This window comes from Mesorhizobium sp. M0119 (genome assembly GCF_040322615.1).
Taxonomy (GTDB): Bacteria; Pseudomonadota; Alphaproteobacteria; order Rhizobiales; family Rhizobiaceae; genus Mesorhizobium.
Map to the genome: position 1 here is coordinate 1 of NZ_JAMYTU010000031.1, position 57,671 is coordinate 57,671.

47 protein-coding genes are annotated in these 57,671 nt (G+C 63.8%); 23 read left to right on the forward strand and 24 right to left on the reverse strand.

Features of this window, described 5'->3' with window-relative positions; translation table 11 throughout:
* Nucleotides 1-325: 325 nt before the first annotated feature.
* From NKJ40_RS23580 to NKJ40_RS23590, 3 genes are all read left to right on the forward strand, one after another.
* Complete coding sequence (locus tag NKJ40_RS23580) at nt 326-2,353, forward strand: hydantoinase/oxoprolinase N-terminal domain-containing protein (RefSeq protein WP_352468107.1); 2,028 nt, start codon at nt 326-328, stop codon at nt 2,351-2,353.
* Between the two features lie 303 nt (nt 2,354-2,656).
* Nucleotides 2,657-4,843 carry a malate synthase G gene (locus NKJ40_RS23585; RefSeq protein ID WP_352468108.1) on the forward strand — a complete coding sequence of 729 codons (2,187 nt, stop codon included), beginning with the start codon at nt 2,657-2,659 and terminating at the stop codon, nt 4,841-4,843.
* A 121-nt stretch (nt 4,844-4,964) separates the two neighbouring features.
* Complete coding sequence (locus NKJ40_RS23590) at nt 4,965-6,059, forward strand: hypothetical protein (protein ID WP_352468109.1); 1,095 nt, start codon at nt 4,965-4,967, stop codon at nt 6,057-6,059.
* A gap of 41 nt (nt 6,060-6,100) precedes the next feature.
* On the opposite strand, the gene NKJ40_RS23595 is transcribed toward NKJ40_RS23590, so the two are convergent.
* Nucleotides 6,101-7,633 carry a YifB family Mg chelatase-like AAA ATPase gene (locus NKJ40_RS23595; protein ID WP_352468148.1) on the reverse strand — a complete coding sequence of 511 codons (1,533 nt, stop codon included), beginning with the start codon at nt 7,631-7,633 and terminating at the stop codon, nt 6,101-6,103.
* A gap of 332 nt (nt 7,634-7,965) precedes the next feature.
* On the opposite strand from NKJ40_RS23595, the gene NKJ40_RS23600 reads away from it, so the two are divergent.
* Complete coding sequence (locus tag NKJ40_RS23600; RefSeq protein WP_292662001.1) at nt 7,966-8,346, forward strand: cupin domain-containing protein; 381 nt, start codon at nt 7,966-7,968, stop codon at nt 8,344-8,346.
* A 10-nt stretch (nt 8,347-8,356) separates the two neighbouring features.
* Here NKJ40_RS23600 and gshB read toward each other — a convergent pair whose 3' ends face one another.
* The 3 genes from gshB to NKJ40_RS23615 form a co-directional block, all read right to left on the reverse strand.
* A complete protein-coding gene (gene gshB / locus NKJ40_RS23605) occupies nt 8,357-9,301 on the reverse strand; it encodes a glutathione synthase (RefSeq protein WP_352468110.1) in 945 nt (314 codons plus the stop codon).
* A gap of 221 nt (nt 9,302-9,522) precedes the next feature.
* Nucleotides 9,523-9,897 carry a GtrA family protein gene (locus tag NKJ40_RS23610; RefSeq protein ID WP_352468111.1) on the reverse strand — a complete coding sequence of 125 codons (375 nt, stop codon included), beginning with the start codon at nt 9,895-9,897 and terminating at the stop codon, nt 9,523-9,525.
* Between the two features lie 7 nt (nt 9,898-9,904).
* Entirely contained in the window at nt 9,905-10,912 is a 1,008-nt protein-coding gene (locus tag NKJ40_RS23615; protein WP_352468112.1) for a glycosyltransferase, read from the reverse strand.
* Between the two features lie 129 nt (nt 10,913-11,041).
* Between NKJ40_RS23615 and NKJ40_RS23620 the strand changes: the two genes are divergently transcribed.
* From NKJ40_RS23620 to NKJ40_RS23645, 6 genes are all read left to right on the forward strand, one after another.
* Nucleotides 11,042-12,838, forward strand: coding sequence for a GtrA family protein (locus tag NKJ40_RS23620; RefSeq protein WP_352468113.1), 1,797 nt, complete (start codon nt 11,042-11,044; stop codon nt 12,836-12,838).
* 132 nt (nt 12,839-12,970) lie between these two features.
* Entirely contained in the window at nt 12,971-13,738 is a 768-nt protein-coding gene (locus NKJ40_RS23625) for an SDR family NAD(P)-dependent oxidoreductase (protein ID WP_352468114.1), read from the forward strand.
* Nucleotides 13,738-14,688, forward strand: coding sequence for a 2-dehydro-3-deoxygalactonokinase (locus NKJ40_RS23630; protein ID WP_352468149.1), 951 nt, complete (start codon nt 13,738-13,740; stop codon nt 14,686-14,688). The genes NKJ40_RS23625 and NKJ40_RS23630 overlap by 1 nt, the downstream gene beginning before the upstream one ends.
* Nucleotides 14,685-15,323, forward strand: coding sequence for a 2-dehydro-3-deoxy-6-phosphogalactonate aldolase (locus tag NKJ40_RS23635; protein ID WP_352468115.1), 639 nt, complete (start codon nt 14,685-14,687; stop codon nt 15,321-15,323). Before NKJ40_RS23630 ends, NKJ40_RS23635 begins: the two co-directional genes overlap by 4 nt.
* Entirely contained in the window at nt 15,323-16,204 is an 882-nt protein-coding gene (locus NKJ40_RS23640) for an SMP-30/gluconolactonase/LRE family protein (protein ID WP_352468116.1), read from the forward strand. The genes NKJ40_RS23635 and NKJ40_RS23640 overlap by 1 nt, the downstream gene beginning before the upstream one ends.
* A 158-nt stretch (nt 16,205-16,362) precedes the next feature.
* On the forward strand, nt 16,363-17,421 hold the full coding sequence (locus NKJ40_RS23645; RefSeq protein ID WP_352468117.1) for a D-alanine--D-alanine ligase family protein: 1,059 nt from the start codon (nt 16,363-16,365) through the stop codon (nt 17,419-17,421).
* Here NKJ40_RS23645 and NKJ40_RS23650 read toward each other — a convergent pair.
* The 6 genes from NKJ40_RS23650 to dnaK all read right to left on the reverse strand — a co-directional run bounded on the left by NKJ40_RS23650 (nt 17,418) and on the right by dnaK (nt 23,082).
* Nucleotides 17,418-17,705, reverse strand: a complete 288-nt coding sequence (locus NKJ40_RS23650; protein WP_352468118.1) for a DUF1330 domain-containing protein — start codon at nt 17,703-17,705, stop codon at nt 17,418-17,420. The two genes, NKJ40_RS23645 and NKJ40_RS23650, sit on opposite strands and share 4 nt — an antisense overlap.
* 27 nt (nt 17,706-17,732) lie before the next feature.
* A complete protein-coding gene (pyrF, locus tag NKJ40_RS23655; protein ID WP_352468119.1) occupies nt 17,733-18,446 on the reverse strand; it encodes an orotidine-5'-phosphate decarboxylase in 714 nt (237 codons plus the stop codon).
* Nucleotides 18,443-19,039, reverse strand: coding sequence for an NADPH-dependent FMN reductase (locus tag NKJ40_RS23660; protein WP_352468120.1), 597 nt, complete (start codon nt 19,037-19,039; stop codon nt 18,443-18,445). The genes pyrF and NKJ40_RS23660 overlap by 4 nt, the downstream gene beginning before the upstream one ends.
* Before the next feature lie 61 nt (nt 19,040-19,100).
* Nucleotides 19,101-19,706 (reverse strand): phospholipid N-methyltransferase PmtA, encoded by a 606-nt coding sequence (gene pmtA, locus NKJ40_RS23665; protein WP_023679853.1) that lies wholly within the window; start codon nt 19,704-19,706, stop codon nt 19,101-19,103.
* A gap of 116 nt (nt 19,707-19,822) precedes the next feature.
* Complete coding sequence (gene dnaJ / locus NKJ40_RS23670; RefSeq protein ID WP_352468121.1) at nt 19,823-20,953, reverse strand: molecular chaperone DnaJ; 1,131 nt, start codon at nt 20,951-20,953, stop codon at nt 19,823-19,825.
* A 212-nt stretch (nt 20,954-21,165) separates the two neighbouring features.
* Nucleotides 21,166-23,082, reverse strand: coding sequence for a molecular chaperone DnaK (dnaK, locus tag NKJ40_RS23675; RefSeq protein WP_023679851.1), 1,917 nt, complete (start codon nt 23,080-23,082; stop codon nt 21,166-21,168).
* A 567-nt stretch (nt 23,083-23,649) separates the two neighbouring features.
* On the opposite strand from dnaK, the gene NKJ40_RS23680 reads away from it, so the two are divergent.
* The 4 genes from NKJ40_RS23680 to NKJ40_RS23695 all read left to right on the forward strand — a co-directional run bounded on the left by NKJ40_RS23680 (nt 23,650) and on the right by NKJ40_RS23695 (nt 31,866).
* Nucleotides 23,650-25,626, forward strand: coding sequence for a hypothetical protein (locus NKJ40_RS23680; RefSeq protein WP_352468122.1), 1,977 nt, complete (start codon nt 23,650-23,652; stop codon nt 25,624-25,626).
* A gap of 10 nt (nt 25,627-25,636) precedes the next feature.
* Nucleotides 25,637-29,410, forward strand: coding sequence for a DUF7929 domain-containing protein (locus NKJ40_RS23685; protein ID WP_352468124.1), 3,774 nt, complete (start codon nt 25,637-25,639; stop codon nt 29,408-29,410).
* A gap of 217 nt (nt 29,411-29,627) precedes the next feature.
* Nucleotides 29,628-30,305, forward strand: a complete 678-nt coding sequence (gene rpe, locus NKJ40_RS23690; RefSeq protein ID WP_352468126.1) for a ribulose-phosphate 3-epimerase — start codon at nt 29,628-29,630, stop codon at nt 30,303-30,305.
* A 40-nt stretch (nt 30,306-30,345) separates the two neighbouring features.
* Nucleotides 30,346-31,866, forward strand: a complete 1,521-nt coding sequence (locus tag NKJ40_RS23695) for a malonate--CoA ligase (protein ID WP_352468127.1) — start codon at nt 30,346-30,348, stop codon at nt 31,864-31,866.
* Here the strand turns inward: NKJ40_RS23695 and nagA are convergent.
* The 4 genes from nagA to NKJ40_RS23715 are packed head-to-tail and all read right to left on the reverse strand — an operon-like array spanning nt 31,863 to nt 35,723.
* The gene (nagA, locus tag NKJ40_RS23700) at nt 31,863-33,038 is read right to left on the reverse strand and encodes an N-acetylglucosamine-6-phosphate deacetylase (protein ID WP_352468128.1); all 1,176 of its coding nucleotides are present in this window, start codon (nt 33,036-33,038) and stop codon (nt 31,863-31,865) included. The genes NKJ40_RS23695 and nagA overlap by 4 nt on opposite strands.
* Nucleotides 33,035-34,066 carry an SIS domain-containing protein gene (locus NKJ40_RS23705; RefSeq protein ID WP_352468129.1) on the reverse strand — a complete coding sequence of 344 codons (1,032 nt, stop codon included), beginning with the start codon at nt 34,064-34,066 and terminating at the stop codon, nt 33,035-33,037. Before NKJ40_RS23705 ends, nagA begins: the two co-directional genes overlap by 4 nt.
* Nucleotides 34,063-34,845, reverse strand: a complete 783-nt coding sequence (locus NKJ40_RS23710; RefSeq protein ID WP_352468130.1) for a GntR family transcriptional regulator — start codon at nt 34,843-34,845, stop codon at nt 34,063-34,065. The genes NKJ40_RS23705 and NKJ40_RS23710 overlap by 4 nt, the downstream gene beginning before the upstream one ends.
* Nucleotides 34,842-35,723 (reverse strand): glucosamine kinase nucleotide-binding domain-containing protein, encoded by an 882-nt coding sequence (locus NKJ40_RS23715; RefSeq protein WP_352468131.1) that lies wholly within the window; start codon nt 35,721-35,723, stop codon nt 34,842-34,844. Before NKJ40_RS23715 ends, NKJ40_RS23710 begins: the two co-directional genes overlap by 4 nt.
* 199 nt (nt 35,724-35,922) lie before the next feature.
* Here NKJ40_RS23715 and NKJ40_RS23720 point away from each other — a divergent pair, with 199 nt between their 5' ends.
* The 6 genes from NKJ40_RS23720 to NKJ40_RS23745 all read left to right on the forward strand — a co-directional run bounded on the left by NKJ40_RS23720 (nt 35,923) and on the right by NKJ40_RS23745 (nt 42,232).
* Nucleotides 35,923-36,882 carry an N-acetylmuramic acid 6-phosphate etherase gene (locus tag NKJ40_RS23720; protein ID WP_352468132.1) on the forward strand — a complete coding sequence of 320 codons (960 nt, stop codon included), beginning with the start codon at nt 35,923-35,925 and terminating at the stop codon, nt 36,880-36,882.
* A gap of 2 nt (nt 36,883-36,884) precedes the next feature.
* On the forward strand, nt 36,885-38,144 hold the full coding sequence (locus NKJ40_RS23725; protein WP_352468133.1) for an ABC transporter substrate-binding protein: 1,260 nt from the start codon (nt 36,885-36,887) through the stop codon (nt 38,142-38,144).
* Between the two features lie 240 nt (nt 38,145-38,384).
* On the forward strand, nt 38,385-39,308 hold the full coding sequence (locus NKJ40_RS23730; RefSeq protein WP_023718922.1) for a carbohydrate ABC transporter permease: 924 nt from the start codon (nt 38,385-38,387) through the stop codon (nt 39,306-39,308).
* A gap of 12 nt (nt 39,309-39,320) precedes the next feature.
* Nucleotides 39,321-40,160 (forward strand): carbohydrate ABC transporter permease, encoded by an 840-nt coding sequence (locus tag NKJ40_RS23735; RefSeq protein WP_352468134.1) that lies wholly within the window; start codon nt 39,321-39,323, stop codon nt 40,158-40,160.
* A complete protein-coding gene (locus tag NKJ40_RS23740) occupies nt 40,157-41,218 on the forward strand; it encodes a Gfo/Idh/MocA family protein (RefSeq protein WP_352468135.1) in 1,062 nt (353 codons plus the stop codon). The genes NKJ40_RS23735 and NKJ40_RS23740 overlap by 4 nt, the downstream gene beginning before the upstream one ends.
* Nucleotides 41,219-41,233: 15 nt before the next feature.
* Complete coding sequence (locus NKJ40_RS23745; RefSeq protein ID WP_352468136.1) at nt 41,234-42,232, forward strand: ABC transporter ATP-binding protein; 999 nt, start codon at nt 41,234-41,236, stop codon at nt 42,230-42,232.
* Nucleotides 42,233-42,399: 167 nt separating this feature from the next.
* Here NKJ40_RS23745 and NKJ40_RS23750 read toward each other — a convergent pair whose 3' ends face one another.
* The 5 genes from NKJ40_RS23750 to NKJ40_RS23770 form a co-directional block, all read right to left on the reverse strand.
* Nucleotides 42,400-43,245: a fumarylacetoacetate hydrolase family protein gene (locus tag NKJ40_RS23750; RefSeq protein ID WP_352468137.1), complete on the reverse strand. Its 846-nt coding sequence runs from the start codon at nt 43,243-43,245 to the stop codon at nt 42,400-42,402.
* A gap of 166 nt (nt 43,246-43,411) precedes the next feature.
* Nucleotides 43,412-44,143: an SDR family oxidoreductase gene (locus NKJ40_RS23755; protein WP_352468138.1), complete on the reverse strand. Its 732-nt coding sequence runs from the start codon at nt 44,141-44,143 to the stop codon at nt 43,412-43,414.
* A gap of 169 nt (nt 44,144-44,312) precedes the next feature.
* Nucleotides 44,313-46,685: an aldehyde dehydrogenase family protein gene (locus NKJ40_RS23760; protein WP_352468139.1), complete on the reverse strand. Its 2,373-nt coding sequence runs from the start codon at nt 46,683-46,685 to the stop codon at nt 44,313-44,315.
* Nucleotides 46,686-46,698: 13 nt separating this feature from the next.
* Complete coding sequence (deoC, locus tag NKJ40_RS23765) at nt 46,699-47,748, reverse strand: deoxyribose-phosphate aldolase (RefSeq protein WP_352468140.1); 1,050 nt, start codon at nt 47,746-47,748, stop codon at nt 46,699-46,701.
* Nucleotides 47,749-47,911: 163 nt separating this feature from the next.
* On the reverse strand, nt 47,912-48,739 hold the full coding sequence (locus tag NKJ40_RS23770; protein ID WP_352468141.1) for a ferredoxin--NADP reductase: 828 nt from the start codon (nt 48,737-48,739) through the stop codon (nt 47,912-47,914).
* A gap of 218 nt (nt 48,740-48,957) precedes the next feature.
* Here NKJ40_RS23770 and NKJ40_RS23775 point away from each other — a divergent pair, with 218 nt between their 5' ends.
* Together NKJ40_RS23775 and NKJ40_RS23780 are read left to right on the forward strand one after the other, a co-directional pair.
* Nucleotides 48,958-51,042: a hydantoinase/oxoprolinase family protein gene (locus tag NKJ40_RS23775; protein WP_352468143.1), complete on the forward strand. Its 2,085-nt coding sequence runs from the start codon at nt 48,958-48,960 to the stop codon at nt 51,040-51,042.
* 1 nt (nt 51,043) lies between these two features.
* Nucleotides 51,044-52,786 (forward strand): hydantoinase B/oxoprolinase family protein, encoded by a 1,743-nt coding sequence (locus NKJ40_RS23780; protein WP_352468144.1) that lies wholly within the window; start codon nt 51,044-51,046, stop codon nt 52,784-52,786.
* Between the two features lie 34 nt (nt 52,787-52,820).
* Here NKJ40_RS23780 and NKJ40_RS23785 read toward each other — a convergent pair whose 3' ends face one another.
* The 4 genes from NKJ40_RS23785 to NKJ40_RS23800 all read right to left on the reverse strand — a co-directional run bounded on the left by NKJ40_RS23785 (nt 52,821) and on the right by NKJ40_RS23800 (nt 56,147).
* Nucleotides 52,821-53,477 carry a methionine ABC transporter permease gene (locus NKJ40_RS23785; RefSeq protein WP_352468145.1) on the reverse strand — a complete coding sequence of 219 codons (657 nt, stop codon included), beginning with the start codon at nt 53,475-53,477 and terminating at the stop codon, nt 52,821-52,823.
* Nucleotides 53,458-54,555, reverse strand: coding sequence for a methionine ABC transporter ATP-binding protein (locus NKJ40_RS23790; protein ID WP_502903747.1), 1,098 nt, complete (start codon nt 54,553-54,555; stop codon nt 53,458-53,460). Before NKJ40_RS23790 ends, NKJ40_RS23785 begins: the two co-directional genes overlap by 20 nt.
* A gap of 98 nt (nt 54,556-54,653) precedes the next feature.
* Entirely contained in the window at nt 54,654-55,502 is an 849-nt protein-coding gene (locus NKJ40_RS23795) for a MetQ/NlpA family lipoprotein (protein ID WP_352468146.1), read from the reverse strand.
* A gap of 345 nt (nt 55,503-55,847) precedes the next feature.
* Entirely contained in the window at nt 55,848-56,147 is a 300-nt protein-coding gene (locus NKJ40_RS23800; RefSeq protein WP_023677114.1) for a DUF1236 domain-containing protein, read from the reverse strand.
* Nucleotides 56,148-56,351: 204 nt separating this feature from the next.
* Here NKJ40_RS23800 and NKJ40_RS23805 point away from each other — a divergent pair, with 204 nt between their 5' ends.
* Complete coding sequence (locus tag NKJ40_RS23805) at nt 56,352-57,140, forward strand: DUF1236 domain-containing protein (RefSeq protein ID WP_352468151.1); 789 nt, start codon at nt 56,352-56,354, stop codon at nt 57,138-57,140.
* 99 nt (nt 57,141-57,239) lie between these two features.
* On the opposite strand, the gene NKJ40_RS23810 is transcribed toward NKJ40_RS23805, so the two are convergent.
* Complete coding sequence (locus NKJ40_RS23810; RefSeq protein ID WP_023677112.1) at nt 57,240-57,482, reverse strand: hypothetical protein; 243 nt, start codon at nt 57,480-57,482, stop codon at nt 57,240-57,242.
* Nucleotides 57,483-57,671 lie beyond the last annotated feature (189 nt).

A 57,671-nucleotide genomic window follows, 5' to 3' on the forward strand; every position in this document is an offset into this window, starting at 1 on the left:
GCTGCCAAAGTTCCCATCAGCCATCGCATCAAGAAATGCGCCTGGAACGACGACTATCTCATCAATGCCATCACTCATATGCGATAGCCCTGCCCTCGAGGGGGAGATGGCCGGCAGGCCAGAGGGGGTCGTTGCGCGTGGAGCGCCATCGTCCTCCGTCGGCGACAGGAGGGTCGCGTCAGGACGTACCGACCCCCTCTGTCGCCTTCGGCGACATCTCCCCCTCAAGAGGGGAGATTACGCTGCCTTGGCCCAGCCATCGCGGCTTTATCGGCCTGCTCATATCCGCTAAGGGGCGGGGCAAGAGAATTCTCCGGGCCCGCCAATGACCGCCAAGACCAAACCCTCACCCCTGTTCCTCGGCATCGACACCGGCGGCACCTATACCGACGCCGTGCTTTGGTCGGAAGCCGGCGGCCCCGGCGGAAAAGTGCTGGCCAAGGCCAAGGCGCTGACAACGCGTCACGACCTGGCGGTCGGCATATCGGGCGCGGTTGATGCGGTGCTGCAGAAAGCCGGCACCGACCCGACTGCGATAAAACTGGTGTCGATGTCGACGACGCTCGCCACCAATGCGCTGGTCGAGGGCCAGGGCGGCCGCGTAGCACTTGTGATGATCGGCTTTGCCGAGGGCGACCTGGCCCGCGACGGGCTGAAGACGGCGCTTGGCACTGACCCGGTGGTGTTCTGCGCCGGCGGCCACGATGTCCATGGCAATGCGGCAAAGCTCGACCTCTCCGGGCTCGAGGCAGCCTTGCCGGAACTGGAAAAGTCGGTGTCCGGCTTTGCCGTCTGCGCCTATTTCGCCACCCGCAACCCGGCGCATGAGCTTGCCGCCCGCGATCTGATCCGCGACATAACAGGCCTGCCGGTCACCGCCAGCCACGAACTGTCGGCCAAGCTCGGCGGCCCGCGCCGGGCGCTGACGACATTGCTCAACGCCAGGCTGATCTCGATGATCGACCGGCTGGTGGCGGCGACCGAAGGCTTTTTGGCCGCACGCAACATTGCCGCCCCGCTGATGGTGGTGCGCGGCGACGGCGCACTGGTTTCCGCCGCCTTCGCCCGCCAGCGGCCGATCGAGACCATCCTATCCGGCCCCGCCGCCAGCCTGGTCGGCGCCCGCCACATGACCGGCCTCGACGATGCCGTGGTCTCCGATATCGGCGGCACCACCACCGATGTTGCCGTGCTCGACAAGGGCCGGCCGCGGCTCGATCCGGAAGGCGCCACCGTCGGCGGCTTCCGCACCATGGCCGAGGCGGTCGCCATGCGCACCTTTGGCCTTGGCGGCGATTCCGAAGTGGCGCTGGAGGACGGTGCGCTCAGCCCGAGGATCCTGCTCGGGCCACGCCGCCTGGTGCCGCTGGCGCTGGCCGGCATGACACATGGCGAGGTCGTCACGGCGGAGCTCGAACGCCAGCTGCGCGCGCCCAATCCCGGCCGCATGGATGGCCGCCTCGCGGTGCGCACCGGGGTGCCGGAGCGGCTGGCGGCTGGCCTGACCGGCGCAGAGGCCAAGCTTTACGAGCTGATCGGTGCCGTGCCGCAGGCTCTCGACAGGTTGCTGACCTCGAATGCCCAGAACGCCACCTTGAATCGGCTGGTGTCGCGCGGGCTGGTGCATGTCGCCGGCTTCACGCCGTCGGATGCCGCGCATGTGCTGGGCAGGCAGGCCAATTGGGATCCGGCCGCCGCGCGTCTGGGTGCCGAGCTGTTCGCGCGCAGGCGTGACGGCCGCGGCCAGTTTATCGCCGCCTCGCCGGAGGCGATCTCGGAACGGGTGCTGACCGCGCTGACCCGCCTGTCGGCGGAAGTCATCCTCGAGACCGCCTTCGCCGAGGATGGGCTGGATGGCGCGGCGACCGTCGCCCATGCCCTGGTCCAGCGCGCCGTCGACGCGCATCCCGGCATCGCCCGGCTCAGCGTCGCGCTCGACCGTCCGGTCATCGGCCTGGGCGCCTCGGCGCCGCTGCATTATGCAGGGCTGGCCGAGCTGGTCGGCAATCGATGCGTGGTGCCGGAGGATACCGACGTTGCCAACGCGCTCGGCGCCGTCGTCGGCCAGGTCCGGGTATCGGCCGAGGCGCGGGTCAGCCAGCCCAAGGAAGGGCTGTTCCGCGTCGCCTCAGGCGAAAGCGTGCGCGATTTCAACGACGAGGCGGCGGCGATCGCCGCGGCGGAGAAAGACGTGCGCGCCATCGCCGCCGGGCGGGCGAAGGACGCCGGCACCGACAGCGCCGAGATCGAAATCGCCAGCGAATTCCGCGTCTCCACCGTAGAGGGCCAGCGCATGTTCATCGAGGCGCATGTCGTGGCGGTGGCGTCGGGACGGCCAAGGATTGCGGTGTAGGTTCAGTCGATCTCCCCCCTCGTGGGGGAGATGGCCGGCAGGCCAGAGGGGGGCGCTGTCCCGCCGACCTCTCAGTCGTTTGCTGTTGTGCCCTCAGACTTGCGGCTGGTCGTAAATGACAAGGTCCGCGATCCTTCACGCCCCCCTCTGCCCTACCGGGCATCTCCCCCACAAGGGGGGAGATTGGCAGCTTTGGCCAGCGGCGAAAATGCCCTACCTTCGGCCTAAGCGAATTGACCCTGTAGCCATGGCATGTCAAACGCCCCGGTGCCGGCAACCCGGCCAAGCCTTGGAGAAGCCCTGATGACCGATCGCGTCGAGATCGCCGGATTGCGGATTGCCCGCGAGCTTCATGATTTCGTCGTCATCGAGGCGCTGCCGGGCACCGGCATCGAGGTGGACGCATTCTGGAACGGTTTTTCGACGATCGTCCATGATCTCTCGCCAAAAAACCGGGCGCTGCTCGAAAAGCGCGATGCCATGCAGGACAAGCTCGACCGCTGGTACCGCGACAATGGCGCGCCCGTCGACATGGAGGCCTACAAGAACTTTCTCCGCGAGATCGGCTATCTCCTGCCCGAGGGGCCGGCGTTCAGCGTGACCACCGAAAATGTCGACCCGGAAATCGCGCTGGTTGCTGGGCCGCAGCTGGTGGTGCCGGTGATGAATGCGCGTTATGCGCTGAATGCCGCCAATGCGCGCTGGGGCTCGCTGTACGATGCGCTCTACGGCACCGATGCCATCCCGGAGACGGACGGCGCCGAGAGGGGCAACAAATTCAATCCGGCGCGCGGCGCCAAGGTCGTCGCCTGGGTGAAAAGCTTCTTCGACGAGGCGGTGCCGCTCACGACAGGCAAATGGGCCGGCGTCAACGGACTCTCGGTCGCCAACGGCATGTTGCGGCTGGGCGAGGGTGCCGGCGCCACCACGCTCGCCGACCTCAAACAGTTTGCCGGCTATCGCGGCGATGCCGCCGACCCCGAAGCCGTCCTGCTGGTCAAGAACGGCCTGCACATCGAAATCGTTGTCGACCACAACAACCAGATCGGCCGCACCGATCCGGCCGGCATTGCCGATGTCGTGCTGGAATCGGCGCTGACCACCATCCAGGACTGCGAGGATTCGGTGGCGGCCGTCGATGCCGAGGATAAGGTGCTGGTCTACCGCAACTGGCTCGGCCTGATGAAGGGCGACCTGGCCGAGGAGATCACCAAGGCCGGCAAGAGCTTTGTCCGGATGCTAAACCCCGACCGCACCTATACCGCGCCCGATGGCGGCACGCTGACCTTGCCCGGCCACTCGCTGATGCTGGTCAGGAATGTCGGCCACCTCATGACCAATCCGGCGATATCAGACCGCGACGGCAACGAGGTGCCGGAAGGCATCATGGATGCGGCGCTGACGGCGCTGATCGCGCTGCACGATATCGGCCCGAAGGGGCGGCGCGCCAATTCTCGCGCCGGCTCGATGTATATCGTAAAGCCCAAGATGCACGGGCCCGACGAAGTCGCCTTCGCCGTCGAGATTTTCGACCGCGTCGAGGCGCTGCTCGGCATGGCCAAAAACACCATCAAGATGGGCATCATGGACGAGGAGCGGCGCACCACCATCAACCTCAAGGAGGCGATCCGCGCCGCCAGGGACCGCGTCGTCTTCATCAACACCGGCTTCCTCGATCGCACCGGCGACGAGATCCACACCTCGATGGAAGCCGGCCCGATGATCCGCAAGGGCGACATGAAGCAGGCCGCCTGGATTGCCGCCTACGAAGCCTGGAACGTCGACATCGGCCTGGAATGCGGATTGGCCGGCCATGCTCAGATCGGCAAGGGCATGTGGGCGATGCCCGACCTGATGGCGGCAATGCTCAACGAGAAAATCGCGCACCCCAAGGCCGGCGCCAACACCGCCTGGGTGCCGTCGCCGACGGCGGCAACCCTGCACGCCACGCACTACCACAAGGTCGACGTCCACGCCGTGCAGCAGGCGCTGAAAAGCCGGCCCAAGGCCAGGCTCGACGATATCCTGTCGGTGCCGGTAGCAAGGCGGCCGAACTGGTCGCCTGAAGACATCCAGAAGGAACTCGACAACAACGCGCAGGGCATTCTGGGCTACGTCGTGCGCTGGATCGACCAGGGCGTCGGCTGCTCCAAGGTGCCCGACATCCACGATGTCGGCCTGATGGAGGACCGCGCCACGCTGCGCATCTCCTCGCAGCACATCGCCAACTGGCTGCACCACGGCGTCTGCACGCCCGAGCAGGTGATTGAGACGATGAAGCGCATGGCGGCGATCGTCGACCGCCAGAACCAAGGCGATCCGTTCTACCGGCCGATGGCGCCGGATTTCGACAACTCCATCGCCTTCCTCGCCGCCTGTGACCTCGTCTTCAAAGGCCGCGTCCAGCCCAACGGCTACACCGAGCCGGTGCTGCACGCGCGGCGGCTGGAATTGAAGGCGAAGCAGAGCGGGCGGGATAAAACCCTATGACAGTCTGGCTATGAACGGTTGCTGATCCTCAGGCATTAAATATTTGTACAATGTACTGTAGGGTGGGTGAGCGTGACTGGATACTGCCACGACAACGTGCGACGAATTTCTCAGGGGCCAAATGAGCAACAACAGGTCTGAACAAAACGTCAGAAAATTCTTTGTATCGATAATAGTCATTTGGGAAGCATTGCTATTCAATTCGCTGCCGACCCAGGCTGCAGAAGAGGTGCCGTTAGCTGTTCCTCTGATAAAATTGGAGTACCCGGGAAATCCACCCAATATCCGGATGTTGTATGTTAAGGTGCTTTCCCTCGGTAACCGAAAAGTAAATCAACCGCTATTACTGGATACCGGGTCCAGTGGCATGACGATCGACTGTGCTTCTGTGCTTCCAAAGAGGCTGTGTTCTGTCGAAGGAATAAAAATTACGAAGGATTTGGAACTAGATGGGATAACCGTTACCACCCAAAAAGCCGTCATGAATTACGGAACCTACGATGAGTACGGAAATGTTGCGTTGGCCCGGGTGACTTTCGGTTCCCGAGGCTCTTCCGTCTCCACCGAGGCATCCATCCCCTTCCTTGTTCGCTATAAGGAGGTCAGACGCAGCACAGGTGAAATTGTCGGTGGCCGGCTCTGGCCAAAAGGGATTTTTGGCATTTCCCCTATTGGAGGCGGTGGACCAAATCAAATGCTGAAATCCCCAATGGATGCTGTGAGTCCCAGAAATGGCTTGCGAAAGGGGTATTATCTTTCTCCGATAGGAACCGATTGGAGAGCTTGCACGAACGAGGAGGCGAATTGCCCGGCAGTTAAGGCACTTCACATTGGGATATCGGACAGCGTGAAAAGCGGGTTCAATATGGATAAATGGAAAACCGCTAGCGATCGCTATAATTTCCCAACCATAGGTTCATGTATACTATTGAAAGAAAAAACAACCTGCCGGCCGACACTTTACGACACGGGAAATTCGACAATCGTAATAGCGGATAACCCGCCAAAAGATTCAAGTGGATCCATGGATATCGGTACTAGAGTGGCGGTAAAAATCGCGATGCTAGGGGAGTGGAAATTCGACACGTCATACGGATCCGAGTTGGAATTCTCTCCAACTATCGGCCACAACATCATTGGCATACGATATTTTGAAACGAATAGTTTACTAGTTGACTTTGAAGCGAAAGAGATCGGAATCCGCATCGGGAATTGACCAGAACTCTTCATCGTGTTCGGCCACAGGACGGGACGCTCCTACGCCGCCTGCGCCATCCGCTCCGAGCTCATGCGGTAGGAAATCGCTTCGGCCAGATGGATGCGGCCGACCGTCTCGCTGGCCTCGAGATCGGCCAGCGTCCGCGCCACCTTCAAGACGCGGTGATAGGCTCGTGCGGAAAAGCCGAGCTTTTCGCTGGCATCCCTGAGCAGCGACAGGCCGGCGGCATCGGGCATGGCGATCTCCTCGATGACGGAGGGCGAGCAATGCGCGTTGGTGGTGGCGGAGGTCGCGCCGAGCCGTTCGAAACGCTCACGCTGGATCGTCCGCGCCCGTGCTACGCGAAGTGCCACGGCTGCACTCTTCTCCGCCCGGTCCGGCCGGATCAAATCGCTGGCCGAGACCGCCGGCACCTCGATCCTGAGATCGATGCGATCGAGCAGCGGGCCGGAAATGCGCGCCTGGTAGTCGGTGCGGCAGCGGTCGCCGCGCAGGCAGCGATAGCCCGGCTCGCCGGCCATGCCGCAACGGCACGGGTTCATCGCCGCGACCAGCTGAATGCGTGCCGGATAGGTGACGCGGTGGTTGGCGCGCGCGATCATGCAGTCGCCGGTCTCCAGCGGCTGGCGCAGCGCATCGAGCGCCTGCGGCGAGAATTCGGGAAATTCGTCGAGGAACAGCACGCCGTGATGGGCAAGCGAGGCCTCGCCCGGCCGCACGCGCAACCCGCCGCCGACCATCGCCGCCATCGAGGCAGAATGGTGCGGCGCGCGAAACGGCCGCCGGTCTGTCAGTTTTCCTTCGCCGAGCTCGCCGGCCACCGACGCGATCATCGAGACTTCGAGCAATTCCCTGGGCGCAAGCGGCGGCAGGATCGACGGCAGCCGCTGCGCCAGCATCGACTTTCCCGATCCCGGCGGACCGACCATCAGAAGATTGTGGCCGCCGGCTGCCGCCACCTCCAGCGCCCGCTTGGCGGTCTCCTGGCCCTTGATGTCGGCAAGGTCGGGCAGGTCGCGCGCCGAAGCATGGATGCCGGCTTCCGGCCGTGACAGAACCTGCGTGCCGCGAAAATGATTGGCGATGGCAATCAGGCTGCGCGGCGCCAATATGTCGAAATCCTTGCCGGCCCACGCCGCTTCCGGCCCGCAGGCGAACGGGCAGATCAGGCCCTTGCCTTCGGCATTGGCGCCGATCGCCGCCGGCAGAGCGCCGGCCACCGCGGCAATGGTGCCGTCGAGCGATAATTCGCCAAGCACGACATAGCCGGCCAGCATGTCGCCCGGAATGGCGCCCAGCGCCGCCATCAACCCGAGGGCGATCGGCAGATCGTAATGGCTGCCTTCCTTGGGCAGGTCGGCGGGCGCCAGGTTGACGGTGACCTTCTTCGACGGCATCGACAGGCCGGATGCATGAAGTGCTGCCTGCACCCGCTCGCGGCTTTCGGCTACAGCCTTGTCGGCCAGGCCGACGATGTGCATGTTGACCTTGCCCGGCGCGATCATCACCTGCACGTCGACCGGCACGGCCTCGATGCCCTGGAAAGCAACCGTGCGAACCCGCGCCACCATGTCTTCACCCCGGATGCAGGCTTTGCCCCAAGCCTTTGCGATCATGCCGCGAACGGCGTCACCGGAGACAACCACAGATTTCCGGCGAAGGCAAGAACATTTGGGGAACGGGTGTTCGTGAAAGCAATGACCTCGGCCTGACAATGCAGGCGACCGCAGCGAGGGCCGGGCTCGCCGCGAAGGGTGCGCGCCAAACAAGCAGCTCCGCACGAAAGGAGCGGGCGCATGTATTTTAGCAATCGCTTATAATCGAGCGCCAAATGAGGTATAAACCCGATAGCGGTTCCGGCGATCGCAACGTCAGGCTCCGCGTCGAATACAGGGAGGTTGACATGGCTGATAGTGCAATGAACGTCACGAAGTTTGCTTCCAAGTCTCACAACACACCGGATGAAGTTCGAGCGCCCGATAAGACACGCGTCGAAGTGGTGCGGCTCCCCGGGTTTACTCTCGGGCGGCTCAATATGGAACCGGGATGGAAATGGTCCGAGTGTGTGAAGCCGGTCGTCAAGACGGACAGCTGTCAGGTGTCGCATGTCGGCTACGTCGTATCCGGAGCCATCACCGTCAGAATGAATGACGGGACGCAGAAAACTTTCGAGCAAGGCACGTCCTACACAATTCCGCCCGGCCACGACGCCTGGGTGGAAGGCAATGAACGCTTTGTATGCATCGAAGTCATGAGCGCCGAGCAATACGCCAAACCAGCGTAGGCAACGGGATCTATTTTCTCCGCTTGTCCTCCACCGCATCCCAGAACAGGCTGGCGATGTCGGCGCCCCCAAAACGCTGCACTTCGCGTATGCCGGTCGGTGAGGTCACGTTGATCTCGGTCATGTAGTCGCCGATGACGTCGATGCCGACAAGGATGAAGCCGCGCTCCTTCAGCGAGGGGCCGATGCGGGCGCAGATCTCGCGTTCGCGCTCCGTCAGCTCGGTCTTTTCGGCGCGGCCGCCGACATGCATGTTCGAGCGCGAATCATGCTCGGCCGGCACGCGGTTGATGGCGCCGACCGGCTCGCCGTCGATCAGGATGATGCGCTTGTCGCCGGCCCGCACCTCCTTGAGGTAGCGCTGCACGATGAACGGTTCGCGGAACATCTGACCGAACATTTCGAGCAGCGAGGCGAGGTTGCGGTCGGCCTCGTGCAGGTGGAAGATGCCGGCTCCGCCATTGCCGTAGAGCGGCTTGACGATGATATCGCCGAACTCCTTGCGAAAGGCGGCGACCTCGAGCGGGTCCTTGGTGATCAGCGTGTCCGGCATCAGGTCGGGAAATTCGGTGACGAAGATCTTTTCCGGGCTGTTGCGCACCCAGGCCGGGTCGTTGATCACCAGCGTCTTCGGATGGATGCGCTCGAGGATATGCGTGGTGGTGATGTAGTTCATATCGAAGGGCGGATCCTGACGCAAAAGGATGACGTCCATCTCCGATAGGTCGGTGCGGACTTCTTCGCCCAGCGAATAATGATTGCCCTTCTCGTCGCGGACCTGCATCGCCTCGATGCGGGCAAACACCTTGCCGTCGCGCAGCGACAGCCGGTCGGGCGTGTAGTGGAACAGCTGGTGCCCGCGCCGCTGCGCTTCCAGCGACAGCGCAAACGACGTGTCGCCGACAATCGACACGGTGGAGATGTGGTCCATCTGGACGGCGACTTTCAGGGGCATGGGTGCTCTCCGGCGCACTTGGAGCGACGTGCGTCCACCTGGACGCACATACGCTCCAAACACTTTTGAATCCATGCATCGCACTGCCCGAAAATCGATTCCGATTTTTCGGGCCGATGCATCGACGACAGCGATATAAGGAAATCGGCGGCTTCTGCCAATCGGCCAAGGTCATGATGAGGCTGCGCTTCGCTTGGCGCAGACCCCAATGCGATGTGCCTTCAGCGATCGAAGACCAGCTTGGAATAGCCGAGGAAGGACAGCGCCATGGCAATCAGCGAGGCGACCGCAAGGGCAATGAGCGGCGACATCATCGGCAGCGCGAACAGCATGGCGCAATAGACGAGATAATTGACGACGCTGGTGGCAATGCCGACGCCGCCGTAGCGTGCGCCCTCTTGCGCGACGCCGCGGCTGGAAGGCGAGAAGGTCAGATGGCGGTTGATCAGCCAGGTGACGGACAGGGCAAAACCGATCGAAATGATGCGGGCCACGAAAGGTCCGACCGGCGCTATCGTCAGCACCAGCCAAAGCGCCGCCGCGTCGGCGACGAAGCCGATGCCGCCGGCGACAATGAAGCGGGCAAGGCGTCCCATTTAGGCTCTAAGCCGCCCGCGGGGTCTTGCGCGGTCCGGCCTTCAAAGTCGCGAGCGCACTTGCGCGTTCGCGTTCGACGCGGCCGGAAGGCATCGACAGATAGAAGATGCGCTTCTGCTCGGCCCGGCCGCGCGACACCGAATCGAGGATTACCCCGGTCACTGCCGCCAGCATCGACAGCAGCAGCAGCCCGACCGACAGCACCCAGGTCGGCATGCGCGGCACAAGCCCGGTTTCGGCGAACTCGATCAGCACCGGCGCCATCAGAAACAGGCTTGATGCCAGGAAGAACACCGAAAAAGCGCCGAAGAAACGCAGCGGCTGCGTCTCTTTCATCAGCATGGCGAACATCCACAGGATCTTCGCGCCGTCGCGAAAGGTCGACAGCTTCGACGAGGAGCCTTCCGGCCGGCGGCCATAGTCGAGCCCGATCTCGCTGACCGGCAATTTGAGCTGCGAGGCGTGCACCGACATTTCGGTCTCGATCTCGAAACCGCCGGAAACGGCGGGAAAACTCTTGACGAAGCGCCTGGTGAAGGCGCGGTAGCCGGAGAAGATATCGGTAAAGTCCGAGCCGAACAGCCGCTTGTAGAGGCTGTTGAAGATGCGGTTGCCGAAGGCGTGGCCTGTCCTGCCGGCATCGTCGGCGACCCCGCGCCTCGTGCCCACCACCATGTCGGAGCGCTCGGTCAGCAGCGTGTTGATCAGTTGCGGCGCGTCCTCCGGCGCATAGGTGCCGTCGCCGTCGGCCATCAGGTAGATGTCGGCCTCGATGTCGGCGAACATGCGGCGCACGACATTGCCTTTGCCCTGGCGCGGCTCGCGCACCACGATAGCGCCGGCGGCGCGGGCTCGGAGCGCCGTCAGGTCGCGCGAATTGTTGTCGTAAACATAGATCGCGGCGGAAGGCAGCGTTTCACGAAAACGCCGCACCACTTCGCCGATCGTCAGCTCCTCATTGTAGCAAGGCAGCAGCACGGCGATGCTCGGCTCATGGCGCACTTCTTGTGGCATTTTCGTCTCCGGATGCCCTGTGAGGCCCCTGACCGCTCAAACGCCGGCCTCGCTCGGGCGGCTTTACTATTTATTGAAGCTGTTAAGGCTAGGTTTAAACCGCCCCGTATTCCTTCCAAAGGTCCTGATATGAGCACAGCCGACGATGGCGCCTCCAGTTGGAGGTCCGATATCGCGCTGGCGCTGCTTGCCACGTTGCTGGCACTTGCCGTCAATGCCTTTGCCGGCTTCCCGGAATTGACCAATGCCGGCGGCGACAACGACAATCTGCTGCGCCTCGTCGAAGTTCGCGACATGCTGGCCGGCCAAAGCTGGTTCGATCTGCACCAGTACCGGATGGGCCTGGAAGGCGGTTTCGTCATGCACTGGTCGCGGCTGGTCGATGCGCCGATCGCAGCCATCATCATGGCCGTATCGGCCCTGACCGGCAGCGCGGCCCTTGCCGAGAATGTCGCTCAAGTGCTGTGGCCGGCGCTGCTCTTCTGCCTGACCGTGTTTTTCACCGCCCGCACTGCTTGTAGCTTTGCCGGTGACGGCGCTGTGCTGCCGGCTGTCGTCGTCGGCGCCGCAGCACTGTATTTCCTCGGCATTTTTTCGCCTGGCGCGCTCGATCACCACAATGTCCAGCTGATGCTGAGCATGGCCAGCCTGAGCCTTCTGCTTGAAGCGCCGTCGCGCAGGGCGGCGGCATTGCTCTCCGGCCTGTGCGCCGGATTGATGCTGGCCGTCGGCATGGAAACCGCGCCTTATGTCGCCACCATCGGCGCCTCTGTCGCCACGCTGTTTGCCCTCGAGGCCAATGGCGAGAGGCTGATCGCCAGGGATTTCGGCCTCGGCTTTGCCGGCGTGTCCGCTCTCGTCTTTGTCGCCACCATTGCGCCATCCGCCTGGGGCCAGGCGCAATGCGACGCCTTCTCGACCGTGCAGTTCGTCGTCGCAGCGATTGCCGGAACCGGCCTTGCGGCGATAGCGTCGATCGAGCCCGCCGGCCGCACGCGCCAACGGCGCATCGCCTCGCTTGGTCTGCTTGCACTGGCATTGGGCACTGTCGTCGTCCTTTTGTTTCCGCAATGCCTGGCAGCGCCCTATGCCAATCTCGATCCGCGCCTCAAGGAGCTATGGCTTGATCACATCGACGAGGCGCAGTCGCTGTTCAAACTGCTCGCCGAGGATCCGGCCGAGGTGGTGGCGCGCTATGCCACGCCGCTCATTGCGCTCGTGCTGATGGCGCTTCGCCTTGGCCGCGGCGGCTGGCGACGGCAGGACAGCCTTGTCGGCGCGCTGCTTGTCGTGGCCTTCATCGTCAGCGCCTGGCAGGTGCGCGGTTCGACATTCTCGATCGCCTTCGCTGTCATCCCGCTTGCCGCCTGGATTGCCAAATGGCGTCAACGGGCCGAGGCCAGCGCATCGCGTGGCGTGGCGCTGCGCATGGCTGCCGTCTGGCTGGTTTCGGTGAATGCGGTCTGGACTGGGGCTGCCGCGGCGACCTCGGTGGCCTTCGACGACAGCAACGCCACGGCCGATAATGGCACTGATGTCGCTTGCCACCGCATGGCCTCCTTTGCGGCACTTGGCCGCCTGCCCGGCACCACGGTGCTGGCAATCTCCAATCTCGGATCGCCGATCCTGGCCTATTCCGGGCATCGCGTCTTCGCCGGGCCTTATCATCGCAACGTCGCCGGCAACCTGCTGGTGCTCGATGCCTTCCTTGGGTCCGATGCCGATGCCAGGACGATCCTGGCCGATCATCACGTCGGCCTCGTCGCGCTCTGCCCCGGCAGCGCCGAAAGCAAGCTCCTCGCAACCAAGGCGCCGGCAGGCTTTCTTGCCGGGCTGATGCGCAGCAGCGTGCCGGAATGGCTTGAGCCGGTTGCCGGGACCAGCGGAGCCGCCGTCGAATTGTACCGCGTCCGGCCGGGCAGCTGATCGATCGGCGGCCCGTGCGGCCTTTTGTCGGACATAAGTCCTGACAATCCCCTCTTTCGCCCTTGCCCGCCCGACACGGCTGGATAGGATGCGCGCCGGCCGACCGAGATCATTGGACCGGGAGAGAATTTCATGATGCCATCGGCACGCTTTGCCGACCTCGAAGGCGCTTCGGTGCTGATCACCGGCGGCGGCTCCGGCATTGGTGCTGCCTTGACCGAAGGTTTTGTCCGCCAGGGGGCAAAGGTCGCCTTCATCGATATCGCGGACCGTCCGAGCCTGACGCTGGCCGATCGGTTAGACAAGGAGCTCGGCCGGCGGCCGCTCTATCTCAAGACCGACATACGCGACATCGAGGCATTACGGCTATCAGTCGCCAGGGCCGCCGAGGCGCATGGTGACGTGACCGTGCTGGTCAACAATGCCGCGCAGGATGACCGTCATGCCGTCGAAGACGTTACGGTCGAGTTCTGGGACAACAACCATGCCATCAATCTGCGTCCGCATTTCTTCAGCGCACAGGCGGTGGCGCCAGGCATGAAGCGGGCCGGCGGCGGCTCGATCATCAACTTCACCTCGACCTCGTTTCTCATCAACCATCCCGATATGCCGGCCTACACCGCCGCCAAGGCCGGCATAGTCGGTCTCACCAAAGGTCTTGCCGGCAAGCTCGGCGTCGACGGCATCCGTGTCAACGCGATCGCGCCCGGCTGGGTAATCACCGAGCGGCAGAGAAAGCTCTGGGTCACCGAACAGGCGCTCGCCGCCCACGTCGCCAAGCAGTGCATCAAAGAGGTGATGCAACCGGAAGACATCGTCGGCACCGTGCTGTTCCTGGCGTCGGATGCTTCACGCATGCTGACCGCGCAGATGCTGATCGTCGACGGGGGGTTCCTGTGATCTCGCCGAGCAAGGCGGCGTCTGTCGCGGCCGTCGACTGGGGCACCACCCGTATGAGGGTCTGGCTGCTCGACGGCACCGGCAAGGTTCTCGCCGAGCGGCGCGGCGACGACGGGCTGATCACCGCCCAGGCCAAGGGATTTTCGTCCATTCTCGAAGGGCACCTCGACGCCATGGGCGCTCCAGAGGCGCTGCCGGTCATCATTTGCGGCATGGCCGGTTCGCGCCAGGGCTGGCTGGAGGCACCCTATGTCAGCATTCCCACGCCGATCGGCGCTATCCTCGCCGGCGCTGCCCGCATCCCCGGCCAGCGCCGTGATATCCGCATCGTGCCTGGCCTCGCCCAACGCCTCGCCGATGCACCTGACGTCATGCGCGGCGAGGAAACCCAGCTTGCCGGCGCCGGTTTGCCGGCAAAGGGACGCCACATCGTCTGCATGCCCGGCACCCATTCGAAATGGGTGCTGGTCGAGGACGGCTCTGTTGCCGGCTTCGGCACCTGGCCGACCGGCGAGCTGTTTTCGGTGCTGGCCGCGCACTCGATCCTGCGCCATTCGCTGGGCGAGCCGCCGAAGCCGGTTGTCGCCGAAAGTCCGTTTTTCCGGGACTGGTGCCTGAAGGCGTTGGCCGAAGGCGGTGACATCGTTTCAAGACTGTTCTCGATCCGCGCCGCCAGCCTGCTGCAGGACCTGAAGCCCGAAGATGCCGCCGCCTGCCTGTCCGGCCTGCTGATCGGCGGCGAGATCGCTTCGGCAAATCGCCGTTATGGAGCAAGTGCTGTGCCCGTCGTGCTGATCGCGTCGGGCGCACTTGGCACGCTCTATGCCGAGGCGCTCGGCCTTGCCGGGCTCGCTTTCAGGGCGGTCGACGCCGACGAGGCGGTGCGTGCCGGCCTTGCCGAAGCCGCGCGCGAAAATGGCATGATCGCCGGAAATGGAGTTGCCGCATGACAGAGACCGCACCTTTTCCAAAGCTCGAGCGGGGTTTGGTCGCGATCCTGCGCGGCCTGAAACCAAGCGAGGCGGTGGCGATCGGCCAGGCGGTCTTCGGCGCCGGTATCGAAGCGATCGAGGTGCCGCTCAACTCGCCCGAGCCCTTTGTTTCGATCGCCAGCATTGTCGAAGCGCTTCCTCCGACAGCGCTGGTCGGCGCCGGCACGGTGCTCACCGCCGCCGATGTCGACGGCCTGCACAAGGCCAGCGGGCGGCTGCTGGTCAGCCCCAATATCGATGCCGAGGTCATGGGCCGTGCCATGCAGTACGGCATGGTGACGATGCCCGGCGTGTTCACGCCGACCGAGGCATTCCAGGCCATTCGGCTCGGCGCTTCGGCACTGAAATTCTTCCCGGCGAGCGTGCTTGGCGCGGCAGGCATTTCGGCGATGCGCGCGGTGCTGCCGGCCCGTGTGCTGGTCGGCGCCGTCGGCGGCGTTTCGGACAAGGATTTTGCCGGCTACAAGGCAGCCGGCGTCAGCGTCTTCGGTCTTGGCTCCAGCCTCTTCAAGCCGGGCATGAGCGTCGACGAAGTGGCAGTGCGAGCGAAAGCCGCAGTTCAGGCCTGGGACGCGGCGTTTGGAGTGGCATGATGAGTGAGACCATCGTTTCGGTTTTTTCCGACCATGTCTGCCAATTGGGCGAGGGGCCATGCTATGACCCTGCGGCCGACACGCTCTACTGGTTCGACATCGTCAACGGCCAGCTCCTGGAACAGCGTCTGTCCGGCGGTGCGGTCAAGATCCACGAGCTCAGTCAGATGGCCAGTGCCATTGCCGTCATCGACGACCGGCGTCAGCTGATCGCCACCGAGACCGGCCTGCATGTCCGCGACGTCGCGACCGGCAAGCTGACGCTGCACACGCCCATCGAGGCCGACAATACGGTTACCCGCTCGAACGATTCACGCGTTCACCCTTGCGGCGCCCTCTGGGTCGGCACCATGGGCAAGAGCGAGGAGAAGGGCGCCGGTTCGATCTACTGGTTCTTCAAGGGCGAGCTGCGCCGGCTCTATGCGGATATCACGGTGCCCAATTCTATCTGCTTTTCCGAGGATGGGACCATTGCCCATTACACCGACACCAGCACCGGCCTGTTGATGCGCGTCGGTTGCGATCCGGCGACCGGCCTGCCGGTTGGCGAACCGAAGGTTTTCGTCGACCACCGCTCGGCCAGGGGCTATATCGATGGTTCGGTGCTCGACCGCGACGGCATATTGTGGAACGCCTGCTGGGGCGGCGGCGTCGTCGAAGCCTATGGACCCGACGGCAAGCTTGTCCGTTCGGTGGCGATGCCGGTCACGCAACCGTCCTGTCCGGCTTTCGTCGGCAGGAATGCCGACCGGCTGGCGGTCACCTCCGCCTGGTCGGGCAAGAGCGAGAAGCAGCGCCTGCTCGACCCGCAAGCCGGCATGACGTTTATGCTCGACATTCCGGTCAATGGTCGCTTCGAGCCACGCGTGCTGATTGGCTGACCATGATCCTGAGCCTTTGGTTCGGGAAAGATCATGGTCAAACAAGAACATGGTGCACTTGCTGTCGTGCAGGCATCCGATCGACGTCGGTTCCGCGCAAGCCGAATGCGTTCGCCGTGCGATGGTAGGCAATCGTGCTGCCAGGAGCCGTTCCACCCATGTCAACCCGCAAGCCGAAACTGATCCTGGTTTATGAGCCGGAAAAGGCCTGCTTCGACCGGCTGCTCGCCGAGGGCTACTTGCCCGAGCGTGCCGCCGAAATCGCCTCCTATCTGGCGCAATCGACCGACATCACTGCTGAATTCGACGCACTTGCCGCCGCTTGCCAGACGCGCGGCCTGTCGTTCGCCCCACTGGCGCTCGACGATGCCGCAAGCGTTCTCGCCAGCGAAGTTCCGAAGACCACGCTTGTCTGGACGCTGACCGACGGCATCGCCTATTTCCGTGGCGGCGCGGCACCAGCTCTGGCACGGCTGAATGGCCTGAAGGCGATCGGCGCCGACGATGCGTTGTTCGCGCTCTGTCAGGACAAGTTCCGGTCCGGCGCCGTGCTCGGCGCGCTTGGCTTGCCGGTGCCGCAGGCGGGCCTCGCCCGTGACGGCGCCTGGCTGGTCGCGCCACCGGCCTCGCCCGCCGGCTGGTTCGTCAAGCCGAACCGGCTCGGCGCCAAGATCGGCATCTGGCCGGATTCGCGCTGCCACGATCTCGGCCATGCGCTGGAGCTTAGCCGGCGCGTATTCGCCGCCTATCGCGACGATGTCGTGGTCCAGCCCTATGTCGGCGGGCGCAACGCGCGCGCCAGTTTTCTCGGATTGAAGCCGGATACCGGCGTCGAGGCGCTGGGCATCGCCTTTGTCGATTCAGGCGGCGATTTCCAGACCATGCAGGACAGCCTGGCGCTTTACGGCGATACCGGCGCAGTGGCGAAAGCGTCGGGAACATACACCGAGCCGGCGCTGCTGCCGGTCGCCGACAGCCAGCCTCGAGCGGATGCAACTATTCGCCGAATAGCCGGAAACCTGATGGTCGGGCTTGGCCTGCGGGACGTCCTTTCCATCGACTTCCGGGTCGAACTCGACGACAGCGTGCACCTCATCGAGTTCGAGGTCTGCCCCGGCCTGCCCTGCTTCGATTTCCGCGATTACTGTCGCCGGCAATGGGGCCTGAGCCTCGCCGATGCGATGGCTGAAACCGCGATGAACCGATTTCTCGCCTAAATCCCCTCGACCAGCACGATTTCGCCGTCAGCCACCTTTTGGCGGATCGCGACGGCGCGCTGGTATTCGGGCGAGTGGTAGCAGTCATGCGCCGCCGCAAGCGACGGAAATTTGATGATCACATTGCGGTCGCGGCCCGGCCCCTCTGCCTTCTCATACGCGCCGCCGCGCGCCAGGAACTTGGCGCCGAAGCGGTCGAAGGCCAGCTTGGCGGCTGCGACATAGTCCTTGTAGCCTTCCGCATCGCGTACATCGACGCGAGCGATCCAGTATCCCTTGGGCATGGCTTTTCTCCGGGTTAATTCCTGGCGTCAGGCCGAGCGCATTTCATCCAGGATCGCTTCTGCTGCCGCCCGCCTGTCGGCCGCGCCGACGATCGGCCGGCCGACGACGAGATGGCTGGAGCCGTTGCGGATCGCCTGCGCCGGCGTCACCACGCGTTTCTGGTCGCCATGGTCGCTGCCCTTCGGCCGGATTCCCGGCGTCACGACGGCCAGGTCGGGGCCGACGATGCGGCGCACCGCCTCCGCTTCCTCGGCCGAGCAGACGATGCCGCCCATGCCGGCATGCAGCGCCTGCTCGGAGCGCCTCAGCACCAGCGTATGCGGATCATATTCATAGCCGGCGTCGATCACGTCCTGCTCGTCCATCGAGGTCAGCACAGTGACCCCCAGCAGGCAAAGATCGCTGCCCTTCGCAGCCTCGACCGCCGCCTTCATCGTCTTCGGATAGGCATGGATGGTCAGCATGCTCATGCCCATTTTGACGATGTTGTCGACCCCCTTGGCTACCGCGTTGTCGATGTCGAGCAGCTTCATGTCGAGGAAGATCCTGGTGCCGCCGCTGGCCAGCTCGCGGGCGAAGTCGAGCCCGCCGGCAAAGGCGAGCTGGTAGCCGATCTTGTAGAAGGAGACGATTCCGTCGAGCTCGCGCACCGCCTTCTCGGCCTCCTTCAGCGTCGGCAGGTCGAGGCCGACGATCAGCCTTTCCTGAATTGTGTCGGCATGCGCGGCGTCCGGGATCATGCCTCGATCCGCGTCGACAGCATGCGCGAGGTCTCGATCAGCGTTCGGCATAGGTGCTCCATCGATTGGTGTAGTCTCTCGTCCCTGAAGTTGCCCTCGTCGTCGAAGGCGTTGCCGCCCTCCGGCACCGAACACTCCGGTGTCACCACCTCCATCCGGCAGCGTACCAGCACGGCGCGCAGATGGTTGATGCAGCGTATCCCGCCGAAGGGTCCGTTGGAAGACGAGCAGAGGCCGGCGACCTTGCCGACAAGCGGCCTGAACGTCCGGCCGCCATCCTTGCGCAGCTGGCTCACCCAGTCGATGGTGTTCTTGAGCAGCGGCGGAATGGAGCCGTTATATTCGGGCGTCGCGATCAGCAGCCCGTCCTGGGCGGCGATCATCCGGCCGAGCTTGAGGGCGTTTTCGGGAATGCCTTCGTCCTTTTCCAAATCCTGGTCGAGGATCGGCAGCGGATAGTCGGCGAGCGAGATGCGGGTCACCTCGGCGCCCTGCATGGCAAGTTCCTTCTGCGCCACGTCGGCGGTCCTGCCGCTATAGGCGCCGCCGCGCACCGAACCGGCGAAGACGAGAATTTTCGCGATCACAGCCATGGGTCTGCCTTGTCACCCGATGGGTATAAAGACAAGTGCCATTCAAACCCAACGCTTCAATTCAAGCGGCCCCGCGTCGGTAGATCCAAAGCTGCGTCGGCGGAATGTTGCGGATGACGAAATGGAAATGCTCGACCGTATAGTCGCCGCGGCCCGGCGGGATCGGCGACAGCGGCCCGTAAGTCAGCTGCACGATCGGCCGGCCCGCCGGGATACGGTCGAGCAGGCTCTCGACATAGGCGATGCGCTGGGCGACCGGGAAATTGAGCAGCGGCACGCCCGATATCACAGAATCGAAGATCAGGTCGCGCTTGTCGCCAAGCGTCGCGTCGAGATTGAAGGCGTCGCCCTCGATGACGTTGACGCCTGGATAAAGCTGGCGCAGATGGCGCACGAAATCAGTGGAATATTCGACCGCGTAGAGATTTTCAGGCTTTATGCCCTGGGCGAGGATGGCGCGTGTGATGACGCCTGTACCGGGCCCGACCTCGAGCACCGGCAGGCCGGATGTCGGATCGACGATCGAGGCCATCTTGCCCGCGGTGATGGAACTGGTCGGGACGATCGAACCGACCGCCTTCGGCTTGTCGATCCAGCCCTTGAAGAACTTCAACTCGTCGTCGAACTTTTCTGCCAGCGTCTTTCGCAGTCCGGGACTACGCGTCATCGAAAGTCCTCCTCAACGCCCCCTCGCACGCTACTTAGCAGTTACGAGGTGCAAGACAAGGCGAATCCCCGGATAAGGTGTTGATGACGCTCGGGAAGCGTTTCCAGGGATCAGCTTCAGTGCTCGCCGAACGTTTCGAAAAAGTCCTTCATGCGTGCGAAAAATCCGCTCGACTGAGGCGAATTGTCCTTTGAGGAAAGCTGCTCGAATTCCTCCAGCAATTCGCGCTGACGGCGCGAAAGGTTCTGCGGCGTCTCAACCACGGTCTGGATGTAGAGGTCGCCGATGTTGGGCTGGCGCAGCACCGGCATGCCCTTGCCCTTGAGGCGGAACTGGCGACCGTTCTGGGTGCCTTCCGGCACCTTCACCTTCGTCTGGGTACCGTCCAGTGTCGTCACCTCGAACGAGCCGCCAAGCGCTGCCGTCGTCATCGAGATCGGCACCTTGCAATAAAGATCGGCGCCGTCGCGCTGGAAGAACTCGTGCGGCTTGACCGCGAGGAAGATGTAGAGATCGCCCGACGGGCCGCCGCGCAGGCCGGCCTCGCCCTCATTGGCCAGCCGGATGCGGGTGCCGTCCTCGATGCCGGCAGGGATGTTTACCGACAGCGAGCGCTCCTCGGTGACACGGCCCTGGCCGGCGCATTTCGGGCACGGATCCTTGATGGTCTGGCCGCGCCCCTGGCATTGCGGGCAGGTGCGCTCGATCGAGAAGAAGCCTTGCGTGGCGCGCACCTTGCCGTGGCCGTTGCACATCGAGCAGGTCACTGGCTGGGTGCCCGGCTTGGCGCCGCTGCCCGAGCATTCCGAGCAGGAGATCGAGGCCGGCACGCGAATCTGCGCGGTCTTGCCGGAAAATGCCTCTTCCAGCGTGATTTCCATATTATAGCGCAGATCAGCGCCGCGCTCGCGGCCGCCGGATGAGCGGCGCTGGCGCCCGCCCATCATATCGCCGAAAATGTCCTCGAAAATGTCGGAGAAGCCGCCGGCGCCAAAGCCTTGCGCCCCGCCATTCATGCCGCCGTGCTCGAAGGCGGCGTGGCCGAAGCGATCATAGGCGGCGCGCTTCTGCGGGTCCTTCAGTGTCTCGTAGGCTTCGTTGATTTCCTTGAACTTGTGCTCGCAGGCATGGTCGCCTGGGTTGCGGTCGGGATGGAACTGCATGGCGAGCTTGCGAAAAGCGCTCTTGAGCTCCTTCTCGTCGGCGCCCTTTTGCACGCCCAGCGTTTCGTAAAAATCAGCTTTCATGTTCTCCCGCAGTCCGGATATTCAACGTCTTGAAGCATCGTTGCGTCGTTTGCCGGCACGCTGTTCCGATTTAGGTGTGATGGAGCCGGGATGCCAGTGTCTACGAGGCTTTGTCCGCATTTTTTCGGGCAGTTCCGCGTTTTTCCGGTAAAGGGTTGCAAAAAAGCCCGGCTGCGCGCCGGGCTTTTTCCTCACCTGTACCGTCAGGCGGTTCAGGCCGACTTCTTCTTCTCGTCGTCTTCGTCGATTTCCTCGAAATCGGCATCGACGACGTCACTGTCCTTGGCAGCATCAGCCTTGGCGTCGGCCTCGGCGGCTTCCTTCTGCGAAGCCTCGTACATGGCCTGGCCGAGCTTCATCGAGACTTCGGCGAGCGTCTGCGTCTTGGCCTCGATCTCGGTCACGTCGTCGCCTTCGGCAGCGGTCTTCAGCGCCGCGATCGCATCGGCAATCGCCGTGCGGTCGGCCTCGGAAACCTTCTCGCCATATTCCTTCAGCGATTTCTCCGAGGAATGCACCAGCGCCTCGGCCTGGTTGCGGGCCTCGACCAGCGCGCGCCGCTTCTTGTCGGCTTCGGCATTGGCCTCGGCGTCCTTGACCATCTTCTCGATGTCGGCGTCCGAAAGGCCGCCGGACGCCTGGATGCGGATCTGGTGCTCCTTGCCGGTGCCCTTGTCCTTGGCCGAGACGTTGACGATGCCGTTGGCGTCGATGTCGAAGGTGACCTCGATCTGCGGCACGCCGCGCGGCGCAGGCGGGATGCCGACCAGATCGAACTGGCCGAGCGCCTTGTTGTCGGCGGCCATTTCACGCTCGCCCTGGAAGACGCGGATGGTCACCGCCGACTGCGAATCCTCGGCCGTGGAGAACACCTGGCTCTTCTTCGTCGGAATCGTCGTGTTGCGTTCGATCAGCCGCGTGAACACGCCGCCCAGCGTCTCGATGCCGAGCGACAGCGGCGTCACGTCGAGCAGCAGCACGTCCTTGACGTCGCCCTGCAGCACGCCGGCCTGGATAGCGGCGCCCAACGCGACGACCTCATCCGGGTTGACGCCCTTGTGCGGCTCCTTGCCGAAGAACTGTTTCACGATCTCCTGAATCTTGGGCATGCGGGTCATGCCACCGACCAGGACGACTTCGTCGATTTCGCCGGCCTTCAGGCCGGCATCCTTGAGCGCGGCTTTGCAGGGATCGATCGTGCGCTGGACGAGATCCTCGACCAGGCTCTCGAACTTCGCCCGCGTCAGCTTCAGCGTCAGGTGCTTGGGGCCGGTGGCATCGGCGGTGATGAAGGGCAGGTTGATCTCGGTCTGCGTGGTGGACGACAGCTCGATCTTGGCCTTTTCAGCCGCTTCCTTGAGGCGCTGAAGGGCGAGCTTGTCGTTCCGCAGGTCGATGCCCTGTTCCTTCTTGAACTCGGCCGCCAGATATTCGACCAGACGCATGTCGAAATCCTCGCCGCCGAGGAAGGTGTCGCCATTGGTCGACTTCACTTCGAACACGCCGTCGCCGATTTCGAGCACCGAAATGTCAAACGTGCCGCCGCCAAGGTCATAGACGGCAATCGTCTTGCCTTCCTTCTTGTCGAGACCATAGGCAAGCGCGGCCGCTGTCGGCTCGTTGATGATGCGCAGCACTTCGAGGCCGGCGATCTTGCCGGCATCCTTGGTCGCCTGGCGCTGGGCGTCGTTGAAATAGGCCGGAACGGTGATGACCGCCTTCTCGACCTTCTCGCCGAGATAGGCCTCCGCCGTTTCCTTCATCTTCTGCAGGATCATCGCCGAGATCTGGCTGGGCGACTGCTTCTTGCCGCCGGCCTCGACCCAGGCGTCGCCATTGTCGCCCTTGACGATCTTGTAGGGGACAAGCTTCTTGTCCTTCTCCGTCACCGGATCGTCGTAGCGGCGGCCGATCAGGCGCTTGACCGCGAAAATGGTGTTTTCAGGATTGGTAACCGCCTGGCGCTTGGCCGGCTGGCCGACGAGGCGCTCGCCGTCGCTGTTGATGGCGACGATGGAAGGGGTCGTGCGCGCGCCTTCCGCATTCTCAATGACCTTGGATTCCTTGCCATCCATGATGGCGACACAGGAGTTGGTTGTTCCCAGATCGATACCGATTACTTTTGCCATTGTTCTAATCTCTCCGCTAAGCAGGCTCTCAGGACCCGTACAGGCGTTCCGACGAAAGCCCCTGTTCACAAGAAATTCCGCTCCGGCAACCGGCATTCGGCGCTGGACGGCTTGGCGCGTATATAAGAACACGCTGCGTGGCGCGCAAGCATTCTGCGCAAGGCGTTCACCATTCATCGCGGTTGATCCGATTCGGGACCGGCAGGCCTGTATTTTCCGGCGATGACCCGGCCCGGCCCCCGGCCCATGAACCTTTCCGCCTCACCCCGCGACTGACGCTCAGGTGCCGCGTGGTGCGGCCCCGGAAAGGAAAGCCCCATGACCACGGATCCAGAGGCTCCATGGTCTCCGGGAACAGCAGGAGCTCAGCCAGACCATCGCCTTCGGGACCGGGTCGATGCGCTGGGCTTTTCGCTGGTTCCGTTGACCCTGCGCGGACGCAGGCGTATCGTGACGTTGAGGAAAGCAGACAATTCGATCAGGGATGAACGTGCCGGAACGCCGCGCCTTGCCCTGATTTGCGCGCCGGAACCGGATGTTTCTCCCATGACCTGTGGGGGGAGATCCATGTCTTGCGACCACGGCGCGTTGGTGCGCTCTCGTGCCGGCCGTTTGCGCCGCGCCATCCAGGCTGCCAGCGGCCAGGCTGCCAGCGGATTGTCGATCTTGGCGCTCGCCGCTGGGCTCTGGCTCGGCAGCTCGGCCCAGGCTCAGGAAACCCAGATCATCTATCCCGGCTCGATGGCAGTGACCGGATTCTCCGGCACCATCATTCCCAATTTCGAGGAAGGCCTGCCGCCGGGCGTCGATCCCGTCGACGAAACCTTTATCGACACGGCGCGCGCGACCTTGCGCATCTTCGACGTCTCAAGGCTGGGCGGGCCGGCGTCTGGCCAATTGGTCTTCACCCCGCCACCGTTCGAGGTCACGGCCGGACAAATCGGCCAGGTGTTCGGCATCGCCTATGACGACGGCGTGCGCGACGGCGTTCCATCGGCCATTCCAAACCTCTATGCCGGCGCCACGTCGCTGCACGGCATCCGCATCGTCACACCAGACGGCGACGCCGATGGCCGATCGGAGCGGCAGCGCCGCGGCTCGGCTGACGCGGTCTTCATGGAGGGCCAGTTCGGCACCGAGAACGGCGGCGGCCCCGGAACGATCTGGAAGATCGACGGCATCACCGGCGCCGTCTCGAGATTCGCCGATATCGACGCCAATAGCGGTCCCGGCATCGGCGACGTCACTTTCGACAATATCCACCGCCAGTTCTTCGCCAGCGATCTCGACACCGGCCTCATCCACCGCATCGACGCCAATGGCGCGCTGCTCGACACGTTCGACCACGGCATAGCCGGCCGCCCGGCGCACGGGCTTGCTGCCCTTGCCGACGACGGCTCGGTGATGGACATCCAGGGTGCTGCCTTCGACAGCGAGGACCCCGATAGCTGGGGCTACACACAGGACGAGCGCCGCGTCTGGTCTGTCGCCTATCGTGGCGGCCGGCTCTATTACTCGGTCGGGGAAAAGGCGGAGATCTGGTCGGTGGGCATTGCCGGCGACGGCAGTTTCGCCGGCGACCCGCGCTGGGAACTGACCGTCAAGGCCGACAAGGATTACGCGGTCATCGACATCGCCTTCGACAACAAGGGCTTCATGTACCTGGCCCAGCGCGGCCCGGTGGAGAACCGCTACGACTACAGTCAGTTCGCCGATTCCGGCAAGGGTGAGGTCATCCGCTACTGGCGCGAAAATCCGGACGATCCGGCGACCGAATCGGCCTGGGTGGAAGTGCCGCAGGAATATGCGGTCGGCTTCCCGCAAGACAACCGGCAGTCGGCCGGCGGCCTCGACCTGCAATATGGCTATGATGCCGAAGGCAATCTCGATACCGGCGTCTGCACCGACACGCTGGTCGATACCGGTGACAAGTTGCGCGACAACCCGGAGCTTGCCGAACAACTCGCAGCCGGCGGGCCGCTTGCCGTGCACGGCGTGCAGATCACGCCGACGGCGCTGGTCAAGCCGGCCAACGTGCCGCCTTTCGGCTCGTGGTTCGTCGACTTCGACACTTATTTCGAAGACCCGGAAGTCGAGGGCCATGTCGGCGACGTCGAGGTCTGGCGCCCGTGCGAAGGCCGTGCCGGTTATTATGAGCAGGTGCCGGGCGGCTATCTGCCTCCGTTCTATCCGCCGGACTTCCCACCTCCCGGCAATCTGCCTCTTTGCCTCGATGTCGAGGATGTCAGGTATTTCTGCACGCCCTCCGGCCTCGAGGCCGATCTCTATCTCCATGACCATGCCGGCTTCGGCGGCGATTCGATCAAGGCTCTGTCCAGGATGCCTGGCGTCGGGGTGACTTCACCCCTGTCGCATGCGCCCGGCGCGCCATTCACGATCGGCATCACCGGCCATTATCCTGGCGACTGGGTCGATGTCGGGCTCTGCTTCTACAGGCAGTCCGACCGCGACAAGGGTGGCTACTACCCTTGCTGCAAGATGACCTTGCCGCTCAGAACCCCAGCCGTCAGCTGCGAACCGTGAGGAGGGGAAGATGAGCAATCTTGCACTTTTCCCGCCTGCGACGAGCAAACAATCAATCGTCATGGAGACCATCATGAAACCCCTGTCACTCGCCAGGCGCCGCGCGCGCTGGCTGATGGCGGCCGGTATCGCGGTCGCCATGCTGAGTCCGCTCCAAGGCTTCGCCGAAGACCTTGCCCCGGGCAAGATCAAGCCTGCCGATGCGGGCATCTACACTGCCGTTCCAGATCCCAGGCTCGATTTCGACAATCCTCGCATCGTCAATCCGGAGCCGGGCCGGATCGTGCCCTTCTTCACCAAGAAAGGCACCCAGAGAGGCTGCGACTATGTCGTATACTCGCTGAGCTTTGGCTTGCGCGGCAATCCGCAGGGTTTTGCCAGCCCGGGCCCCGCGGCCATGCTGAAAAAGGTCAGGCTCGATTTCAGGGACCAGCTCCCGCACGGCCTGCGCATCGTCGGCGTGCATGCGACCGGCGACGGCACCGATGCGTCCGGCGGACCGCTGCCCGGCGCTACGATCGGCAGTTCGGCTGGCCCGGACGATACGGCGACGGTGTCCGATTTCCGGATTTCCGCCAGCGACCTCGACGGCATCGGCGCTGCGAACGAGCGCGTCATCACGTTCCAGATCACCGCCAAGATCGACCATGCGGCGTTTCCGTCGCCGGCAATCGTCGATAACCAGGGCGTGGTCAAGGTGAGCCGCGAACACGGTGCCGGCGTCGAAATCCCGTCGCAGGACCCGGGCAAGCCGGACGACGGCAATTATCTCACGGGTGCAAAGACCTCGATCAAGATCGACATCACCAGGTGCAACCCGCCGCCTCCACCTCCCGGCAAGGAATGCTTCAAGGTGGAGCGCGGCACGGTCGATTGCGTGCCCGGCGGCGGCGCCTTCATCTATCACATGCCGTTCGGCCCAGAGATGGCTGGCAAATGGGTGCAGCTTTCGACGACGACACCCGGCATCACCATCATTCCCGACACGCAATTGGTGCCGGCGGGCGGCGGTGTGCTCAATTGGAAGATCGTCGGCGCTTCACCCGGCGACGTCATCCACATCATCGTCACCGGTATCGAAACCTATGCCGGCCCGAAGGAGGGCTGGGGTCTGTGCTGCACGCAAACGATCGATATCGTCATCCCGCGAGACCAGAGGTGCCCGCCGAAGGACAAGGAACCGGATCTGAAAGTCGAAAAGCGCGCCGACGTGCAACGTTGCACGATGGGCGGCGGCTGCGACTTCACCATCAGGGTCACCAATGTCGGCGATGCACCCTACTACGGCAAGATCGTGCTCGACGAAGTCACCCTGCCGGCCGGCTCCACCCTCGATTCAGGGCCGAACCCGCCCTGGGTCTGCGCGCCTGGAACCACCCCGATGATTTGCACTCATCCGGTGACCACGCTCAATCCGGGTGCCTCTGTCGACCTCAAGCTCGGCTTCAAGCCGGCCGCAGGCTGGCGAGGCAGCGTCTTGCGCAACTGCGCCACCTACAATTATGGCGCCAGCGGCAAGCTGCTTTTCGGCAGCCAGCAAAACGATCGCGGCTGTGCTTCGATCCCAATCTGCCGGCGTGGCGATCGTGACCGTGACTGCCGGCCGCCGGTGGAGAAGAAGTTCGATCTGATCCTGAAGAAGCGCGCCCGAACCGAATTCTGTTCGGCCGATGGCGTCTGCACCTTCGTGATCGACATCATCAACAATGGCGGCGTCCCCTATAACGGGCCGCTGACGGTCGTCGACACCTATCCGGGCGGCGCGCCGGCATCCTCGACCTTCGGCCCGACGCCGCCATGGATCTGCGGGCCGAACGGTCCCGGCAAGTTCCGTTGCGACAATGCCGGCATCGTGCTGTTGCCTGGCGCCTCGACGCCGATCTTCGTCAGGGCGGTGATGCCGGCCAACTACCGGCCCGATACCGTCGAGAACTGCGCCGAGGTGAAGGCTATTCCCGGTGAGAACGACATCACCAACAACAGAGCCTGCGCCAAGGAACGCATCCGTCATCCCAATGGCGGCGAGCCGGCCCTGCGCATCACCAAGGTGTGCAATGGCTCGCTGGCCGGTGCTGCGATCGTTTCCTGCCGCATCACCGTCATCAGCCTCGGCGCCGCTGCCCCGACCGGTCCGGTGCGGGTCAACGATGCCGCGACGCTGATAACCGGCGGAGCGCCGGTCCAGATCCAGACCGTCACCCCAGACGGCGCGGAATGGGCTTGCGGACCGGTTCCGGCCAACACACTGTCCTGCCAGATTCCCGGCGCCGTTATGACGCCCGGAACCAGCCGTCATTTCGACGTGACGGTTGCCGCGAACGGCGAATTCGAGAACTGCGCACGTGGCTCCTACGGCCCGGCTCCGGGAGACGACATCGTCTATCCGATCGGCCAGGCCTGCGCCAAGGGCGGCGGCGCCTCGACCATCCGCGTCGAGAAGACCGGCGACGCCGAGTGCAAGCCCGGCCAGCCCTGCTCGTTCGAGATCACCATCACGAACGATGGGACGAGCGCCTTCTCCGGTCCGGTTCGCATCGGCGATGCGATCGGCGTCGAAGGCCTCGGCCGGCTGGAAGGCGTTGCGATCACCTCGATCGATCCGCCCTTCGGCTGCTCGCCGGAGCCGGCAACCTTGCCTCTGTCCTGCATCGCTCAACTGATGCTCGGCGCTGGGGAAAGCCACGTTCACAATGTGATCGTGACCATTCCCGACGACCGCCGCCTGGCCACTCTGCAGGGCACGGTCAATGGCCAGAACTGCGTCGGCGTGCTGTCTCCGAACACGCCGGTGCAAGGCGGTGGCGACGTGTTGTCCCGCGGTGCGGCCAACGTGCAGGGTGATCGCGGCAAAGCCTATGCCTGCCATCCCTTCACCATCAGGAATGAGGTGAAGAAGGAATGCTCGCAAGGCTTCGTCATGAACGACGCCGGCAACTGCGTCTGCCCGCCAGGCACGACGTTCCGTAACGGCCAATGCTCGTCCGGCGGCGGCACGGTCATCGTGCCTAAGCCAAGACCTTGCGTTCTGCTCAAAGGCCAGATCCGCACCGAAGACGGACGTTGCGTCTGTCCGCGCGGAACAGAGCTGGAGAACGGCGCTTGCGTGGGGAAAGAGCCGAAGCCCGAGCAGTGCACGATCCGTGGCCAGATCCACGACGCTGCCGGCGATTGCGTCTGCCCGCGGGGCACCGAAGTCAGAGGCAATGCCTGCAGGCCAATCCAGCCGGAACCCGAGCAGTGCACCATTCGTGGCCAGATCCACGACGCTGTTGGTGATTGTGTCTGCCCGCGGGGCACCGAAGTCAGAGGCAATGCCTGCCGGCCAATCCAGCCAAGGCCCGAGCAGTGCACCATCCGTGGCCAGATCCACGACGCCGCTGGCGATTGCGTCTGCCCGCGGGGTACGGAAGTCAGAGGCAATGCCTGCCGGCCAATCCGGCCAAAGCCCGAGCAGTGCACCATCCGTGGCCAGATCCACGACGCCAACGGCGATTGCGTCTGCCCGAGGGGCACGGAAGTGCAAGGCAATGCCTGCAGGCGCAAGAAGCCTGTTGTGGTGGAGTGCCCGATACCAGGCCAGATCCACAACAAGCGCGGCGTCTGCGTCTGCCCGCGTGGGACAGAGCTGCGCGACGGCGCCTGCCGCAAACCACGGCTGGAATGCGCACCGGGCGCGCGGCCGATCAATGGCCAGTGCCAGCCGATCCGCAAACCGACCCTGCTGCTGAATCCAAAGGTTCTTCAGCAGGTCGTGCCAAGGCGCAAGCCGCAGCTCGAGCAATAGGATCGCGCGCGGAACTTCAAACGGTGATGGTTCGCGTCACCCAAAACCCGCCGGAGCGATCCGGCGGGTTTTTTCTTTGGCGGGCAGATGAAAGGGCAGCGCAAACCTGAAGCCGTGGCGTCGGCGGAAGGACAAACCGGCTTCCACTTTCCGGACTCATGGTCTAGGCAGTCGATACAGAGGGTCCGTAAACTGAGGCGTTCAGGAAGGCCGCACCATGAGCAAAAAAACCCTGATCGCGCCATCGGTGCTGGCGTCCGATTTCTCGAAGCTCGGCGACGAGGTCGAGGCGGTGACCGCCGCGGGCGCCGACTGGATCCATCTCGACGTCATGGACGGGCATTTCGTCCCGAACATCACCTTCGGGCCACCGGTGATCAAGGCGATCCGCAACCGCACCAAGGCTTTCTTCGACTGCCATCTGATGATCGCCCCGGCCGACCCCTATCTGGCCGCCTTCGCCGAGGCCGGCTGCGACGGCATCACGGTGCACGCCGAAGCCGGGCCGCATCTCGACCGCTCGCTGCAGACGATCAAAAACCTTGGCAAGAAGGCCGGCGTGTCGCTCAACCCGGCGACACCGGAGACGATGATCGAATACGTGCTCGACCGGCTCGATCTGGTCCTGATCATGACGGTCAATCCGGGGTTCGGCGGCCAGGCCTTCATTCCGGCGATCGTCGACAAGGTGAGGCGGGTGAAGGCGCTGATCGGTGGCAGGGCGATCAGGATCGAGATCGACGGTGGCATCTCGCCTGAAACTGCGCCCCTGGTCACCGCGGCCGGCGCCAGCGTGCTGGTCGCTGGTGCGGCCATTTTCAAGGGCGGCAGCGTCGAGGCCTACCGGGCAAACATCGAGGCAATCAGGGCAGCGGCGGATAAGGCGGCCGGCTGACCGCTGGCGCCTGGCCCGGAAACCGCGGCTCGGGGGAAACATGAGCAACCATCTGTTCGATGCTTTCCGTGCCCGGATGCCCGCGCCCGAACGCCTTTTGATGGAGGCAGAGGATGGGCGCTCGATCAGCTATGGCGAAATGCTGGCGCGCTCCGCTCAACTGGCACATGCGCTGTCGCAGCTGGGCGTCGAAGCCGGCGACCGCGTCGCCGTTCAGGTCGAGAAGAGCCCCGAGGCCATTTTCCTCTATCTCGCCTGTCTGCGTGCCGGCGCGATCTTCCTGCCGCTCAATACCGCCTATACGCTCACCGAGCTCGACTATTTCTTTCGCGATGCCGAGCCGCGACTGGTCGTCTGCGACCCGGCGCGAGTGACCGAGATCGGCGCTTTGGCACAGGCCTCGGGCGCTGCGGTCGCGACACTCGGCAGCAAGGGTGAGGGTTCGTTGACCGACCGCGCCTCTGAGGCGGCCGTGGACTTCCACGATGTGGCGCGCGGACCGGACGACCTTGCTGCGATCCTCTACACGTCCGGCACCACCGGCCGTTCGAAAGGCGCCATGCTCAGCCACGAAAACCTCGCCTCCAATGCGCGGGTGCTGGTCGACCTCTGGCGCTTCACTGCCGCAGACGTGCTGATTCACGCGCTGCCGGTTTTCCACACGCATGGCCTTTTCGTCGCCACCAATGTGGTCCTGATGGCCGGCGCCTCGATGCTGTTCGAAACCAAATTCGACCCGGCCCGCATCGTCTCGCTGCTGCCGTGCGCCACCGCCCTGATGGGCGTGCCGACATTCTACGTCCGCCTGCTGCAGCAGGACGGTTTGAACCGGCAAGCGGCGAAAAACATCCGCCTGTTCATTTCCGGCTCGGCGCCGCTTTTGGCCGAGACGCACAGAGCCTGGCGAGAGCGCACCGGCCACGCCATCCTCGAGCGCTACGGCATGACCGAGACCAACATGAACACGTCGAACCCTTATGATGGCGAGCGGCGTGCCGGCACGGTCGGGTTTCCCCTGCCCGGCGTTTCCCTGCGCATCGCCGATCCCGATGGCGAAACACTTGCCCGGGGCGAGGTCGGCATGATCGAGGTCAAGGGCCCGAACGTCTTTTGCGGCTACTGGCATATGCCGGAAAAGACCAGGGCTGAATTCCGTGACGACGGTTTCTTCATCACCGGCGATCTCGGGCTGATCGATCCCGACGGCTATGTCCACATCATCGGCCGCGGCAAGGACCTGATCATTTCCGGCGGCTACAATATCTATCCAAAGGAAGTCGAGAGCGAGATCGACGCGCTGCCTGGCGTCGCCGAAAGCGCTGTCATCGGCGTTGCCCATCCGGATTTCGGCGAAGGCGTCACCGCTATCGTGGTGAGGACGCCGGGCTCGGCCATCAGCGCCGCAGGGATCGTAGAGGCCATCGCCGGGCGCCTCGCCAGGTACAAGCATCCGAAACGGGTGATCTTCGTGGACGAACTGCCGCGCAACACAATGGGCAAGGTGCAGAAGAACCTGCTGCGCGAAACCTACAAGGACCTCTATACGTCCAAAGCCGGCTAAGCCGGAGGGATGGCGTTGGCTGCAAAAACCCTGGCACCGTCGATCCAGACGCTTTTAATGTCCAGATCGTCCGACAGCGAAACGATGTTGGCAGCAGTTCCCTTGGCGAAGCGCCCGAGCCGGTGCGACTGGCCGATCGCTTGCGCCGGATAGAGCGAGGCCATGCGCAAGGCTTCGTCGAGGCTGAGGCCGACGACGCGGTGCACGAAGCGCACCGCGGAAATCATGTCGAGATCCGCGCCCGCCAGCGTGCCGTCGGCAAGCGTCAGCCTGCCATCCTTGCGGTGGATGGTGCGGCCGTTCAGCGTAAACGAGGTCATGTCTGTGCCGATCGTCGCCATGGCGTCGGTGACGAGCAGGATCTTGCCCGGCCCCTGCTTGGCGCGCAAGGCGATGGCCATGGTGGCCGGATCGACATGGATACCGTCGGCGATGATGCCGGCATGGAATGTGCCGGTATCGATTGCCGCGCCCGCCAGCCCCGGCTCGCGATTGCCGATCTGGCTCATTGCGTTGAACAGATGGGTGACCACCGTTGCGCCGGCCTCGGCAAAGGCGCGAGCCGTGGCATAGCCGGTATCGGAATGGCCGATGCTGACGACAATGCCGGCCTTGCTGAGCGCCGACACCTGGCCGGGCTCGACGGATTCGGGCGCCACCGTCGTCAGCAGTACCGGCAGATTTGTCCGTGCGGCGATCAGCATCGCCTGGTCGGAGTCTAGCATAGGCCGGATCAAAGCCGGGTCATGCGCGCCCTTGCGGATGATCGAAAGATGCGGCCCTTCGAGATGCAGGCCCAGGAAGCCCGGCACCTTCCTCCGTGCCGCCTCGGCTCCGGCCGCAACCGCCGCGGCGGTGATCTCGGACCTGTCGGTGATCAGCGTCGGCAACAGCGCCGCCGTGCCGAAGGGCGCGTGCGCCCGGCAGATGGTCTCGATCGAGGCGACGTCGGGATGGTCGTTGAGCATGACGCCGCCGCCGCCATTGACCTGCAGATCGACGAAGCCAGGCGCCAGCATGCCGCCGGTCTCGATACGCGCAACATTGGATGGAATGGCGCCGGCGGCAACGATGGCCTCGACGAGGCCGTCGCGCACGACAAGCGCCGCATTGTCGTGCCAGTCGTCGCCATCGAAAATCCGGGCGCCAGTCAGGGCAAAGCGGTCGCTCATAGCGTTTCCGTTACCTTGCGCAGATTGGGCGGCGTGTCGGGGTCGAGGCCGCGATGGCGGGCAAAAGCCTCGACGAAACCATAGAACGACACGATCAGTGTCAGCGGGTCGGTCAGCGGATGACCGGTGGCGACATGCGGCAGCGGCTGCGCGCTCTTTGCCTTGTTCGACGTCACAAAGACGGCGGCGCCCTTGCCGGCCAGGCTGTCGGCGGCATCGGCCACCGACGGTTCGGATGCATCGCGGGCGGCAAGTGCCAGCACCGGGAAGCCGGGACCGACCAGCGCCAGCGGGCCGTGCATGACCTCGGCGGCGCTATAGGCCTCGGCATGCATGGCGCAGGTTTCCTTGAATTTCAGCGCCGCCTCGTTGGCGATCGCCGCCGACGGGCCACGGCCAAGGATGAACAGCGATTTTTGGGTCTCGAGTGCCCCAGCCAGTGCCATCCAGTCGCAGGCGATCGCCTTGCGAAAATGCTCCGGCAGGCGGGCGAGTGCGGCGAGCAACTTGTCGTCGCCGGTGCTGTGCGCCATCAAGGCGAGGCCGGCGACCGCCGAATTGACGAAGGTCTTGGTCGCCGCGACGCTGAGCTCCGGTCCGGCCAGGATATCGATGGCGTAATCCGAGGCTCGCGCGAGCGGCGAATCGGCGGTGTTGGTGATGGCGACGGTCAGCGATCCGCCGGTCCGCGCCGCTTGCGCCATTGCGACGATGTCCGGGCTCTTGCCCGACTGCGAGATCGCCAGGCAGGCCGAGCCGCCCAGCTTCAGCTTGGCGCCATAGATCGAGGCGATCGACGGACCGACCGACGCAACCGCCAGGCCCGCGGTCAGCTCCACGGCATATTTCATGAACGTTGCGGCATGGTCGGACGAGCCGCGCGCCACGGTGACGACGAAATTCGGATCGCGCTCGCGAATGCCGCGTCCAGCTTCCGTCAGCACCGCGGCCGAGCCGTCGAGCAGGCGGGCGGTGGCCTCCGGGATCTCCTCGATCTCGCGCCGCATATGGGTCGTTGTTGCGCTCATGGCCGGCCCTCTTCGCCCGGCCCGCTCAGCCGGAGTTCGGCGACAAAATCATAGGCGTCGCCCCTATAGATGGAGCGGGTGAATTCGATCACCTTGCCGCTCGCCAGATAGGAGATACGCTCGATGTGCAGGCCGGCAATGCCCGGCGGCACTTCCAGCAGATGCGCGTCGCTATCGCCAAGATTGGTGGCGGAAATGCGCTGCACCGCCCGCACCGGCCTGTTGCCGGTCTTTTCCAGCGCCGCGTAGAGCGACGAACCAATCGCCGCCGGATCCGGCAGCACGCTTGTCGATAGCGAGGCGCGCTCGATCGCCAGCGGCGTGTCGTTGGCGATGCGAAGGCGCGCCACGCGCGCCACCAGTTCGTTCGACGCCAGGCCGAGCACCATCATCTCGTCGGGCGACGGCGGATAGAGGCCGCGGTCGAGCCAGGCCGAACGCACGGCCATGCCGCGCCGCGCCATGTCTTCGGTAAACGAGGTCAGCATCGACAGCGACTGCTCGACGCGCTCCATGCGTGGCGCAACGAAAGTACCGGAACCATGGCGCTGGACGAGGATGCCGCCCTTGACCAGGTCCTGCACCGCCTTGCGCACGGTGACGCGCGAAATGTCGGCCTTGCTGGCGATGTCGCGCTCGGATGGCAGCGCATCGCCCGGTCCGATCAGCCCGCGTTTGACCGCATCCTCGATGCTTTTCCTCAGCTGCAGATAGAGCGGCGCGCCGCTCTGCGACGATTGTTTCAGCACCGCGAATATCTGGTCGGCGGCCTCGCTCATCGCGCTGCCTCCGCCGTGCTCGCAAAAATCCGAACCGCCATCTGAACCGCGCCGCCCAGCGCGTCGTCGAGCGGCGGTTTCAGCAGCGCCCGGTAGCGGGCCGACAGGCGCGGCGCGTAAAGCGGCGCCAACCCGCCGAGCAAACAGAGCGGATCGTCGCCGCCGAGGTCGAGCACGCCAAGCGCTGCCTCGACATCGGCGACCGCCTTGTCGAGGATCCAGATAGCGACGGCATCGCCCTTTTCGGCATGTTCGAACACCTTGGGCGCGAAGCCGCCGAAATCGCCTGGCTTGGCATTGGTGGTGAATTCGACCACATCCTCGGGATTGTTGCGGAAGATGGCGAGCATGGCTTGCGTCAACGGTGATCCCTGGCGGATGCCGTCATAGGCGAGCAGCGTCTGCTCGAGCAGGTCGCGGCCGATGCGGGCGCCGCTGCCCTGGTCGCCGACCTGGAACCCCCAGCCGCCGATGGCGCGCGACTTGCCTTGTTTGCGCGCCATATAGGCGGTGCCGGTGCCGAGTATGGCCATGGCGCCGTCACCGGAGCCAACCGCGCCTTCCAGCGCAATCTCGGCGTCGGTCTCGACACGGCTGATGCGGAACGGCAGGATCGCTTCGAGCTGCTGCCTGTAGGTGCCGACATTGGCGCCGGCAAGACCGAGAACGGCCGGAGTTTGCGGGATCAGTGCGGGATCCCTGCCCGCGGCGACAAAGGCCTGCTGCGCTGCGTCGACGATATTGGCCCTGGCGCCGGTGAGATCGGTGCGTATGTTGGCGGCGCCGCTTTTGGCGCGGCCGAGGACACTGCCGTCGGCCGTTGCAAGGGCCGCCCTGCAGCTGGTGCCGCCGCCATCGATGCCGAGCACGAATTTCACGTGATTTCTCCTCCAGGCGGATAATACCAATAAAATACCAATAGCCAAGGATTAATTTCCGTTTCAAAAAAGTTAAGGCGTAGTTTGTTGGAAAATCAGCCGATTTTGTTCGCAAGCCTGCACCGCCGCAAGGATTTCATTAATGCGTGTGGACAAGTGGTATTTTTTTGGTATGGTTTTCTCGATTGGAGGAAAGCGGATGGCCGAAACGCGCACCGAAGCGCTTCACCACAATGCCGAGGGACTGGATATCCAGGCCCCGGAAGCCGTCCTTTCCTCTTTGGCCAACGCACAGATCGAGGCCGCCAAGGCCGTGCACGGCGCCATTCCTGCCATTGCCGCGGCAGCCGAAATCATCGCAAGCAGACTCAAAAGCGGTGGCAAGCTCGCCTATGCGGCCGCCGGCAGCTCGGGCCTGATGGCATTGGCCGATGCGCTGGAGCTGCCGGGCACGTTCGGCATCCAGCGCGACCGCATCGCCATTCTGATCGCCGGCGGCGAGGAGGCCTTCAAGACACTGGCGGGCGGGCCGGAGGACGACACCGAGGAAGCTTCGGCAGCGGTTGCCGCCGCCGGCATCGGCAAGGGCGACTGCCTGATCGCCGTCTCGGCCAGCGGCTCGACACCTTATGCTGTCAGGGCGATCGAGGACGCCAGGCGTCGCGGTGCGGCGACCATTGCCATCGCCAACAATAGGGAGGCTGCGCTGCTGCGGCTGGCCGACATCGCCATCCTGCTCGAAACGCCGCCGGAGCTGATTGCCGGCTCGACGCGCATGGGCGCCGGCACCGCCCAGAAGATCGCGCTCAACATGCTGTCGACGCTGGCCGCCATCCATCTCGGCCATGTCCATGACGGCTACATGGTCAACCTCATGGCCGACAACATCAAGCTGCGCGACCGCGCCGCACGCATCGTTGCCGCCGTCAGCGGGCGCGGCAAGGACGAGGCAGCCCGCCTGCTCGAAAAGAGCGGCGGCGTCGTCAAGACCGCCATTCTGCTCGCCGCCGGCGCCGCCAGCGCCGATGCGGCCGAGAAGATACTGGAAGGGACTGGCCACAAGCTGCGGCCAGCCCTTTCCGCGATCGAGGGGAGCAAGGGGCGCAATGCCTCTGTTCTCATCAAAACCGAACCTGAAAAAGGTCAACAGGGAGACTGAGCATGACAACGAAGCTACTGACGGCACTTCTTCTCGGCACCAGCATTCTCGGCTCCGCCGGGGTGGCTTATGCCGACGACGTAACGCTCAACATCGAAAGCTGGCGCGGCGATGACCTTGCCATCTGGAAGGACAAGCTGATCCCGGCCTTCGAAGCCAAGAACCCGGGCATCAAGGTGATATTCGCGCCGTCGGCGCCGACCGAATATGACGCCGCACTCGGCGCCAAGCTGGCCGCCGGCTCGGCCGGCGACCTGATCACCTGCCGCCCGTTCGACAAATCGCTAGAACTCTTCAAGAAGGGCAATCTTGCCGATATCTCGACACTGCCCGGCATGGAGAACTTCTCCGATGTTGCCAAGGCCGCCTGGCAGACCGACGACGGCAAGTCGAGCTTTTGCGTGCCGATGGCCTCGGTCATCCATGGCTTCATCTACAACAAGGACGCCTTTGACAAGCTCGGCATCAAGGTGCCGACGACCAATGAGGAGTTCTACGCCGCGCTCGACAAGATCAAGGCCGACGGCACCTACATCCCGATGGCGATGGGCACCAAGGATCTCTGGGAAGCCGCGACCATGGGCTACCAGAACATCGGCCCGAATTACTGGAAGGGCGAGGAAGGCCGCCTGGCACTGATCAAGGGCGAGCAGAAGCTGACCGATCCGCAGTGGGTCGAGCCCTACAAGGAACTGGCCAAGTGGAAGGACTATCTCGGCGACGGCTTCGAGGCGCAGACCTATCCGGACAGCCAGAACCTGTTCACGCTCGGCCGCGCCGCCATCTACCCGGCCGGCTCGTGGGAAATCGGCCTGTTCAACACGCAGGCGCAGTTCAAGATGGGCGCGTTCCCGCCGCCGGTACAGAAGGCCGGCGACACCTGCTACATCTCCGACCACACCGACATCGGCATGGGCCTCAATGCGGCCTCGAAGAACGCGGATGCGGCCAAGACCTTCCTGTCCTGGGTGGCCTCGCCGGATTTCGCCACCATCTACGCCAACGCGCTGCCGGGCTTCTTCAGCCTGAACAACACCCCGGTGAAGATGGAAGACCCGCTGGCCCAGGAATTCGTCTCCTGGCGCGGCAAGTGCAAGTCGACGATCCGCTCGACCTACCAGATCCTGTCGCGCGGCACGCCGAACCTCGAGAACGAGACGTGGGTTGAATCGGCCAACGTCATCAACGGCACCGACACGCCGGAAGCGGCCGCCAAGAAGCTGCAGGACGGCCTCGACAGCTGGTACAAGCCGGCGAAGTAAAGGCGCGGCGAAGCGTTGTCTCCCCCCTCGAGGGGGAGATGTCGCTGAAGGCGACACAGGGGGTCGGTCGAGGCAGGCCGCGGCTTGATCGTTGCTGGAAAGCGCGGTCGAACGACGATGGCGCGCTGCCTCGGCCGACCCCACCCGCCTCCCTTCGCGAAGCACCCTCCCCTCGAGGGGGAGGGAGGCGCCGTGCCCTTTGACGGCAATAGCAAGACCTGATCGGCGGGGACCGAACGCATGGCCGCAGCACCGAAAAGACCGTTCCGTTGGCATATCGGCGTTTTCCTGGCGCCGGCGCTGCTGGTCTATACGGCGATCATGATCCTGCCGCTGGCCGGCACGCTGCAGCTTTCCCTGTTCCGCAACATCAACCAGTCGCAGGTGTTCGTCGGACTGGAAAATTTCCGCATGCTGTTCGGCGATCCCAACTGGTCGGTCAATTTCTGGAACGCGCTCAGGAACAATGTCTGGTTCTTCATCATCCATATGCTGGTGCAGAACCCGATCGGCGTCCTTTTGGCAGCACTTCTGTCCAGCCCCAGGCTGCGGTTTTCCGCCTTCTACCGCACGGCGATCTTCGTGCCGACGATCCTGTCCTTCGTCATCGTCGGCTTCGCCTGGAAGCTGATCCTGTCGCCGCTATGGGGCGTGGCGCCGCATATGATGGACCTTGTCGGCCTGAAAAGCCTGTTCACGCCCTGGCTCGGCAAGGCGCAATACGCGCTGACCGCGCTCAGCCTGATTTCGGTCTGGCAGTTCGTCGGCATCCCGATGATGCTGATCTACGCGGCACTGCTGTCCATCCCCGAAGAGGTGATCGAGGCCGCCGAATGCGACGGCATCACCGGGATGGCGCAATTCTGGAAGATCAAGCTGCCGCTCATCCTGCCGTCGATCGGCATCATCTCGATCCTGACCTTCGTCGGCAATTTCAACGCTTTCGACCTGATCTACACGGCGCAAGGCGCGCTGGCCGGGCCGAACTATTCGACCGATATTCTCGGCACCTTCCTCTACCGCGCCTTCTTCGGCTTCCAGCTGCAGGTCGGCGATCCCAACATGGGCGCGGCGATCGCCACGATGATGTTCCTGATCATCCTCGGCGGCGTCTGCGTCTATCTGTTCCTCGTGCAGACGCGCTTGCGTCGCTACCAGTTTTAGGGGAGCGCGACCATGAGCACGGCAACCCGCTCCCTTCCCCGCACAATCGGCGCCCATGTGATCCTTCTGACCTACACGGCGATCGCGCTGTTTCCGGTGATCCTCGTGATCATGAATTCGTTCAAATCGCGTGCCGGGATCTTCGGCGCGCCGCTGACGCCGCCGACGCCGGGGACCTTCGACCTGATCGGCTACACCACGGTGATCGGCCAGGGCGACTTCATCCATTATTTCCAGAACAGCCTTGTCGTCACCGTCGCCTCGCTGTTCTTCGTGCTTTTGTTCGGCGCCATGGCTGCGTTCGCGCTGTCCGAATACCGCTTCCGCGGCAATTCGCTGATGGGGCTTTACCTGGCGCTCGGCATCATGATCCCGATCCGCCTCGGCACCGTCGCCATCCTGCAACTGATGGTGGCGAGCGGGCTGGTCAACACGCTGACGGCGCTGATCCTGGTCTATACGGCGCAGGGCCTGCCGCTTGCCGTCTTCATCCTGTCGGAATTCATGAAGCAGGTCTCCGACGATCTGAAGAACGCCGGCAGGATCGATGGCCTGTCCGAATACACCATCTTCTTCCGGCTGGTGCTGCCGCTGGTCAGGCCATCGATGGCGACGGTTGCCGTCTTCACCATGATCCCGATCTGGAACGATCTGTGGTTCCCGCTGATCCTGGCGCCGTCGGAGGAGACCAAGACCGTGACGCTCGGCGCGCAGCTGTTCCTCGGCCAGTTCGTCACCAACTGGAATGCCATCCTGGCCGCCCTGTCGCTGGCGATCATGCCGGTGCTGATCCTCTACGTCATCTTCTCGCGGCAGCTGATCCGCGGCATCACTTCGGGAGCGGTCAAGTGAGTTCGCAACAACCCCTTCGCGTTGTCGTCGCCGGTCTCGGCAATATGGGGCGCAGCCATGCGCTGGCCTATCACACCAATCCGGGATTCCAGATCGCCGCGCTGGTCAACCGCTCGGATGTGCCGCTGCCGGAAGGGCTTTCGACCTACGCCATCCGGCGTTCCTTCGACGAGGCGCTACGCGACGAAAAGCCCGATGTCGCCTGCATCGCCACCTATTCCGACAGCCATGCCGACTATGCCGTCAAGGCATTCGAGGCCGGCTGCCATGTCTTCGTCGAAAAGCCGCTGGCAACGACGGTTGCCGATGCAGAACGCGTCGTCGCAGCAGCCAAGGCCAACGGCAAGAAACTGGTGATCGGCTATATCCTGCGCCACCACCCGTCCTGGATCAGGCTGATCGCCGAGGCGCGGAAGCTCGGCGGCCCTTACGTGTTCCGCATGAACCTCAACCAGCAATCCTCCGGCCACAGCTGGGAGACGCACAAGCAGCTGATGCAGACGACGTCGCCGATCGTCGATTGCGGCGTGCATTATCTCGACGTGATGCTGCAGATCACCGACGCCAGGCCGGTCGAGGTGCGCGGCATGGGGCTGCGGCTGAGCGACGAGATCGCGCCGTCGATGTACAATTACGGGCACCTGCAGGTGCTGTTCGACGACGGCTCGGTCGGCTGGTACGAGGCCGGCTGGGGGCCGATGATTTCGGAGACGGCTTTCTTCGTGAAAGACGTGATCTCGCCCAATGGCTGCGTGTCGATCGTCATGAAAGAGGGCGTCAGGTCCGACGACATCGACACCCACACCAAGACCTCGACCATCCGCCTGCACAGTGCGGCAACCGGAGCGGACGGCAAATTCGCCAAACCGGATGAGATGCTGTCGATGCAAGGCGAGCCCGGCCATCAGGACCTCTGCGACCTTGAACAGGCGTTTGTGCTGAAGGCGGTCCGCGAGGATCTGGACTTGACCCGCCACATGGACGACGCGGTGAAGTCGCTCGCCGTCTGCCTTGCAGCCGACGAGAGCGTGCGCAGCGGCCGCGCCGTGAAACTCTAGAAAAGGGACGACGCCGTGGGTTCGCTGAACATCGAGAACGTGAAAAAGGCCTTCGGGCCGGTCGAGGTGCTGAAGGGCATCAACCTCGAGGTGACGGATGGCGAGTTCGTGGTCTTCGTCGGTCCATCCGGCTGCGGGAAGTCGACGCTGCTCAGGGTTATTGCCGGGCTGGAGGACTCGACCTCAGGCCGCGTGGTGATCGACGGCCACGACGTCTCCGCAACGCCGCCGGCCAAGCGCGGCATCGCCATGGTGTTCCAGACCTATGCGCTTTACCCGCATCTGACGGTGAAGAACAATATGGGTCTCGGCCTCAAGCAGGCGGGCACGCCGGCGGCCGAGATCGACCGCCGCATCGGCATCGCCTCGTCGATGCTGTCGCTGGAGCCCTACCTCGAGAGGCGGCCGGCCGAATTGTCCGGCGGCCAGCGCCAGCGCGTCGCCATCGGACGTGCCGTGGTGCGTGAGCCCAAGCTTTTTCTGTTCGACGAGCCGTTATCGAACCTCGACGCCGCACTGCGCGTCAACACCAGACTGGAGATCGCGCAATTGCACCGCCGGCTGAAGGCAACGATGATCTATGTCACCCACGACCAGGTCGAGGCAATGACGCTGGCCGACAAGATCGTCGTGCTCAATGCAGGCAAAATCGAGCAGATCGGCGGACCGATGGAGCTTTACAATTCGCCGGCAAACGAGTTCGTCGCCGGCTTCATCGGTTCACCGAAGATGAATTTCGTCGACGGCGCCAGGCTTGGCGAAACGGCAAAGACCATCGGCGTCCGTCCCGAACATTTGACGGTCGACCCCAAATCCGGCGCCTGGAAAGGCACGGTCGTGCATGCCGAGCATCTCGGCGCCGACACCAACCTCTATCTCGACTGCGAGAAGGCCGGCTTGATCACCGTGCGCATTTTTGGCGTCTATAACGCTGAGCCTGGTGCCACGCTCTATGCGACGCCGGATCCGGCGAAGACATACCGGTTTGGACCCGATGGGAAGGTGCTGAAGTAGCTTCGCGGCAAAGGTTGGCGCTGCCCCTCACCCTTACCCTCTCCCCGTATAGAGACGGGGAGAGGGGGACGTCAGCGCTGGAGCTTCGTCCTTCTCCCCGTCACTATACGGGGAGAAGATGCCGGCAGGCAGATGAGGGGCGGCGCAAACTTGCCAAAGTGAAACGCCTACAAATCCGCCTTGAACGTCTGCTTCTGTATACCAAGCCCTTCAATACCGAGCTCGACGACGTCGCCTGGCTTCAGGAAGACCGGTGGCTTCATGCCGAGGCCGACGCCGGGCGGCGTGCCGGTCGAGATGATGTCGCCGGGGTGCAGTGACATGAACTGGCTGAGATAGGACACGAGATAAGCGACGCCGAAGACCATGGTCTTGGTCGAGCCGTTCTGCATGGTCTTGCCGTTGACCGTCAGCCACATCGGGATGTTCTGCGGGTCCTTGACCTCGTCCTTTGTCACCAGCCACGGACCGATCGGCCCGAACGTGTCGCAGCTCTTGCCCTTGGTCCACTGGCCCTGGCGCTCGGCCTGGAAGGCGCGCTCGGAGACGTCATGCGCGACGCAGTAGCCGGCGACATAATCCAGCGCCTCGGCCTCGGTGACATATTTCGCTTTTCTGCCGATGACCACGCCGAGCTCGACTTCCCAGTCGGTCTTGACCGAGCCGCGCGGGATCAGCACGTCGTCGTTAGGCCCGACAATAGCCGAGCTTGCCTTCATGAAGATGATTGGCTCCGGCGGCACGGTGGCGCCGGTTTCGGCGGCATGGTCGGAATAGTTGAGGCCGATGCAGATGAATTTGCCGGTGCCGGCGACGCAGGCGCCGATCCGCGGCTTGCCGGAAACCGCCGGCAGCGATTTCACATCGAGCTTCGACAATGTCTCAAGTGATGCCGGGTCAAGCGCCTTGCCGGCAATGTCGGTGACATGGGCGGAGAGGTCGCGGATCGTTCCATCGGCATCGAGCAGGCCGGGGCGTTCGCTCCCCGCCTCGCCATAGCGCAGCAGTTTCATGCAGTTTTCTCCCAGTTGCGACCAGAGGCCGTTTGCAAACTCGCTCCGCTGCGGCGAATGGCGTGGGTTTCGAGAACCGGAGCGGAGCGTACTTAAAGTACGTGAGCACCGGAAGCGCAGAAAGCCGCGTCAGGCGCCCGGCGGAGTAGGGTTTTCAAATGGCCTCTTAGATCGACCAGCCACCGTCGATATTATAAGCCTGCCCCGACGTATAGGTGGCACCGGCGAGATAGACGGCGAGGTCGGCGATTTCCTCGGGCGTGCCGAGGCGGCCCATCGGCTGACGGGCGATGAAGGCGGCGCGGGCTGCGTCGTAGTCGCCCTGCGCATGCATGCGATCCTGCAGCGACGGGCTTTCGACCGTGCCCGGACAGATCGCATTGCAGCGTATGCCCTTGCCGACATAGTCGGCGGCGACCGATTTGGTCAGGCCGATGACGGCTGCCTTGGTCAGCCCGTAAACGAAGCGGTTCGGCACGCCCTTGGTCGAACTGGCCAGCGACGCCATGTTGATGATCGAGCCGTCGCCACGCTCCAGCATGCCGGGCAGTACGGCGCGGATGGTGCGGATCATCGAGCGGACATTGAGATCATAGGCAAAGTCTAGATCGCCGTCTTTCATCTCTAGGATCGAGCCGGAATGGACGAAGCCGGCGCAGTTGAACAGCACGTCGACGGCGCCGATCTCGGCAAAAGCGGCGTTCACCGCCTCGTCGTTCAGCACGTCGAGCTTGCGGGTCTTGATGCTGGGAGTCTTGCCGAGGTCGGCGAGCACAACCTCGTTGATGTCGGTGGCATGGACGACGGCGCCTGCCTTGGCGAACGCCAGCGCGCTCGCCCGGCCGATGCCTTGCGCAGCTGCCGTGACGACAACGATTTTGCCTTTCAGATCCGCCATGCTTGTCTCCTCTGTGGCCGTCGGTTTTTACCGGCATACGGCCAAGTCGCAATGTGCCAGACGGGCGCTACTATCCCGCCTGTTTTCGATATTCGCCTGCCGGCCAAATGTTTTTTCTCGGTAAAGAACATCTTTTGGCCCGTCAAGCCCGGACGTCCCTCCGGGACACTCAGTCGCCGTAGGGCACCCAGACGTTCTTGACCTCGATCGCACGGCGCAACAAGGCATCACCGGCTGCTTCGCTCGACGTCCAGTCGAGGCTGCGGCCATGGCCGGTCCAGACGCGCTTGAGATTGCCGACAGAGTCGGCTTCGGCCCTGGCGCAGGTCTCGGCATCGGCGAATACCCAAAGCCCGTCGACATCGTCATGCTTGGCCAATACGCCGGCAAGCTCGGCGCTACGGCCCGTAACGATGTTGATGGCGCCCGCCGGAACGTCGGAATATTCGATGACCTGGTAGAGGTCGGTGGCAAGCAGCGGGTATCTTTCGGATGGTACCGCGACCACGGTGTTGCCCATGGCGAGCGCAGGCGCAACCAGCGAGATCAGGCCAAGCAAAGGTGCGTTGTCCGACGCGACGATACCGACAACCCCGACCGGTTCGTGCAGCGCCAGCGTGACGGCGCGGGCCGGCGGCTGGTGGACGCGGCCCTCGAATTTGTCGGCCAGGCCGGCATAGAGGAACAGTCGCTCGATCGACAGCTCGACCTCGTCGCGCGCCGCCTTGGCGGTCGCGCCGGTGAGCTGGGTCAAACGGGCGGCAAACTCGTCGGCGCGGCCGGAAAGGTTTTCGGCAAGGTAGTAGAGCACCTGGCTGCGGTTGTAGGCGGTCGCTTCCGGCCAGGCCTTGCATGCACGCGCCGCCGCCACGGCATCGCGGATATCCTTGCGGTTGCCGAGCCCGACCTCGCCGGCAAGCTTGCCCTTGGCGCTGGCGATGGCGAAGGAATAATTGCCGTCCGGCCGGACCTGCTTGCCGCCAATGAACAGCTTTGCCGTGCGGTCGATGGCGCCACCTTCCGCCTGCTCGATAGGTTGGGCCGAAGACGTTGCCGGTTTGATGACCGGGCCGAGCGGCAGCTTTGCCGAGAGATATTCGAACATGCCCTCGCGCCCGCCTTCGCGGCCAAAGCCGCTCTCGCGATAGCCGCCAAAGCCGCAGGCAGCGTCGAACATATTGGTGCCGTTGACCCAGACGACGCCGGCCTTCAGTTGCGGCGCGACGTGCAGGGCAAGATTGATGTTCTCGCTCCACACCGAAGCGGCCAGGCCATAGCGTGTGTTGTTGGCGAGGTCGATCGCTTCCTCGGTGTTACGGAAGGTCATCGTGGCGAGCACCGGCCCGAACACCTCTTCCTGTGCCAGAATGTTAGCCGGCGAAACACCTGTCGCCAGCGTTGGCAGATGGTAATAGCCCGAGGACGGCAGCGCCGAGTCCGGCTGCCAGCAGACCGCGCCCTGTTTGGCGCCTTCGGCGATCAGGCCCTTGACGCGATCGAGCTGGGTCAAATCGACCAGCGGGCCGATATCGGTGTTCTTGTCGAGCGGGCTGCCGACGCGCAGCCGGCTCATCCGCGTCTTGACCTTGGCGATGAAGGCGTCGGCGATGCCTTCCTGCACCAGAAGGCGCGAGCCGGCACAGCACACCTGGCCCTGGTTGAACCAGATGCCGTCGACCAGCCCCTCGACGGCGCTGTCGAGATCGGCATCCTCAAAGACGACGAAGGCCGACTTGCCGCCAAGCTCCAGCGACAGTTTCTTGCCCGAGCCGGCCGTGGCTTTGCGGATGATCTTGCCGACCTCGGACGAACCGGTGAAGGCGATCTTCTGGATCCCGGGATGGTTGACGATGGCCGCGCCCGCCTCCGGCCCGCCCTGGACGATGTTGACGACGCCCTTCGGCACGCCGGCGCGTCCGCAGATCTCGGCAAAGAGGATGGCGGTGAGCGGCGTGAATTCCGCGGGTTTGAGCACCACGGTGCAGCCCGCGGCGAGCGCCGGCGCGATCTTCCAGGCCAGCATCAAGAGCGGGAAGTTCCACGGGATGATCTGGCCGACGACGCCGACGCCCTTATGGCCTGGAAAATCCCTGTCCAGCGCCTGCGCCCAGCCGGCATGATGGATGAAATGGCGGATCGCCAGCGGCACGTCGATGTCGCGGCTTTCGCGGATCGGCTTGCCGTTGTCGATTGTCTCAAGCACCGCGAACAGCCGTTGGTGACGTTGCATGGCGCGGCCGATGGCATAGAGCACTTTGGCTCGGCTGTAGCCGGTGCTGGCGCTCCATTTCGGCAGCGCTTTTGTGGCGGCCGAAACCGCCGCGTCGATATCGGCGGCAGCAGCGTCCGACACCTTGGCCAGCAATTTGCCGGAGGCGGGATCGCTGGTGTCGAAGGTCTTGCCATTTGCAGCTGCTTTCCAGTCGCCGCCGATGAACAACGCTTTCGAGAAATCACGGGTCGCCAGCCAGGCATCGGCCTCGTTGCGGGCTTCCGGCGCCGGGCCGTAATCCATGGCGTGATAGCGTTCGAGAATGTTCATGAAGCGCTCCGAATCAAGCCATCGCGTGGCGATGATTGGCCGAGTAGCGGCCTGTCAGATGATGCTCGAGCTGGCGCTCGATGTCGGTCAAAAGGCTCGATGCTCCGAAGCGGAACAGCTCTGGCTCCAGCCAAGGCCGGCCCAGTTCTTCTTTCATCAGCACCAGCCAATCGAGCGAGGCTTTTGCCGTGGAAATGCCACCGGCCGGCTTGAAGCCGATGAGATAGCCGGTTTCCTCGAAATAGGCGCGGATGGCGCGCACCATGGCAAGGCCGACCGGCAGCGTCGCGTTGACGCTTTCCTTGCCGGTCGAGGTCTTGATGAAATCTGCACCCGCCATCATCGCCACCATCGAGGCGAGCATGACGTTGCGCAGCGTGGCGAGGTCGCCGGTGCCGAGGATCACCTTCAGATGCGCCTCGCCGCAAGCGGCACGCATCGAGACGATCTCGTTATAGAGCTCCTGCCATTTCGCCCCGAATACCAGGCCGCGCGGAATGACGACGTCGATCTCGTCGGCGCCGTCGCGGACCGATGCTTCGATCTCCTGCAGACGTGTCGAAAGCGGTGCAAGGCCATGTGGGAAAGCCGTGGAAACGGCGGCGACATGGACGCCGCTGCCGCGCAGCGCCTCGACGGCAGTGGCGACGAAGGGGTGATAGACGCAGACCGCCGCCGGGCGGATCTTTTCACCGGTAATGCCGAGCCCCTCGGCAATGTCTCGGCGGAACGGGTTGACCGCCTTGGCACAGAGCCGGCGCACGCGCTCTTCCGTGTCGTTCGAGTTCAGCGTCGTCAGGTCCATGCAGGCGACAGCGCGCAGCAGCCAGGCGGCCTGGTTATCTGCCTTGATCGAGCGTCTTTTGGTCAGGCTGGCGACGCGGCGTTCCAGCGCCGAGCGGTTGACGCTGCGCACCGATTCCATGAAGCCAAGATCGAGCCTCATGCCGGGATTGCGGGCAATGCCATGGGCCTGCGGCATAGGCGCATTGGCGGCGGGCCGCGCCGGCAGCGGCGTGATCTTGGACGTGCCGAGATCGGTTTCGCGGATTGTGCTGCTCATCTCCTGCCCCTTGTTCAGCGACTTATGCCGAAGATAGACCGTGAAGCAGCGCTTCACGAGTCCTTCAAGCGGTCATAGCGGAAAAAGGCGGTCAAGGCAGCCGATTTTTGACCGTATGATCAAAATCAGGGTCGCAAACCAGTGGACGCTGAACTGCCGCGTCTCAGCCGACGAAGGCGCGCTCGACGACGAAGCTTGCCGGATGATGCAGCGAGCCTTCCTGGAAGCCGTGGCTTTCAGCCAGCTCCTTGACGTCCTTGAGCATATGCATCGAGCCGCAGATCATGATTCGGTCGGTCTCGGGATTGAGCTTGTCGATGCCGAGATCGGTGTAGAATTTGCCCGAGCCGATCAGCGCGGTAATGCGGCCCATGCGCTCGGAGGTCTCACGTGTCGTCGAATTGTAGAGCGTGACGCGGCCACCGGTCAGTTCGCCGATCAGCGGATCGTTCTCCAGCGCGGCCACCAGCTCCTGGCCGTAGGTGAGCTCGGCATTGTCGCGGCAGGTATGGGTCAGGATAACCTGCTCGAACTTCTCATAAGTGTCGGGATCGCGCAGCAGGCTGGCGAAGGGAGCAATGCCGGTGCCGGTCGAGATCATGAACAGGCGCTTGGCCGGCGTCAGCGCGTCGACCACCAGCGTGCCGGTCGACTTCTGCCGCATGATGACGGTATCGCCGATCTCGATTTTCTGCAGCTCCGAGGTAAGCGGGCCGTCCGGCACCTTGATCGAGAAGAATTCCAGCTCGTCGTCCCAGGACGGGCTGGCGATCGAATAGGCGCGGAACACCGGCTTCTCGGCATTGGGCAGGCCGATCATGACGAACTCGCCGGAGCGGAAGCGCAGTGATTGCGGCCGGGTGATGCGGAACGAAAACAGCCGGTCGGTATAATGCTTCACCGAGACCACGGTTTCGGCATAGACATTGGCCGGTATCGGAAACTGCAACGGCCGGGCGCCGGCAGTGTTGAACGCGGATGTGGTGTTCATCAAACCTAACCTTCTGGGCCAGCTCGGCGCCCGCACCAAATCTTCACCTGCGCGCCCGAACCTGTCAGGTTCCAGCGTGCCGTTTGCACACTCCGAAGCGGTAAGCTCTTGTGTCCGGAATTTATTAGTATACAAACGATATTTGCGTCAAGACGCCGCCGTAAAACAGCTTTCCAAACTGAGGCACGTAAGCAGTTCGGGCATTTCGGGTTTCGACAATGGAACAGAATTTTTCGGCGCAAGCGCAGGATTTGGCGGGCAGCGTCGTCGCCGGCATCGATGTCGGCGGAACCTTTACCGACCTGCTTCTGATCGACGGCCGCGACGGTGGCCGGGTACATATCGCCAAGACCCCGACCACGGTCGACAACCAGGCTTTCGGCGTCGTTGCAGCTCTTGGTGCCACCGGCTTTCCCGTCGACGGCATCGACCTCATCGTGCACGGCACGACGACCACAACCAACGCCGTGCTCGAACGCCGGCTGGCAAAGACCGGCATGATCACCACGCGCGGCTTTCGCGACGTGATCGAGCTGGGCCGGCGGACACGGCCGCAAGCCTATGGCATGACAGGCACTTTCGTGCCGATCATTCCGCGCAATCTGCGGCTCGAAGTTTCGGAGCGGGTCGAAGCCTCGGGCGCGGTGCGCATCCCGCTCGACGAGGCCGAGATGCGGGCAGCGATTTCACAACTGATCGAAGCCGGCTGCGAATCCCTCGTCATCCATTTCCTGCATTCCTACGCCAACCCGGCGCATGAGCGGCGCGCCGCTGAGATCGGCGCCGAGCTTTGGCCGAACGGCTACATCACGACAGGCCATGCGCTGCTTTCGGAAGCGCGCGAATTCGAGCGCGGCGTGACCGCTTCGGTCAACGCCTCGGTGCAGCCGATCCTCGAACGCTATGTCGAACGGCTGCGCAAGGAACTGGCGTCAAAAGGCTACGCCCGCGACTTCCTGATCATGAACGGCAATGGCGGCATGATCTCGGCCCGCTTTGTCACACGTGAGTCGGCCAAGACCGTTATGTCCGGCCCCGCCTCCGGCGTCATTGCCGCCGCCTATACCGGCAAGCGCGCCGGCTTCGAAAACCTGGTCACCTACGACATGGGCGGCACCTCGACCGATGTGGCGCTGATACGCAACGCCGAGCCGGCGGTGTCGAACGAGATCGAGATCGAATATGCCATGCCGATCCATGTGCCGATGGTGGCGGTGCATACGGTCGGCGCCGGCGGCGGTTCGATCGCCCGTGTCGATGCGGCCGGCCTGATCCAGATCGGCCCGGAAAGCGCCGGCGCCAATCCCGGGCCGATCTGCTACGGACGCGGCGGCTTGGAGCCGACCATCACCGACGCCAATCTGGTGCTCGGTCGGCTAGCGCCGAAAAAGCTGCTTGCGGTGGAAAACCCGGTCACCGTCGAACGCGTCACCGGCATATTCGAGGACAGGATCGGCCGCGCCACCGGCCTGTCCGGCGTCGACGCGGCGGGAGCGGTGCTGCGGCTGGGCAACGTGAAGATGGCCGGCGCCGTCCGCATGGTGTCGGTGTCACGCGGCCACGACCCGCGCGATTTCGCGCTGTTCGCCTTCGGCGGCGCCGGGCCGCTGCATGCGACAGCATTGGCCCGCGAGCTCGGCCTGCCCAAGGTGCTGGTGCCGGCGCGGCCGGGCATTACCAATGCGCTCGGCTGCGTCGTCGCCGATCTGCGCCATGATTTCGTTAATACGGTCAACCAGCCGGTGGCCAGTCTCGATGAAATCCAGCTTCACGGAGTATTGGAACGGCACCGAAACGAAGGCGAGGAGCTGGTCGGCAAGGAAGCGGTGAAGCCGGAAATGATCCGCGTCACGCATTCCGCCGACATGCAGTTCGTCGGCCAGACGCATATCATCAACGTGCCGCTGCCGTCGTCTGCGGTGACACGCGAGGTACTGCAGCAACTGTTCGAGAAGGCCTATTTCGCCCGCTTCAAGGTCCAGCTGCCGGAAATCCGCGCCAATCTGGTCAACCTCAACACCTCGGTGACCGGCGTGCGGCCGGCGATCGACCTGTCGCGGCTGATCGACCCGGCTGGCCGCGCCAAAACGCTCGAAGGGGCGCGACGCGAGATCCGGCCTGTCTGGTATGGCGGGCGCTGGCACGACACGCCGGTCTACAGCAGAGAGAAGTTGCCGCTCGACGCAACAATCGAAGGTCCGGCGATCCTCGAACAGATGGATGCCACCACGGTGCTGGAGCCCGGCGACCGGGCGCGATCGGATGCCGACGGCAACATCATCATCGATATCGGTGAGGCCTGAGATGCAAAAGCTCGACGCCATCACCCTTTCGGTCATCCAGGCGGCGCTGCAGCAGGTCTGCGACGAAATGGACCTGACGTTTTCGCGCGCCGCGTTCTCGCCTGTTATCGCCGAGGCCAATGACCGCTCCGACGGCATCTATTCGGCGCTCGACGGTTCGCTGATCGCGCAAGGCAGCCAGGGCCTGCCGGTGTTCGTCGGCGTCATGCAGTATTCGACCAAAACGGTGATCGAGATGATCGCCGACGGTCGCTGCCTGCCGCCCGAGCCAGGCGATATCTACGTCGTCAACGATCCCTATCTCGGCGGCACCCATCTGATGGATGTGCGCTTCGCGATGCCGGTCTACCGGGACGGCAAGATATTCTGCTGGCTGTCGAACACCGGCCACTGGCCCGACATCGGGGGTTCGGTGCCGGGCGGCTTCTCCGCCTCGGCAACGGCGGTCGAGCAGGAAGGCTTGCGGCTGCCGCCGGTGAAGCTGTTCAAGAAGGGCGTGCTCGATCGCGAAATCTACGCCATTATCTGCTCGAACATCAGGGTTGCCGACCAGCGCATCGGCGACATCCGCGCGCAGGCGGCCGCACTGCTGATCGGCCAGGACCGGCTCAACGGAATTTTGGATCGTTACGGAGATGAAACGGTTGTCGATGCGATCGCCGAATTGCGGCGCCGCGCCGCCGAACAGATGCGCGTCAACATATCGGCCATTCCCGACGGCATTTACCGGTCGCAGGCCTTTGTTGATTCGGACGGCGTGGTCAACGAGCCGCTGATCATCGCGCTTGCTGTGGAGAAACAGGGCGACACGCTCAGCTTCGACTTCTCGGGCTCGTCAAAGCCCTGCGCTGGGCCGATGAACAGCGTGCTGGCGACGACCTTGTCCTCGGTCTATCTCGCCATGCGGCACATTTTCCCCGACGTGCCGATCAGCGCTGGCGCCTTCGAGCCGCTGATCGTCAAGCGGCCGGAAGGCACCTTCCTCGACGCCAAATATCCGCGCCCGGTATCGGGCTGCGCGGCCGAGGTTTCGCAGCGTATTGCCGAGGCGGTGTTCGCGGCGATGGTGCAGGCGCTGCCGGACAAGGTGACGGCGGCCCCCGCCGGCTCCAGCGGCAATTTCGCGCTCGGCGGCAATGATCCGGCGCGCGGCCGCGATTATGTCATGTACCAGATCTCCGGCGGCGGCTATGGCGGCAATGCCGGTCACGACGGCCTGACCAATGGCTGCTCGACCATAGGCATCTCCAAGTCGCCGCCGGTCGAAATCATGGAGCAGGCCTTCCCGGTGCTCTACCGCCACTACGCCCTGCGCGAAGGCTCGGGCGGCGCCGGGAAGCATCGCGGCGGTTTCGGGCTTGCCTATGAGGTGGAAATCCTGCGCGGCGACGCCCGCGCCTCCTTCGTCATGGACCATGGCCGCTTCGGCCCGCAGGGCGCGCTCGGCGGCAAGGACGGCGCGGTCAACACGGTGACCGTGTTCCGCGACGGCAAGGAACATGTGCCGCCGCATCTGTCCAAGGAGCAGGACATCGCACTGAAGGCAGGCGATCGCGTGCGCGTCGGCACGCCGGGCGGCGGCGGCTACGGTGACCCGTTGCAGCGGGATCCGGAATTGGTCGCTCGGGATGTCGCCCTGGGCTATTACACACCCGCAGAAGCCGGCGAAAAGTTCGGCGTCGCGCTGTCGGCGAACGGGTTGGCGATTGACCGGGCAGCGACCGAAAAGCGGCGCGGCGGCTGACGACGCTGGCCAGCATCTCCGCTGTGCCACGCTCTCAGTTCCGATGATCCAGCCTCGCGACCAGCCGGTCGCCGGCCCACTGGATGCCGCAGACCAGGATGATCAACACAATGACAACGGCGATCATGACGGACGTCTCGAAGCGCTGGTAGCCGTAGCGGATGGCGAGGTCGCCGAGCCCGCCGGCGCCGATGGCGCCGGCCATGGCCGAGGCGCCGATAAGCGTCACCAGCGTCACCGTGAAGCCGGCGACGATGCCGGGCAACGCTTCCGGCACCAGCACCTCGCGAATGATCGTCCAGCGGTTGCCGCCCATGGCGCGTGCCGCCTCGATCAGCCCGTGGTCGACCTCGCGCAGCGACACTTCGGCGATCCGGGCGTAGTAGGGCGTCGCCGCGATCGACAGCGGCACAATCGCTGCCCAGGTGCCGATCGAGGTGCCGACGATCAGCCGCGTCACCGGGATCAGCGCAACCAGCAGGATGATGAAAGGCACCGAGCGGAAACCGTTGATGACCGCGCCAAGCGCGCGGTTCACCCACAGGTTTTCGGCGATGCCGCCGCGGTCTGTGGCGACCAGCGCCAGGCCGAGCGGCAGCCCGAAAACCAGCGAGATGAGGCCGGAGGCGGCCGTCATCAGGATCGTTTCCCAGATCGAACGGACGAGAAGCTCAAACAGAACCGGCGACATGGCCAAGCACCTCCACCCGCGCTTGGCGGGCTTTCAAGAACGCGATCACCTCTGCCAGGTGAGCTTCATTGCTGCCGGCGACCGCCACGAACAGTGTCCCGACAGGCTGCTGCTGGACGTGATCGATGCCGCCATGCACGAGGCGGAACCAGCCGGGAACTGCCGAGGCAAGATCGGACAAAAGCGGGCTTCGCGCGGCCTCACCCGCCACGTCGATCCTGAGGATCGCCTCCACGCCGGCGTTCTGCGTTAGCCGGCTTGCGATCTCCGCCGGCAATTGCGGCCTGATGCCGCCGAGAAGGCTTTGTGTGATCGCCGACTTCGGATCGGCAAACACCGACCACACCGGCCCTTGCTCGACGATTCGTCCGGCGTCGATCACCGCGACCCGGTCGGCGATCGAACGGATCACCTCCATCTCATGGGTGATGAGCAGGATGGTCAGGCCGAGCTGCCGGTTGATGTCTCTGAGCAAGGCAAGGATGGAGCGCGTCGTCTCCGGGTCCAACGCCGAGGTCGCTTCGTCCGACAGCAGCAGCGCCGGCCGCGCCGCAAGCGCCCGGGCAATGCCGACGCGCTGTTTCTGTCCGCCCGACAGCGACGCTGGATAGGCTTTCGCCTTCTCCGACAGGCCGACGAGCTCGAGCAGCTCGGCAGCGCGCGCCAGGCGTTCGGCCCTGGGCCGGCCTTCGATCTTGAGAGGCAGCGCTACATTGTCTTCGACCGTCTTGGCGGACAGCAGGTTGAAATGCTGGAAGATCATGCCGATGCGCCGGCGCAGCGGCTGCAATTCGCGCTCGCCGAGCCGGCTGATGTCGCGGCCTTCGATGAAGACCTGTCCTGAATCCGGCCGCTCCAGGCCGTTCAGGCAGCGTATCAGCGTCGACTTGCCGGCGCCGCTGCGGCCGATGATGCCGAGGATCTCGCCCTGGCGCACGCTGAGCGACACGCCGTCCAGCGCCGCTGTCGCGCCGAAGCGGCGCTTCAGCTCGATGAGGCGCACGACATCGTCCGGTCCGGCGGAACGGCTGCCGATGGGATGCATGATTTCGGTGACCGAGGCGAAATGCTGGTTCATGAAAGTTCCTGTATTGGTGCCGCAAACGCGATCGCGGTCCACGTTGGAGCGCGGACCGCTTTATCACGCCGGGCTTCAGCGCCCAGTCGAGCTCGGCATCAATAGGCGCTGATGCCGGCTCCCTTGTAGACCCGATCGAATTCGGCCCTCACCTTTTCGTTCTGGTAGGAGGCGACCAATGTCTTTACCCAAGGCTGGTTTTCATTGCCGGCCTTGACCGCGATGAAGTTGCGGTAGGGATTGTCGGCCACCGCCTCCTGGGCGATGCGGTTCTCCGGTGTGAGGCCGCTTTTAAGCGCCCAATCCGTGTTGACTACGGCCCCGTCGAGATCTTCCACCGAGCGCCCGACAATGCCAGCGTCAAGCTCCTTGACGACCAATTTCTTCGGGTTTTCGGCAATGTCGGTCGTCGTAGCCAGAATGCCGGTGCCTTCCCTGAGCTTGATCAGACCTTCGCTCTGCAGAACGCGCAGTGCGCGGCCCTCATTGGACGGGTCGTTCGGCACGCCAATGACGGCGCCTTCGGGCAGGTCGGCAATCTTCGTGTACTTCTTGGAATAGAGGCCGATCGGCCAGACCCCGGTATAGCCGACCGGGACGATGTGATAGCCCTGCGTCTTGATCTGGTTGTCGAGATAGGGCTTGTGCTGGAAGGCGTTGGCGTCGATTTCGCCACGCTCGAGTGCTTCATTCGGCTGGGTATAGTCGTTGAACACCACGGTCTCGATCGTCAGGCCTCTCTCCGCCGCGTGGGCGGTGACGACGCGCCAGACGTCCTCGTCCTCGCCGCTCATGATGCCGACCTTGACCGCCGTCTTGTCTTCGGCGAACGACGGCGCAGCAAGGCCGACAATCGCAACCGCCGACGCGAAAAGTACAGCCAGACCGGCGCGCCGGTTTATACTTGCGGAGAGAAATGAGAGCAAAGTGTTGGTGTTCCCAGACATGATCTATCCCGTCGGTTCTGAAGTCGTTGCGGCCAAGCGGAGTGCCAAGCCTTGCCGGCATCATCGGGAATGCTGACCGTCGGATCAAAGCACCGTATTTCCCGCGAAACGCCAAGCCAGGAATATTCTCTCAAAGTTTCGGGCCTGGCGAGCACAGCGCGTGCTGGGATCATGCGTTCCAAGCCAATGCTGGCTCAGAAATTGTCCGGCTGTCGTCTCCGCTATGAGGCCCGCCGTGCTTCGAAGCGGCGGGCCTTTCTGCGTCCGAATGCCCAACACGGGCAGCAGTTTGGGATGTCGACAATGCTGGACGCGCCGCATGTCCCTTCAAAGCGACGCGCTTGCTCACTCGATGACCTTTACAATCCTGCGCGTGCCAGGATCGACCAGGACGGTCCGATTGTCGACGACGACATAGCGGTATTTGACGTCGGGAACCTCATGAAGCTCGACGGTATCGGGCAGGGTCGAGCCGACATTGAGCTCCACGCCGGGAAGCTGGACGGACGCCAGAGGCTGCTTTTTCACATACTCGCGTACGATCGTCTCCTGCTGCGGTTCGATGACCACGTCCTGAGCGGCAGCGGCGCCAATACCCGCAAGCAGCAAGAACCCAGCCGCGGCTGCCGAAAGATGCATTCTCATGATCGTCTCCTTTCGTCGTGAGCCACCTCTGCGCTGCGCCGCGTCATGCCGTTCGCAGCGGGGTCGCTATAGGCCGGTAACGTCATCAGGTGGAGCTTGTTCCGCCACTCGGATCGCTTGCCGTTTCGCTCCATTGGTTTGGAACAAAATTTTTTAGCCGCAGTTTTACGCGGTGAAGGGACGCATTTTCCAAGGAGATCTCTCATGAAAGGCGTTCTGATCACCAGCATGCTAGCAATCAGCGTCAGCTGCGGAGCTGCACTTGCCCAGACGCAGCAGTCGACCGACGACCAGTCCGGCGCCAATTGCGCAGCCGGCGCTGCCAATTGCCAGAATGGCGCCAAGATGGACGAGCAGGCTCAGGGCAAGGCCGGCGCTGCGACTGATCAACAGGCGCAGGGCAAACCGAAGCTGAAGACCGACGAGCAGGCCCAGGGCAAGGCCGGCGCTACGACTGATCAACAGGCGCAGGGCAACAAGAAGCTGAAGACCGAAGAGCAGGCCCAGGGCAAGGCCGGCGCCACGACCGACCAGCAGGCCACGGGCAACACCAAGATGAAGACCGACGAGCAAGCCCAAGGCAAGGCCGGAACCACCACTACCGAGCAGGCCCAAGGCAACACGAAAATGAAGACCGAGGAGCAGGCTCAGGGCAAGACTGGGACCACGACCACCGAGCAGACTCAGGGCAATGCCTCGACGCAGACGCAAGACCAGAGTTCGACCGCTTCCATCAGCAATGTGACCGTTGAACAGAAGACGGAGATCACTCAGGTCATCAAGGAGACGAACGTCCAACCCGTTTCCAGCGTCGATTTCGACATCTCTGTCGGCATCGAGGTTCCGCGAAAGAAAGTCCGGCTGCATCGTCTGCCGGCGCGCATTGTCAAGATCGTTCCGGCTTACGAAGGCTATGAGTATTTCGTGCTCGCCGATGGCCGGATCGTCATCGTCGACCCGAATACCTACAAGATCGTGATTATCCTGACTTAGTTGTGGCCAGACGGTTTGATTGAACCAAAGGGTCCGTCGCGCAGGTCGCGTGGCGGGCCTTTCCGCATCTCCTCGCTCCGCGTCTGCTGCAATCGCAGATCACGGTCCGTCCTCGGGGCGAGGAGTGAGCACGGTGTGATCGATGGTGTCGGGCAGGCATGGACTGGGCACGCAGCTTGTTCGGACTGACGCGGTGGTCATGGCATCGATATCCGTAACCAGCACCATTCTCGCGTAGTGCCGCGGCCACAGCGGCTCTCCAAACAGGACGAAGACGCCGCCAATCATCAAGGCCAGCAACATGAGTGCCGTAACATTTGCAAATATCTCGCCGTAGCGCATGAAGGCAGCCTGTCCCGTTCGGAAAGCGATTTCAGCCTGTGACAGCGGCGACCAGGACGGTGCCGAAAGCCGGCGCTACTATCCTTGAGGCCTCGCGAATGCCGCCTTCCATTGGATCCTCCCCGAACAAGCCGGATAAATAACGGCACTCTCGGTGCTTTGTTCCCGGCCGTGTGGCCGGACTACAGC

Bases quoted from the DNA above. Each gene is read 5' to 3' on its own strand.
- NKJ40_RS23775 (WP_352468143.1), top strand. From the start codon at position 48,958: ATGGAACAGAATTTTTCGGCGCAAGCGCAGGATTTGGCGGGCAGCGTC.
- NKJ40_RS23660 (WP_352468120.1), bottom strand. From the start codon at position 19,039: ATGGCTGTGATCGCGAAAATTCTCGTCTTCGCCGGTTCGGTGCGCGGC.
- NKJ40_RS23650 (WP_352468118.1), bottom strand. From the start codon at position 17,705: ATGCCCAAGGGATACTGGATCGCTCGCGTCGATGTACGCGATGCGGAA.
- NKJ40_RS23585 (WP_352468108.1), top strand. From the start codon at position 2,657: ATGACCGATCGCGTCGAGATCGCCGGATTGCGGATTGCCCGCGAGCTT.
- dnaJ (WP_352468121.1), bottom strand. From the start codon at position 20,953: ATGAAAGCTGATTTTTACGAAACGCTGGGCGTGCAAAAGGGCGCCGAC.
- dnaK (WP_023679851.1), bottom strand. From the start codon at position 23,082: ATGGCAAAAGTAATCGGTATCGATCTGGGAACAACCAACTCCTGTGTC.
- NKJ40_RS23805 (WP_352468151.1), top strand. From the start codon at position 56,352: ATGAAAGGCGTTCTGATCACCAGCATGCTAGCAATCAGCGTCAGCTGC.
- NKJ40_RS23680 (WP_352468122.1), top strand. From the start codon at position 23,650: ATGTCTTGCGACCACGGCGCGTTGGTGCGCTCTCGTGCCGGCCGTTTG.
- NKJ40_RS23610 (WP_352468111.1), bottom strand. From the start codon at position 9,897: ATGGGACGCCTTGCCCGCTTCATTGTCGCCGGCGGCATCGGCTTCGTC.
- NKJ40_RS23720 (WP_352468132.1), top strand. From the start codon at position 35,923: ATGGCCGAAACGCGCACCGAAGCGCTTCACCACAATGCCGAGGGACTG.
- NKJ40_RS23625 (WP_352468114.1), top strand. From the start codon at position 12,971: ATGATGCCATCGGCACGCTTTGCCGACCTCGAAGGCGCTTCGGTGCTG.
- NKJ40_RS23685 (WP_352468124.1), top strand. From the start codon at position 25,637: ATGAGCAATCTTGCACTTTTCCCGCCTGCGACGAGCAAACAATCAATC.
- NKJ40_RS23635 (WP_352468115.1), top strand. From the start codon at position 14,685: ATGACAGAGACCGCACCTTTTCCAAAGCTCGAGCGGGGTTTGGTCGCG.
- gshB (WP_352468110.1), bottom strand. From the start codon at position 9,301: ATGCCCCTGAAAGTCGCCGTCCAGATGGACCACATCTCCACCGTGTCG.
- pmtA (WP_023679853.1), bottom strand. From the start codon at position 19,706: ATGACGCGTAGTCCCGGACTGCGAAAGACGCTGGCAGAAAAGTTCGAC.
- NKJ40_RS23730 (WP_023718922.1), top strand. From the start codon at position 38,385: ATGGCCGCAGCACCGAAAAGACCGTTCCGTTGGCATATCGGCGTTTTC.
- NKJ40_RS23600 (WP_292662001.1), top strand. From the start codon at position 7,966: ATGGCTGATAGTGCAATGAACGTCACGAAGTTTGCTTCCAAGTCTCAC.
- NKJ40_RS23800 (WP_023677114.1), bottom strand. From the start codon at position 56,147: ATGAGAATGCATCTTTCGGCAGCCGCGGCTGGGTTCTTGCTGCTTGCG.
- NKJ40_RS23760 (WP_352468139.1), bottom strand. From the start codon at position 46,685: ATGAACATTCTCGAACGCTATCACGCCATGGATTACGGCCCGGCGCCG.
- NKJ40_RS23595 (WP_352468148.1), bottom strand. From the start codon at position 7,633: ATGGTGGCGCGGGTTCGCACGGTTGCTTTCCAGGGCATCGAGGCCGTG.
- NKJ40_RS23810 (WP_023677112.1), bottom strand. From the start codon at position 57,482: ATGCGCTACGGCGAGATATTTGCAAATGTTACGGCACTCATGTTGCTG.
- NKJ40_RS23750 (WP_352468137.1), bottom strand. From the start codon at position 43,245: ATGAAACTGCTGCGCTATGGCGAGGCGGGGAGCGAACGCCCCGGCCTG.
- NKJ40_RS23785 (WP_352468145.1), bottom strand. From the start codon at position 53,477: ATGTCGCCGGTTCTGTTTGAGCTTCTCGTCCGTTCGATCTGGGAAACG.
- NKJ40_RS23790 (WP_502903747.1), bottom strand. From the start codon at position 54,555: ATGAACCAGCATTTCGCCTCGGTCACCGAAATCATGCATCCCATCGGC.
- NKJ40_RS23640 (WP_352468116.1), top strand. From the start codon at position 15,323: ATGAGTGAGACCATCGTTTCGGTTTTTTCCGACCATGTCTGCCAATTG.
- NKJ40_RS23735 (WP_352468134.1), top strand. From the start codon at position 39,321: ATGAGCACGGCAACCCGCTCCCTTCCCCGCACAATCGGCGCCCATGTG.
- NKJ40_RS23645 (WP_352468117.1), top strand. From the start codon at position 16,363: ATGTCAACCCGCAAGCCGAAACTGATCCTGGTTTATGAGCCGGAAAAG.
- nagA (WP_352468128.1), bottom strand. From the start codon at position 33,038: ATGAGCGACCGCTTTGCCCTGACTGGCGCCCGGATTTTCGATGGCGAC.
- NKJ40_RS23615 (WP_352468112.1), bottom strand. From the start codon at position 10,912: ATGCCACAAGAAGTGCGCCATGAGCCGAGCATCGCCGTGCTGCTGCCT.
- NKJ40_RS23770 (WP_352468141.1), bottom strand. From the start codon at position 48,739: ATGAACACCACATCCGCGTTCAACACTGCCGGCGCCCGGCCGTTGCAG.
- deoC (WP_352468140.1), bottom strand. From the start codon at position 47,748: ATGAGCAGCACAATCCGCGAAACCGATCTCGGCACGTCCAAGATCACG.
- rpe (WP_352468126.1), top strand. From the start codon at position 29,628: ATGAGCAAAAAAACCCTGATCGCGCCATCGGTGCTGGCGTCCGATTTC.
- NKJ40_RS23580 (WP_352468107.1), top strand. From the start codon at position 326: ATGACCGCCAAGACCAAACCCTCACCCCTGTTCCTCGGCATCGACACC.
- NKJ40_RS23620 (WP_352468113.1), top strand. From the start codon at position 11,042: ATGAGCACAGCCGACGATGGCGCCTCCAGTTGGAGGTCCGATATCGCG.
- NKJ40_RS23780 (WP_352468144.1), top strand. From the start codon at position 51,044: ATGCAAAAGCTCGACGCCATCACCCTTTCGGTCATCCAGGCGGCGCTG.
- NKJ40_RS23705 (WP_352468129.1), bottom strand. From the start codon at position 34,066: ATGAGCGCAACAACGACCCATATGCGGCGCGAGATCGAGGAGATCCCG.
- NKJ40_RS23710 (WP_352468130.1), bottom strand. From the start codon at position 34,845: ATGAGCGAGGCCGCCGACCAGATATTCGCGGTGCTGAAACAATCGTCG.
- NKJ40_RS23795 (WP_352468146.1), bottom strand. From the start codon at position 55,502: ATGTCTGGGAACACCAACACTTTGCTCTCATTTCTCTCCGCAAGTATA.
- NKJ40_RS23725 (WP_352468133.1), top strand. From the start codon at position 36,885: ATGACAACGAAGCTACTGACGGCACTTCTTCTCGGCACCAGCATTCTC.
- NKJ40_RS23755 (WP_352468138.1), bottom strand. From the start codon at position 44,143: ATGGCGGATCTGAAAGGCAAAATCGTTGTCGTCACGGCAGCTGCGCAA.
- NKJ40_RS23695 (WP_352468127.1), top strand. From the start codon at position 30,346: ATGAGCAACCATCTGTTCGATGCTTTCCGTGCCCGGATGCCCGCGCCC.
- pyrF (WP_352468119.1), bottom strand. From the start codon at position 18,446: ATGATCCCGGACGCCGCGCATGCCGACACAATTCAGGAAAGGCTGATC.
- NKJ40_RS23590 (WP_352468109.1), top strand. From the start codon at position 4,965: ATGAGCAACAACAGGTCTGAACAAAACGTCAGAAAATTCTTTGTATCG.